We start from the raw sequence: 57,671 nt of genomic DNA, 5'->3' as shown, positions 1-57,671 counted from the left end.
CTGGGCGAGATCGGGTCGCGCTATGCCGCGCAGGTTCATCTCCGCCCGCTGTTCGGCATGTATTACGCCCCGATGAACGTCAACCTTCCGCCCTTCGACAACCGGCTGGCGCGGCAGGCGGTCAATTACGCGATGGACCGGCGGGCGATGGTCATCCTGTATGGCGGCACAGGGGTGGCGGCGCCGCTATGCACCATGGTGCCGGGCGGCATCGCGGGCGCGATCGACGGCTGTTCCTACACGCGCGGGGCCGACCCCGACCATCGGGCCGCCACCTGGCAGGCCCCGGACCTGGACCGCGCCCGCGCCCTGGTCGCGCAGAGCGGCACGCGCGGGCAGCATGTGACCCTGGTGGTGCAGAACACCGCGGTGGACATGAGCATGGGGGTGTATCTGCGCAACATGCTGCAGGCCATCGGCTATGACGCCAGCGTCAAGCCGCTGGCCCATTCCATGCAGCTTGGATACATCCAGAATACTGCCAACAAGGTCCAGATCAGCATTTCCGACTGGTTTGCCGATTATCCGTCGGCGTCGAATTTCCTGGACGACCTGCTGGGATGCGAGAATTTCCATCCCGGTTCGGACAATTCCATCAATATCGCCGGCTATTGCGACCGTGCGACGCAGGCATTGATGGACCGCGCCAAGGCCGCGACCGACCCGGCGGAGGCCGCCGATCTGTGGGCGCAGGCGAATCGCGCGATCGACCGCGACACGCCCGACGTGCCGATGATCCGCATGAATTACATCGACCTGGTGTCGCGCCGGCTGGGCAATTATTTCTATACCAACCTTTATCACATGATTTTTTCGCGCGTATGGGTGCAGTGACCGGGGCGGGATGCATGACCGCATGAGGGCGCGTCACCGGCCTGGCGCCGCCTGCCTGTGCGCTGCGTGGCTTGGGGCAATCTGTCCGGGAACGATCTGTCCGGGGATGGCCCGGGCGGCCGGGTCGGACCATCGCGGCGGCACGCTGCGCCTGACCGCCGCGTCGTCGGGCGGGTCGCTGGACCCGCAGATCGCCTACGAACATGAAAACCTGCAACTCGAGGCTCCGGTCTATGACGGGCTGATGGCCTTTCCCAAGAGCGCGCCCGACCGCATCGGCGACGGGGACCGGCCGATACCCGACCTGGCCGACGGGCCGCCCGACATCCGCGATGGCGGCCTGACCTATGTGTTCCACCTGCGGCGCGGCGTGCGGTTTTCCAATGGGCAGGAGGTGACGGTCAACGACGTGGCGGCGACGATGCGCCGGATCTTTCGCGTCAACAGCCCGGCCGCCGGTCCCTATTTCAGCGACCTGGTCGGCGCGGCACCCTGCCTGAACGGCAGGACGGACTGCACCCTGGCCGGGGGCGTGGTGGCCGATCCGGCGGCGGGAAGCGTTACCTTCCATCTGGTGCGGCCGGATCCGGATTTCCTGTACCAGCTGGCCTTTCCGCAGGCGTCGATCGTTCCCGCCGATACGCCCGGCGCCGATACCGGAAATGTCGCCCCGCCGGGCACCGGGCCGTACCGCATCGTGTCCTACGATCCGGATCGCGGGCTGCGGATGGAACGCAACCCGTATTTCCACGCCTGGAACCCGGTAGCGCAGCCCGACGGCTATCCCGACCGCATCCAGTACGATTTCGGGCTGGAGGCCGACGCCGAAGTCACGGCGGTGGAAAACGGCCAGTACGACTGGATGCTGGACATGCCGCCCGCCGACCGGCTGGGCGAACTGGGGGACCGGTACGCCGCGCGCGTCCATCTGTCGGACATGCAGGTCGTCTATTACATGGAACTGAACGTCCGGCGGCCGCCCTTCGACAATCCAGCGGTGCGGCGGGCACTGAACGATGCCATCGACCGGCACGCCGTGGTGATCCATGAAGGCGGCCCGGCACTGGCCCTGCCATTGTGCGGGATGCTGCCGCGCGGGTTGATGGGATATGATCCGGCCTGCGCCTACGGACGCGGCGCGTCGGCCGACCATCCGGCGCCGGCGTGGCAGGGACCGGACCTGGACCGCGCCCGCGCGCTGGTGCGGGCCAGCGGCACGGCGGGGCAGGCGGTGTCTATCGTGACCCAGACCTCGCCGGTCGCCATCGCCATCGCGGGCGAGGTCCGCGATGTCCTGACGGCGCTCGGCTATCGCGTCACCACGCGGGCGATCACGCCCACGGTCGAATTCTCGTACCTCCAGAACACCGGCAACGACGTGCAGATCGGCTTTACCGGCTGGGAATCCGACTATCCCGCGCCCAGCAGCTACCTGCACACGCTGTTTTCCTGCGACAGCTTCCATCCGGGGTCGGACAATTCACTGAACATGTCCGGCCTGTGCGACCCCGCCCTGGATGCCGCGATGCGCGCGGCGGCGCTGGCCCAGATGACCGATCCGGCCCGGGCCGACGCCCTGTGGCGGCAGGTCGGCCGCGACCTGATGGCCCTGGCCCCGGTGGTGCCGCTGGTCCAGACCCGGCGCGTGGATGTCGTGTCCGCGCGGGTGGGCCATGTGGCGATCAGCCCGTACCATCTTCTGCTCATCGCCCAGCTCTGGGTTCGCTAAGGAGGCGTGATGACGACCGCGTTAACCCCTTCGTCCCCTTCCGTGTCGGCGCGCGCGTCCGCTGGCCCGTGGCGCACGGCGGCCCGCGTGTTGGTGCGTCATCGCGGCGCGATGGTGTCGCTGGCGGTCCTGGCGCTGGTGACCGTGGCGTGCCTGCTGGCGCCCGTCTATGCCGACGATGTGGCGCATACCGATCCGTTTACCTCGAACGTCGCGGGGACGGTGATGCTGGACGGGCGGCAGGTCGACATCATGCAGCCCAACGACAATCCGCTGCATCTGGGCCTGTCGCCGATCGGGCCGACCTGGCGCATGGCGGCCTATCCGCTGGGGGCCGACAGCCAGGGGCGGGACGTGGCGGCGCGCCTGCTGTATGGCGGACGCAATTCGCTGCTGATCGCTTTCAGTGCGGCGGCGCTGTGCATCATGGTGGCGGCGTGCGTGGGCATCGTGGCCGGCTATGCCGGGGGCGTGGTGGACGCCGTGCTGTCGCGCATGATGGACATCATGTGGGCGGTGCCGGTCTATCTGTTCGCGATCTCGCTCTCGATCGTCACCGTCAGCCAAGGGCTGCGGATCGGGCCGTTCACCGTGGCCAGCGACAATCTGCTGATCCCGATCTGCATCATCGCGCTGGTCTATGTCCCCTATGCCGCGCGGCCGGTGCGCGGGCGGGTGATGACGCTGCGCCGGTCGGAATTCGTCACCGCCGCGCGTGGGCTGGGGGTGCCGGGCCATCGCATCGTGCTGCGCGACATCCTGCCCAACGTCACCGGCACGCTGGTGGTGCTGGCACCGCTGATGACGGCGCTGGCGCTGATGGCGGAATCGGCGCTGTCGTTCCTGTCGATCGGCGTGCAGGCGCCCGCCGCATCATGGGGTACCATCATCCAGGATGGCGAGGGCCTGATCTATACCCGCCCGATGGTGGCCGTGGCGCCCGGGCTTGCGATCATCGTCGTGGTGCTGGCGCTGAATATCCTGGGCGACGGGATGCGCGACGCGCTGGATGTGCGCGACGGCGACCGGGGGCGCGGCTGATGGCGATGGCGATCCTGCGGCGGCTGGGGCAGACGCTGTTCGTGCTGGTCGGCATCTCGGTGCTGGTATTCCTGGTGTTCTTCGCCACACCGGGCGCCGATCCCACGGCGCGCATCGCCGGGCGCAACGCCTCGCCCCAGACTGTCGCGCGGGTGCGGGTCGAATACGGTTTCGACCGGCCGCTGCCGGTGCAGTACATCCGGATGATGGAAAAGCTGTTCGTGACGCGGGACCTGACCTCCTACGTCAACCGCGGGGAAAAAGTGGTGCCCGAGGTCTTCCAGGCGGCCCCGGTCACGGTGTCGCTGGTCACCGGGGCGGCGGTGATCTGGGTGCTGGCGTCGGTCGCGATGGGCACGCTGGCGGCGGCGCTGCGCGGCGGCTGGGTGGACCGGGGGCTGATGATGCTGGGGCTGGTCGGCATTTCGATCCCCGTCTTCTGGCTGGGCCAGGTCGCCAACCTGCTGACGCAGAGCCGCTATCACGACAGCTGGCTGTTCAGCTGGGTGCCCGGGCTGGGCTACGTGCCCTTCATGCAGGACCCGCTGGGCTGGTTTCGGGCGCTGGTCATCCCGTGGTTCACGCTGGCGGTGCTGTTCATCGGTATCTACAGCCGCGTGCTGCGCGCCGACCTGGTGGCCGTCCGGGGCGAGGATTTCATGCGCACTGCCCGCGCCAAGGGCCTGTCGCCCGCGCGGGTACTGCTGTTCCATGGGCTGCGGACCTCGATGATCACCTTCGTATCGCTGTTCGGGCTGGATTTCGCGCAGCTGGTCGGCGGCGGCGCGCTGCTGACCGAGGTCGTGTTCGGCCTGCAGGGCGTGGGGCGCCTGACCTACCAGGCGCTGGGCAATCTGGACCTGCCGCTGATCATGGCGACGGTGATGTATTCGGCGGTGTTCGTCGTCATCGCCAATGCGGTGGTCGACATGCTCTACCTGCTGCTCGACCCCAGGGTGCGGGATGGACGTGCGTGATGGACGCTGACGCAATGCCGCTGCTGGCGGTCCGGGACCTGACGATCGCGCTGCCGGTCGGCGGGCGGATGGTGACCATCATCGATTCCGTCTCGTTCACGCTGGGCGCGCGGGAAATCCTGGGCATCGTCGGCGAGTCCGGGTCGGGCAAGAGCATGACGGCGCTGGCGCTGATGGGCCTGATCGACGCGCCGGGCGCGCGCATCACCGGCTCGGCGCGCTTCAAGGGCCGCGAACTGGTCGGCCTGCCGCAGCGTGCCTTCCGTGACCTGCGGGGTCGCGAGATCGCGATGATCTTCCAGGACCCGATGACCGCCTTCACCCCGGTCTACACGGTGGGCTGGCAGATCGACGAACAGATCCGCGCCCACGGCCGGGTCACCCGCAAGGACGCCCGCGCCCGCACCATCCGCCTGCTGGGCGACATGGGCGTGCCGGACCCCGCCCGCGTCGCCGACCGCTATCCGCATCAACTCTCCGGCGGCCTGCGCCAGCGCGCGATGATCGCCATGGCGCTGTCGTGCAACCCGTCGCTGCTGATCGCCGACGAACCGACGACGGCGCTGGACGTGACCGTGCAGGCGCAGATCCTGGACCTGCTGCGCCGCCTGCGGCGGGAGTACGGCTCGTCGGTGCTGCTGATCACCCACGACATGGGGGTGGTGGCCGAAACCTGCGACCGCACCATGGTGCTGTATTCGGGCATCATCGCCGAACGTGGGCCGACCGGGGCGGTGTTCGCCCGGCCGGGCCATCCCTACACCGCTGCCCTGCTGGATTCGATCCCGCCGCTGCACGGCGCGCGGCCGGCGCGCCTGCCTTCCATCCCCGGCAGCCCGCCGGCCCCCGCCGACCGCCCGGCGGGCTGCCCTTTCACCCCGCGCTGCGCCTACGCGCACGACGCCTGCGCCGTGCGCCCGCCGCTGCTGCCGCGCGGGGTGCAGGACATCGCCTGTGTGCTGCCGGCCGAAGGGCGCGACCTGCCGGCGCGGTGCGCGACCGTATGAGTGCCAGGAAAGCGCGGGCTCTGCCCGCACCCGCAAGGGGCCGCCGGCCCCTTGACCCCAGAGGCTGTTTCACCAGGCGATCTGCCGGCGATCCGACGCGCGTTTCCTGCGCGCTGGTGCTCACGGCCATCAAGGCCGCTCCGCTCCAGTGCTCGGAAACACAGGACGGGCGTGCCGCTTCGCGGCACTCTCGCTCGGCCGATCGTCTGGCGAAACAACCTCCAAACACTTGGTTTCCAAAGGCGACTGCCTTTGGCGGGGTTTGGGGCAGCGCCCCAAGGAGAACGCGATGACCGCACCGCTGATCGAAGCCCAGTCCCTGCGCATGGAGTACCGCGTCGGCCGGGGTCAGGTGCTGCGCGCGTTGGACGGGGTATCGCTGGCGGTCCGGCCAGGCGAGGTGCTGGGTCTGGTGGGCGAATCCGGATGCGGCAAATCGACGCTGGGGCGCTGCCTGCTGCGCCTGGCCCGGCCGACGGCGGGCCGCGTTGTCTTCGACGGAACCGACATCACCGCCCTGCCGGAACGCACCCTGCGTCCGCTGCGGCAGGGGATGCAGATGGTGTTCCAGGATTCCTATGCCTCGCTGAACCCGCGCCGGCGCATCGGCGACCTGATCGCCGAGCCGCTGCGCGTGCATCGCGACGGGCAGGGGCGGCGACGGACGGCGGCCGATATCGCGGCGCGTCTGGCGGAACTGATGGATCTGGTCGGCCTGCCGCAGGCGGCGCTGGCGCGCTACCCGCATGAATTTTCGGGCGGCCAGCGGCAGCGGATCAACATCGCCCGCGCCCTGGCGCTGTCGCCCCGGCTGGTGGTGGCGGACGAACCGGTATCGGCGCTGGACGTGTCGATCCAGGCGCAGATCGTCAACCTGTTCATGGACCTGCGCGACCGGCTGGGCCTGACCTATGTGTTCGTCGCCCATGATCTGGCGGTGGTGCGCCAGATCTCGACCCGCGTCGCGGTGATGTATCTGGGCGCCATCGTCGAACTGGGCGACGCCGATACCGTGTTGCACCGCCCGGCCCATCCCTACACCGCAGCCTTGATCGCCGCCGTGCCCGAACCGGTGGTGCTGCCCGACGGCGACCGCGCGCCTCCGCTGCGCGGCGACGTGCCCAGCCCGATCGCGCCACCGCCGGGGTGCCGCTTCCACACCCGCTGCCCCAGCGCGCAGGACCGCTGCCGCACCGACCCGCCGGCCCTGCGCGATCCGGGCGACGGGCGGCAGGTGGCGTGCCATTTCCCGCTGACGGGCGGGTAGGGGCCTGCTTCGTCCGCGCGGGCACATTCAAACTGCTTTTTTCAAACTGCCTGCGAACAGGCTGGTCCCAGCAGGCAGTCGACCAGCGGCTGCCGCTCGGGAAAGGCCGGTCGAGCGCGCGGCCAGGTGATCCAGTACCCCGCATCCATGCGCAGGGTCTGGTCTGTCAGCCGCACGAGGGTACCGGCTTCGAGGGCAGCGTTGCACAGGGCAAGCGACGCCAGCAGGATGCCCGCCCCGGCCTCTGCCGCGCGTAACGCCTGCGCGAACGTGTCGAAGCGCAGCGACGGCACAGGCGGAAGCGGCTGACCGGTCTGAAGGGTCCAGTCGCGCCAGCCGATCCTCGGCCCCGAAACCGCGATCAGCGGCTGCTCATGCCAGTTTCCCTTGCGGCCGTTCAGCAAGGCCGGCGACGCCACCGGCGCGAATTCCTCGACGAACAGCCGCTGCGCATCGCGTTGCGGCCAGCTTCCGGTGCCGAAACGGATCTCGAAATCGACCTCCGAGCGCTCATAGTCGGGCAGGTGCTGGATCGTCTCAAAAGAGAGTTGCACATGCGGAAGGCAGCGGCCGATCCGTGAAAGCCGGGGCACGATCCAGAGTTCGATGATCGAGGACGACGCAGCGATCGCGATCTTGCCGTGCGGCGCTTCGAACAGATTGGCGGTGCTGTGCAGAAGCTGGCTGAGCGCGGCCTGCACATGCGGCAGCCAGGCCTCTCCTGTCGTCGAGAGCGTGACCCCGCGCGCCTGGCGGGTGAACAGCTGGGCGCCCAGCCGCAATTCGAGATTGCGGATGCGCTGGCTGACGGCAGCCTGCGTGAGGCCGAGTTCGTTTGCCGCCGCGGTGAAGTTGCCGAGGCGCGCCGCGGCCTCGAAAACCCGGATCCATTCGAGCGGCGGCAGACTCTGACGCGATTCAGACATAATCAAAACGACGCCATTCTATCGATATCCATTAATTGTTCCTATGGGTCGGGTCATGTCAAATGCGCCGTCACATCAACCACTGGGGGTCGGCATGCGGCATGACGTCGAAATTCTGGACGACGGAAAGGCGATCGCCTTGACTGTCTCCGGCGGCCAGGTCCGGCGCTTCCATGCGATCTGGCTGCGCGACAATGCCTGGGACGAGACGACGCGCGCGCCGGGAAACGGCCAGCGGTTGATCACGCTGCGCGATATCCCGGTGGAGACGCGTGTCTCGGCGGCGCATTGCACATCGGGACAGCTGTTCCTGACCTTCGCGCCCGAAGATCGCGTCATTGCCTATGACATCGGCTGGCTGGCCGATCACGCCTACGACAGGACCGGGCGCCGCGCCCCAGGCTGGATCGCCCCCCAGATCGAGACCTGGGATGCCAGCCTGGGCGCGAGGATCCCGCAGGCCGATTTTTCCGAGGTCGTCCACAGTCGGACCGCCCTGGCCGCGTGGCTGTCCGGCATACGCCGCTACGGTTTCGGCAAACTCACCGGCGGAGCGGTAGAGAGCGGCTGCCTGTTCAAAGTCGCATCGCTGTTCGGTTATGTCCGCGAAACGAATTACGGTCGGCATTTCGAAGTGCGGACAGAGGTGAACCCGACGAATCTCGCCTACACGGGTCTTGGCCTGCAGGCCCATACGGATAATCCGTACCGCGATCCCGTCCCCACGTTGCAAATCCTCTATTGTCTCGAAAACTCAGCCGAAGGCGGCGAAAATATCGTCGTCGACGGGTTTTGCGCGGCCAGGCGCCTCCAGGCAGAGGACCCGCGGGGCTTCGCCCTGCTGACACGCTATTGCGCGAATTTCGAATATGCGGGCAGCGAAGGGGTGTACCTGCACGCGCGGCGCCCGATGATCGAGCTGGCCCCGGACGGCGAACTGGTGAATATCCGGTTCAACAACCGTTCCACCGCGGCGATCACCGATGTTCCCTATGAAGACATGGCCGAATACTACGCCGCTTATCGTCGTTTCTGCGACCTGATCGACGACCCCGCGATGGAAGTCACATTCAAGTTGTCGCCGGGCGAATCGTTCGTTGTCGACAACACGCGCGTCCTGCATGCGCGCAAGGGGTATGCGGGGGCGGGTTCGCGCTGGCTCCAGGGATGCTATGCGGACAAGGATGGTCTCCTGTCGACACTGGCGGCAATCGAGCTTCAACACGGCAAGGCGATGTGATGGCAAAGCTCAGTCATGGGACGTTATCGTCCGAAACGATCGTGGCCTTCCTGGCGGATATCTTCGCGCGGCGCGGCGGCGAGGAATATCTTGGCGAACCGGTCACGATGGCCGAGCACATGCTGCAGGGCGCCTGCCTCGCCGAGCGGCAAGGCGAGGCGGATGTCATTATCGTCGCGACGCTGCTGCATGACATCGGTCATTTTACCAGCGAATTCGGCATGTTTTCGATGGACGATACGCACGACAGGCATCACGAGGAGGCCGGCGCGAGGATATTGGAGCGCTTTTTCCCCAGACTCGTCGTCGATTGCGTTCGCCTGCATGTGGCGGCCAAGCGCTATATCTGCGCGACCGACCCCGGCTATTTTTCCCGTCTGTCGGCAGCCTCGGTGCACTCGCTCTCGCTTCAGGGCGGTCCGATGAACGACGCGGAAGTCGCGGCGTTCGAGAAACATCCCGATTTCCGGAAGATCGTGCGCGTTCGTCATCTCGACGATGCCGGCAAGGTCGCGGGAATGGAAACGCCGGATTTCGCCTATTTCGCGCCGATGGTGCAGCGGATCGTGGATGCCCATGGTTCCCGCGCGGCATCGACCCTGTGATGCGCCAGCGACGTTACGCGATGCCGTCGAGGTCGATCGTCCGCCGCACGCCCAGGATATAGACAAGCACGCAGCCCACGCCGATCGCACCCGCGATCACCAGCGCGGAGAGATAGGCGCCCGTGGCCTGCACCGCGACGCCGGTGACGATCGGCGCCATCGCCGCCCCGAAAGACCCCCCGACATTCTGGAACGCCTCCATGGTCGCCACCGCGTCTTCTCCGACGATCACGGCACCCAGCGTCCAGCCGCAGGTCATGGCCACACCGACCGCGAAAAGCGCGATCGACATGATGGAAAGGGTCAGCCACGCCATGTGGGTAAGCCCCGCCGCCATCGTCGCCACGGAGGCGACGCTCAGTGCCCAGGCCAGCGGCTGCCGCGAGCACAGTAGCGGCGGCAGGCCCCGGCGTGCCAGGGCATCGACGATGAAGCCCCCGCATAATCCGCCAAGAAATCCGGAAAGTTGTGGAATGGTGGCCAGATAGCCCGCGTCCTCCGCCGAGAAATGCTGCACCGTCCGCAGATAGGTCGGCAGCCACGCCGAATACAGCCACAGCAGATACATGACCCCCATGAATCCCACCGCCATCGCCCATGCCGTGCGATTTGCCAGCAGGTGGCGCAGGTAGAATGTCATGCCGCGCGCGGCAGGCGGGGGCGCCGGGGCGGCGGTCGGGCGTGGTGACGGCGATCGCACGCCCTGCGTCCCGGGATCGCGATAGAACATGCCCCAGACGACGCCCATGACGGCGCTGGCCACGCCAATCCACAGGAACATGGCATGCCATCCCCAGCGCACCATGATGCTGCTGAGGATGGCGGGTGCGATCGTCTGTCCAAACGACGCCGAGGCGCTGAACACGCCGATGGGCGCCGCGCATTCGGTCTCGTCGAACCATTGCTTGATGACCCGCGTGCCCGCCAGGAACAGCGGTGCCTCGCCAAGGCCGAGGGCGCAGCGGCCCAGCAGCACGCCGCCGACGCCGTTCGCGGTGCCGCACAGGATCTGGGACGCCCCCCACGACAGCAGGCTTGCCAGCAGCAGCCATCGTGCCGGCAGGCGGTCGGACAAAACCCCTGCCGGAAGCTGGGCGCTCATATAGAACCAGGTCGTGGATGACAGCAGGAGGCCGAGCGTCGAATAGGACAGTCCGAAGTCGTGCCCGATCTCCAGATTGGCGATCGCCATCGCCGTCCTGTCCAGATAGGCGATACACCCCGCGCAGACGAGAAGCCCGACGACAACGAACCGATAATACCGCGCGTCGCGTGTCAGCGCTATGATACTCATTGCGTTCCGTATTCTGGGCAAAAGGCAGGAATACCCGTATACGATCGTAACGTATTTGCAAGGGTGGACACCCCTCGGGGCCAGACTGGATGTCCAGACTGGCTTTGAACGGGACGGGTCGAGGTGAAGGCATGGCGTTGCTGCACTTGCCGGGGGCGGCGGGAGTCTGAATTCGGTCCGGAGTTTAGGCCCGGAGTTTACAAGGCGACCGTGTTCCGTTTTTTTGGCGACCATCGGCAACGTGAAAGGCAGGCCCCTGCGCGCGACCCATCCTGGATGTCGGACCATCCCATTGGCCAGCCTTTCGCGCTGGCTGCTGGTCGTCTGCGTCCTGGCGGGTCTGCTGGGCCAGCTTGTGCTGCAGGGACAGGCCCGCCCTGACGAGACGCCGCGTGCGACGTTCGAGCGGCTGACCGGCCTGTCGGTCGGGCCGGCTGCGCCTGCGCCGGCCATATCCGGGATGGACATGCCGCGCATGGACATGGCGGGCATGGGCATGGCGACCATGGGCGATGGCCGTCATGCGCCCCATCACCATGACGACGGGTACTGCCCGTTGTGCCCGCTGCTGCATCTTCCGATGGTCGTGCTGGGCGCGGTCCCAGCCATCGCGCTGACGGTCACGGGGTGGCGCCGGATGTTGTACGGCGCGCAGATGCCGCGCGCCCCGCCGCGCGTGCGGCCGGTCGGCCTTCCACCCCCCACGGGGCCGCCCGCCTTCAGCCGAAACGCATAAAGCGCCGCATGACCGTGTCCTTTCCGGAACATCGGAAGGGGTGAGGCAGCGGCTGTCTTCGTTCCGCTGAAGGCTTTTTCGTCATGACATTCATTCATGTCCGGCGCGCGTCCCGCGTCGGGCTGCTCGCCTGCGGCTGCATGGTCACGTTGCCTGCGTCCGCCGCGCCCCTCCGGGCCGAGGCCCCTGCCGTGTCGCCCGTTGCGCCAGCCGCGCCGATACGCCATGCGGTGCCGCTGAACGGGCCGGCGCATCGCACCGTCGACGCCACCAACCAGGAGGTGATCACGGTCAACGGCCTGCGCCGCACCATCACGGCCGACCACGATACGACGGGTCTGTTCCGGCACAGCCTCGGGTTCAGCGCCTATGCGGGCGGCGGCGTCTCGGCGTTGCCCGTGCTCGACGGCATGGCGGACGATCGCGTCGCGACGTTCGTGGACGGGATGCGGATCGCCTCGGCCTGCCCCAATCACATGAATCCCGCCATGTCCTATATCGACCCCGACGCGGTTTCCACCGCCGTCGCCATCGCGGGCATCACCTCCGTCAGCCAGGGCGGCGACAGCACCGGCGGCACGATCGAGGTCGATCGCAAGGACCCGATCTTCGCCCGAAATTCCAAAATCCTCGTCACCGGCCACGTGCGCGGCGACTATCGCAGCAATGGCGGGGGCTCCGGCGCCTCCGACTCCGTGACCGTCGCCAACGACTGGCTGAGCCTGCGCTACACTGGCTCCTACAGCCATGCCGACGACTACCACGCCGGCGGCGGCGGCCAGCGCGTGCTGTCGACCAACTATCTCAGCTTCAACCATGCGGTGACATTGGGCGTCCGAAAGGCCAATCACCAGCTGGCGCTGACGTTCGGGCAGCAGGACATCCCCTACGAAGGGTTCGCCAACCAGTACATGGACATGACCAACAACCGGTCCACCTTCGTCAACGGCAAGTACACGGGCGATTTCAACTGGGGCACGCTGGAGGCCCGGGGCTTCTGGCAGCGGGTGGACCACGCCATGAACATGCTGTCCGACAAGGGCGGGCACAGTCCCACCACGGGCATGCCCATGAACACCGATACGCGGACGGCCGCCTATTCCATCAAGGCGACCATTCCGCTGGGCCCGCGCCATACGCTGGGGCTGGGCAGTTCGTTCGACCATAACGGGGTGAACGACTGGTGGCCGCCCCTGCAGGGCAGCATGATGATGGGGCCGGGCACGTTCCATAACATCAACGACGGCCACCGCGACCGGCTGGGCCATTACGTCGAATGGAAGGCGCAGTGGCTGCCGCGCGTTTCGACCGAACTCGGCCTGCGCAGCGACCTGGTCATGATGAATACCGGCCTGGTCGCGCCCTATTCCTGGACGGGCATGATGAGCATGAGCGACGCCATGGCGGCCCGCCGCTTCAACGCGGCGTCGCGCGGGCGGACCGATACCAATTTCGACGTCACGGCGCTGCTGCACTGGCATCCGCTGGACAGCCTGATGATCGACGGCGGCTATGCCCGCAAGACGCGTTCGCCGAACCTGTACGAACGCTATGCCTGGGGCGTGGGCAACATGGCCACCATGATGATCGGCTGGTTCGGCGACGGCAACGGCTATGTCGGCAACCTGAACCTGACGCCGGAGGTCGCCAATACCGCCAGCACCACGATCACCTGGCACGACCCGGTGGACAACGCCTGGCAGGTGAAGGTGCAGCCCTATTACACCTACACGCACAACTACATCAACGTGGTGCGGATCGGCGCACTCGCCAGCGGCTTGTCGAAACTGCAATTCGCCAATCACGACGCCCAGAGCTACGGCATCAACAGCTCCGCCGTCGTCCGCCTGTGGAAATACGACGCCTTTGGGACTGGCGAGCTTCGCGCCAACCTCAACTGGGTGCGCGGCCAGGACCTGGTGACGCATTCCGGCCTGTACCACCAGATGCCCGCCAACGGCGCGATCAGCCTGCACGAGAACTGGCGGAACTGGACCGGCCATGTGGAGGTCACGCTGGTAAAAGCCAAAAGCACGGTAGACTGGCTACGCAACGAACCACGCACGCCCGGCTACGCGCTGCTGGGCCTGGGCGGCACCTACCGCTGGCGCAACCTCACGCTCGACGCCAGCATCGAGAACGTGACCAACCAGAAATACGATCTGCCGCTGGGCGGCTTGTCCCTGGGCGACTACCGCGCCACTGGCCTTCTGGGGCCACTGCCCGGCCTGGGACGCTCGTTCAATGTCAGCCTGTCCGCCGCGTTCTGACCGGGCATGGGGGCGGTCCGGGCGGCGTGATCGAAGACCCTATCTCGAACGCGCCATGATTTTCCTCGCAACCGCCTTCCTTGCCTCCAAATGAATATTAGCAGGGGCATGCATTTTCGACCTAAGTCGGACGGTCAATGGCTCGGCTTCTGGTCCCGAGAGCGAACAGCCCCCAATGACTGCTGTCAGCCGTGATGCGCCCATCCACGTCATTCAGCCGGGCAGTTCATGTCTCGGAAGCGGACATTGGGCCGCACAGCACGTAGGCCCGGGTTGGTGGGGAAACCAGTCTGTCCGCTTCGGCGCAGCGAGTGAGCAAAAGCTGACGTGCCTTTGGCCTACAACAACGCCAATTCATGCCCCCGACGTTCATTTACTCGCTAGAGTAAGGACCACATTGATCTGTGGGAAGGAATCTGTTTCAGGCTTCTACGAAAAGACTGAAGATGAGCGACCTATATTGCCTGACGGACGTGCGGATGGCCCGTCCAAGACGCTCGCTCTACAATCGCTGGAAGCGTTGGGGTGTTGAGAAGGTTTTTCCCGGATGATGGATGGCTTGGCGGCGCGTCATCACGTGCTACGCTAGATGTGCACGACCGTGTTCTCCTCCGCCATATGCCTCACTGCCACCGTCATGTTCTGGCTATGATCCCTCAGCTGGGATCGCTGCCCATGAAAAGATGCCGCGGCCACTATCGTAAGCGCTTTCCTCATCCTGATCAGGTGCACCGCTCGTTTCGAATGAGTTTTGGAACGTCCCCTTGGCTATTGGAATTACAAAAAAACAAAAGTTAATTATAATTGAATATGTATCAAATTCGGCCGTCCGAGTATCATATCATACAAAAGATCATATTCGCTCAACAAACGCACATTTCTTCTGTCGGTAGGTGGCGTCTCGCTTGGTCCTTTATCAATTTCAGTGACGAGGGAGGCAAAGTCGATCTCATAAGTCCCCGTCATTGTTTGATAAATGCCATCTTGTCCTACGACCCGCTCCTCGTAACCCATGAAACATTCAAGGACACCAGCCAGTCCGATGTCGTCAGTTAAAAACTGAATCCGTTTATAGCTTCTGCCATGATCGTCGCTAGATTCTTCGGTCTTGAATTTGAATTGCAAGAATCTCAAAATGATTGAGATATCAGCAAAAGCATTCTCGGCACTAAACACGTTAGTATCGGCTTTAAACTTTATGACTTTGCGAGCATTGACGTTGCCGTATAGGGAGCCGAGCGTGAGCAAAACGGTGGGGTGTTGCCTCGAGATTGAAAGCGAATCAGCCTTTTCCAGTATCTTACGGGCCATCTCAAGTCGATTTGCGCGTGCCACCGGATTTGCGAGGCCGAGAGAATTAACGTCTCTCAGAAATTCGAGATGTATGTCTTGCTCCGGATCACATGGTTGGCGCTTCATCGCCCGCATAATGCCAATTAATAAGGCATCACTCTCGTCAATTTTAGCATTGATGAAAAATCGGCGCATAGTAGCAACGTCGTTAAGAATCTGGGCTTCCAACTCCTCAACGCTCAAGCTGGCTCGGGGGTCAAAAGTTTTTTCAAGGAGCGCCAGAAAATAGGAAATGGAATTATGAGGCTTATCGAGATCGCGCAAAGATTTTACCAGAGCGGCCTTACGGGCATTAGCTTCTAGGGCTTCCTCCGAAAGCTTCGTTGCATTTACCACGCAGATATCAAGTATATATAAGGTGGGTATTGTCGATGGTTCGACGCGACCCTCACTCAAAATCATATTTTGTCACCATCGTAGCCGTGCCTATACTCATAAGCCTGTGAAAGTCCATGTCAATATTGTTTGTGGCGCTGATAGACCGCCTTTTGCGGTCCGTCCAACGATGTCGCCTTTCCGTCAGAAGGATATTCGTTTGAACGTCCGCGAAGAGGGCGGTTACCGTCTGTCAGCTATGCAGATAACCGACAGAGGGGTCAGCAGGATTTCGGTGTCTGGCTGCAAAGAACAGACGCTCTCGACCTCGTTTTCTTACTGCCGCAAATTCCGGATGAGTTGCAGTCAGCTGCGCTACGATCCATCATGTCTCAGGGAATGGCGGAGCCGGGAACGAATAATGAAGCTTCAGAAGGTCACGATCAGAAATTTTCGGCGCCTTGAGAAGGTGACGATTGACATAGAGGAAAAGGAGACCTTGTTCGTCGGTCCAAACAACAGCGGAAAGACTTCGGCTACTGCCATTTTCCGCGCGTTTCTTGGCGGACGTGAGTTCAAGATCCACGACTTCTCGGTCTCATGCCTTACCGATTTCGAACACTTTGCCAAAACTGGCGACTCTGCCGACCTCCCGGAGATCGGTCTCGACCTCTGGTTCGAGATTGATCCCAACACCATTGCCTTCGGTCGAGTCTTTACCCTTCTTCCCAAATTGTCAGATTTCACACAGGTCGGTTTTCGCTTACGGTTTGGCATCGACGATGCCAAGAAATTGCGCGAAGAATATTTCGCGGCCTATCCCGCAGGCGAGGACGGTCGACACGCTCGCAGCTTATCTCAGTATCTCGCCACCGATACAAACCTCAACCGTCACGCCGCTACGCGCTATGCTTCGCTTGAGGAAGTAGCAGCGGATGACAGCGAAACCACTATCGTCGCTACCCCGTTGGAGCCGGATGAGGGTAAACGGCTCGTACGCCAGTTGGTCCGTGCCGAATTTGTCGATGCCCAGCGCAACATCAACGATGATGATAATAGTCGCAGCAACCGCCTTTCTGCAGCTTTTGCTTCTTTCTATCGTAAAAATCTCGATCAAGCCGCATATGCGGTCGAAGCGCACCAGGTGATTGATGAGAATAATGCCGCTTTAACCCGGCATTATGAGAAACAATTCGCACCGCTCATCGACCTTATCAAGGGGCTGGGCGTGCCGTCGGTCAATGACCGCGAACTGAAAATTATATCCTCGCTCAGCCCGGAAAGCGCACTGCGAGGAAACACCGAACTCCTCTATGTCGATCCTCATCAACAACACGAGCTACCCGAGCTTTATAACGGGCTCGGCTTCAAGAACCTTATCTATATGGCGATTCAGGCACGTCACTTCCATACACAGTGGCTTGCCACGCCGGAGAACCGACCGCTTTGTCTGCTGATTTTTATCGAGGAGCCTGAAGTCCATCTTCATGCTCAGGTTCAACAAAGCTTCATCGCCAATATATGGAGTGTGATTGAGGACTCAGCAAAAGCCGCTGGTCAGTCGGCTTTGATGCCACAAATCATTATCACTACCCATTCTTCGCATATCCTCGACGCCATCAATTTTGAGAAAGTTCGCTATTTTCAGCGCTGCCATCTTACTGGCGAAGCTGCGAAGGATGGCATACGCAACGCATCTGACGTTCGCAGCCTACGTACCTTCCAACCGGAGGCCGATGTTATAGAAGGCGTGGCAATTTCACCTGAGGATACTCTGACGTTCCTCAAACGCTATCTCCGGCTCACGCACTGCGACTTGTTCTTCGCCGACGCCGTAATTCTCGTAGAAGGCGCCGCCGAAAAGCTTTTACTGCCGTCGATGATTGAGACCTCAGCAGCTCGATTGCGTGCGTGCTATCTCACCATCCTTGAGGTAGGAGGGGCCTATGCCCACCGTTTCGAAGGGCTGCTCGACTTTTTACGCATTCCATATCTCGTCGTGACCGACCTCGATTCTGTCGAACCAACCGGCTATCCGAGTACTTGTCGCGCCGATGTTGCGAACGCACGGACCTCCAATGCTTCACTCAAGAAACTTTGTGGTAAGGGCAGAGTCGCCGAGTTGGTCGCTATGTCGCCCTCTGACAAGATATCGACCTCCAAGGACCGCTGTATTGCCTTCGAATATGGTGTGCTGGTCAGCGAAGGTGGGGTGCAATTCGAGATGATCCCTCGCACGCTTGAAGAAGCAATTGCTTATGAGAATTTTGCCCTGCTTCGCACTGGAATACTTTCGATCGGCACGGTAATCCCCGCCCCCCTTTCCGAGGCCTATACAGTGATCTACGAGCGCATCGGTTCGAAGGATTTCAAGAAGACCGACTTTGCGATGGATCTTCTCGCGGCTAAGTCGAGTTGGACGGTGCCTACCTACATTGCTGAAGGCCTACGCTGGCTCGAGCTAAGACTGTGCGGCGAGCCAGCACCACAACCTTCCCAAGGCGGTAAGGCCGGTACGGCAAACACAGGCGGGAATACGAAAGCAGGTACTACGGCATGAGCGGTAAGGTTGAGACCCAGGCAGATGCTGATGTGCGTGCCTGTATTGACGGACATCGCAGTTTTGCGCTCGTTGCCGGCGCTGGTTCGGGCAAGACCACGTCGCTCATCGAAGCACTGACTCGCGTGCGCACGCGAGAAGGCCAACAATTGCGACAAAATGGACAACGTATCGCCTGCATCACTTTCACCAAACGCGCGGTTGAAGTGATCAAAGCGCGACTGGGATTCGACGAGCTCTATCTGGTATCTACGCTTCACAACTTCCTATGGAATCAGATGAGTCGCTTCCACGACGATATTCGAGAGGCACTACGCGAGGCACGGCTTCCGGCGCTCATTCGAAAAGAGCGCGACAAGGATAACGGCGGGAATAGCCGTACCGCGACAGATGCCCGCGCCAAAGCCTTACGCTACGAGCAGAATCTAGTCGATCTCAATACAGTCCCAGTCTTCAGCTATGCCGATGCTAAATGGGGTGACTATCTGGCGGGCCGGCTCGGTCATGACGACATTATCGAAATCGCTGCCTATCTGTTTGCACACAACACGACGTTTCGACGGCTCACCGGACTCCGGTTCCCCTATATCTTTGTTGATGAGGCACAGGATACCTTTCCCGGCATCATCGCCGGCCTCAACCTGATCGGCAGAAGCGAAGGGCTGCCAATCGTCGGGTATTTCGGCGATCCCTGGCAGCAAATCTATGATGGCAGCGCCGGAGACTTCGCGCCACCTATGGGAGGCATGCCCATTACCAAGACTGAGAACTTCCGCTGCTCTAAAAGTGTGATACGCCTGCTCAATGCCTTCCGAACGGATGTCAAGCAATACGCTGCGGGTGAGAATGCGAACCGCGAAGGCAGTGTCTTGTTTCGACTGGTCCAGGCCGAGAAGCCTGAACTACCCCGCAACCGCTATTCCGAAGCCCAGATTACCCGTGCGCTGGCCCGGATGGACACTGCGATGGCAGAATGGGGATGGGCCGAACGTGATGATGTGATCAAGCTGTTCCTAGCCAACCAGATGATCGCACGCCGGCTAGGCTTCGCCGAACTGAATCGCCTTTTCAACGGTCCTTATGCTTCGACTCGTGCAGAAGAGGCGTTCGAAGCGGGCGAGTATTTCTTGCTAAAGCCGTTTACTGACATCATCTACCCACTCATCGCTGCCCATACCGCTGATGATAGCCGCGCCATTATCGACATTTTGCGGCGCAATAGCCCTGCGTTCGCCGTCAACGGGATCAACGCCGAGGCTACGCTCAAAGCGATGGTCGAGACATCCGTGAGTCTGGTCGAGCAACTTAATGTACTTTGGGCATCGGGCTCAGTCGGCGAGCTTTTACGGTTCTGCGTCGCCAAGGAAATCATCCCAACTTCGGACAAGTTAAATGAGCAGCTTAATCGCGCGCCACGCGATGAGGATTACGTTGAGGAATTGCATAGCCTCGATAAGGGTGACTGGCTCGCTGACGCACTGTTCGCGATGAAACCCATGGAAATTGTCCCTTACGCCTCCTTCATTGCCGAGAACACAGCCTACAGCACCCAGCACGGCGTTAAAGGCGAAGAATACGCTAAGGTGCTGATCGTATATGACGATGTCGAAGCAGCTTGGAACATCTACAATTTCAGCAAGACGCTAACACCTGCAACCGCAGGTCAACCCACGGACGGTCAGCGAGGTAGAGGGCAGCGGCTTGCCTACGTGTCCTTCTCGCGAGCGCTCGAGGATTTGCGAGTATTGTTTTTCACGACTGACCCCGACGGGGCCTGCCAAGAACTAATCGAGCGTAAGCTGGTGGCTGCCGAGCAGATCGAGATCGTACGGGCCTAGTGGGTTGGCGCATCATGCTGTGGCGAACCGCAGCTATTCACGTTCCAGTCCCAGAAAGCTGCCTATTTGAATGCGGCTTCCCCCTACCAAACTGCATCGCTCATGTCTGCTGTTCGGCGAGTCATTCAGAAGCCTGGATGACCGAAATGAGGCGAAAGCGGCAATACGTGGAGTTCCCGCTGATGTCAGCTTTTCGCATATCGATCCCTTAAAATTGCCAGTCCGCCCCGGCCTATCAGAATCGAGGTGCAGAAGGCCGCGCCTCCTGCCGGGTGCGGGCAGAGTCCGCGACGGCTGGCCGGGCGGAGGCGCCTACGCCTCTCCCCGCAACGCCCGCTCGCCGATGTCGCGGCGCCAGATGGCGTCGTCCCAGCGGATGGCGGCCACGCCGTGGTAGGCCCGGCTGCGGGCTTCGGCCAGCGTCGTGCCCGTGGCGCAGACCGTCAGCACGCGGCCCCAGGCGGCGACGATGCGGCCCTCGGCGTCCTGCCGCGTACCGGCGTGGAAGACGTGTACGTCGGGCAGGTGGTTGGCCTCGGCGATGCCGTCGATGACGCCGCCGGCAGTGGGCTTGCCGGGGTAGCCGCGCGCGGCTAGCACGATGCTGATGGAATGATCGTCGGAAAAGCGGATGTCCGTCGTATCCAGCGTGCCGTCGGCGACCGAGGCCAGGGCGGGCAGCAGGTCGGACTCCAGCCGGATCAGCAGGGCCTGGGCCTCGGGGTCGCCGAAACGCACGTTATATTCGATCAGCTTCGGCCCGTCGTCGGTCAGCATCAGGCCGGCGAAGATCACGCCGCGAAAGGGCGTGCCGCGCCGGACCATCTCGTCCAGCATGGGGCGCACCAGTATATCCAGCGCCGCTTCCTGCCGCGCGCGGTCGAAGCCGGTGGGGGGTGAGACCGCGCCCATGCCGCCGGTGTTGGGGCCGGTGTCGCCCTCGCCGATGCGCTTGTGGTCCTGTGCCGCGCCGATCAGCACGGCGGTTTCCCCGGCGCAGAACGCGAACAGCGACACCTCGTCGCCCACCAGGCATTCCTCGATCACCACCGACCGGCCGGCGTCGCCCAAGCTGGCGTCGTCCATCATCGCGCGGATCGCGTCCTCGGCCTCGGTCTCGGTCATGGCGACGACCACGCCCTTGCCGGCGGCCAGCCCGTCGGCCTTGATGACGATCGGCGCGCCGCGCCGGCGCACGAACTCCAGCGCCGGGGCCATGCTGTCGAACCGTTCCCAGCGCGCGGTGGGAATGCGCGCCGCGTCGCAGACTTCCTTGGTAAAGCTCTTGCTGCCTTCCAGTTCGGCGGCGGCGCGGGTCGGGCCGGCGCAGGCGATACCGGCTGCGTCGCAGGCATCGGCCAGGCCGGCGACCAGCGGGGCCTCGGGGCCGGGTACCACCAGATCGATGCGCTCGGTGCGCGCCAGGGCGACCAGCCCGGCGACGTCGTCGGCGGCAATGGCGACGTTGGTGCCCAGGGCCGCCGTGCCGGGGTTGCCGGGGGCGATGAACAGGGCTTCCAGCAGCGGTGAGCGCGCGATCGCGGCCGCCATCGCATGTTCCCGTCCGCCCGATCCGACCAGCAGCACCCGCATCAATCCGTTTCCCTGTTCCATCTGCACGCCCGGCCTTCCGGGCGGGCCGTCTCTATCATACCCTGCGGCGATGGACGAACCACTTCGCGATTCCGGCAACGCCGGGGCGGGCAATGTGCCCGAATATTCGGTTTCCGAGATTTCGGGGGCCATCCGCCGCACGCTGGAAGGCACGTTCGGCCGCATCCGCGTGCGGGGCGAAATCACGGAATTCAAGCGCTACCCGTCCGGGCATCTCTATTTCTCGCTGAAGGACGAGGGCGGCAAGATCTCGTCCGTCGTCTGGCGCGGATCGGTGTCCCGTCTGGGGCTGAAGCCGGAAAACGGCGTCGAGGTCATCGCCACCGGCAAGATCTCGTCGTACGGCGAGCGCTCGTCCTACCAGCTCATCATCGACCGGCTGGAATATGCGGGCGAGGGCGCGTTGCTGGCGCGCATCGAACGGCTGCGCCTGAAGCTGGCCGAGGAAGGGTTGTTCGACGCCGCGCGCAAGCGGCCCCTGCCGTTCCTGCCCGATGTGATCGGCGTCGTGACCTCGGCCCAGGGGGCGGTGCTGCACGACATCCGCACCACCATCGCGCGGCGCTTCCCGCGCCGGCTGCTGGTCTGGCCGGTGGCGGTGCAGGGCGAGGCGGCGGCGGCGCAGGTCGCGGCGGCGATCGCGGGGTTCGATGCCATCGACGGGTGGGGCGGCATCCCCCGCCCCGACGTGCTGATCGTTGCGCGCGGCGGCGGGTCGCTGGAGGATTTGATGGCCTTCAACGATGAGGCCGTGCTGCGCGCGGCGGCGGCCTGCAACATCCCGCTGATTTCCGCCGTGGGGCATGAGACCGACACCACGCTGATTGACTTCGTGTCCGACCGGCGCGCCCCCACGCCCACGGCGGCGGCGGAACTGGCCGCGCCGGCACGGACGGAACTGGTGGCCGACCTGGCGCATCGCGCCGCGCGGCTGACCAGCGGGCTGGCGCGCTGCACGCAGATGCTGCGCCTGCGGCTGGACCGCGCGGCGGGGCGGCTGCCAGATCTGCCCTCGCTGCTGGGCACCGCGCGGATGCGGCTGGACGACCGGGGCTATCGGCTGGACCTGGCGCTGCCGGCGCTGGTCGATCGCCGGCGCGCGGCGCTGGTGGCGGTGGAACGCCGCATGCCCCCCCCGGCGGTGCTGATCGGCGGGCGGCGGACGCGGCTGGTGCTGGCCACCAGCCATCTGGAATCGGGACTGCGACATGTGCTGCGCGACCGGCGCGCGCGGGCCGATCGCGCCCGCCTGTCCCCGGCGCCGCTGGCCGCCCTGCTGCGCGAACGTGCGACCCGGCTGGCCGGGCTGTCCGGCCATATGGATTCGCTGTCGCCGATGGCGGTGCTGGAACGCGGCTACGTCCTGGTGCGGAATGCGGCGGGCGTGCCTGTGACGCGGGCAGCGGATGTGCGGCCCGGCAATCGCGTCGTCCTGACCTTCGCGGACGGCGAGGCAACGGCGAAGATCGAAAAGCCGGGCGAGGCGGCGCAGGGCCTGCTGGATATCTGATACCCGCCACAGGCCGATCGCCCTTGGAAATCGATCCGTTGGTCCGCGATGCGGGTCCCGGATCGCATAAGGACGCAGCCACGGGAACCCCCTTGACCGGGTGACGTTATGCCGCGGCAAATGCAAGGGGCGCCGAGATGGATACCACTCGCTTTCCAGGGCATGGCTTTGGAACCTTCTGGCATGGTACAGTGCTTTCGGCGCTGGAACAGGCATGCCTCGCGTCATTTGCCTCCAGGGGATATGACGTCACGCTCTTTTCCTTTGAAAATATTTCAAATGTTCCAGACGGTATCAGGGTGGATGACGCGAGTACCATTGTTTCGCGCGACCTGGAATCCCGGTTCCTGTATAATGGCAAGCCCGATCTTGGCCATTTTTCGGATATCTTTCGCTATCGCATGAATGCGATGCGGGATCTGGTCTGGATCGATCTGGATGTCCTGCTGATTTCGGACAGCATTCCGTTCCAGAACCATGAAATTCTTCCCCTCGAGGACGAAAGCGGCGTCAACGGCGCCATTTTTTACACCGACGATACGACGTTGCTGAAACGCCTGACGGACGAAACCATGCAGCGGATCGGCAAGAATCTGAAATGGGGGGAAACCGGCCCATTGCTGCTGACAAGATTGCTTCCCGGCAAGGAAAATCGGCCGCGTCTTTCACGGCAGGACATGTTCTATCCCATTTCGCACAGTGATATCTACAAAGTCCTGTTGCCCGAATTCAGGGATGAATGTTCTGAAAAATGCATGAATGCCATTACGGTTCATCTGTTCAACAATATTCTCGTCAGACTGGGGTACTGGAAGGACGTGGCGCCGCCGATGGGATCGTTCCTTTACGAACATCTCGCCGCCTGTAACGCCCTGGGATATTTCGCAGCGACGTATCCGGAAGATGTCATGCGACACGTGATCGAGAATTTCAGGTTCCGGCTGAACGGCAAGGCGCTTGGAATCAAGAGCATCATCAAGGAGGTGATCCCGAGCGTGGGACGCACCTATCGGACCTATTATCCGAAGCAGGTCTGAGAGGCTGGTTTGAAATCCGCCCGGTTGGCGGATCCGACGCGCGTTTCCTGCACGCTGCGGCGGGCGGCCATCAAGCCCGCCTCGTTCCGGTGCCCGGAACCATACGACGGGCGGGGGAACACGGGGGCATGTATCGGGCCGCCCGGGAACGGGCGAAGCGGCGCGAAAGGGCTGTTTGCAAATGCGCATTGTCGCGCGACAGTGCGGGACTACGGCAGCGTCGCGTCGGGTCGCCGACGGGCATGTCTTTTGCACAGCTTTGACCAGGAATATGTCATGAACGATTGCCCCCGGCCCCCCGTCGCGCGCCTTGCGGTCGCGGTGATGATGCTCTCGGGGCTGGCGGCCTGCGCGCCGCAACCGGTGGCGCGGCCGGCGGCGCAGGCCGTTCCCCGCCGGCCGCCCCTGCAATTCGCGCCCGGCACGGTGGTGGAGGCCCCACCCCCGGCGAACGAGGCGCAACTGGTCAACGATCCGTCCGCGCCGCTGAACACCCCGCTCTGCGGTGCCGCGGCGCGCGCGGCCGTCGCCACAGGGGCCCGGGTGAACCCCGCCCCCCTGGCGTCGGGGAACAGCTGCGTCGCCAATGCGTGCTTCGACCCGTTGACCGGCACCTATATCGGCGCCGACGGGAACCGCCACGTCTGCCGTTGACCCTTCCTTCTGCCCCATCGGGAAAGCCCGCATAGGGGTTATAGAAATCCCGGGGCAGGGTTTTGAAGGTTGTGATTGACAGCAAAAGCCGATCCACAACACCATTCCGGGAATGAATGGCCGGTCGCCAGTGGACGGCGTCAGCGACGGCGCGGCGACTGTCCACGCTTTCCCACTTCGGCGCATGCTGCCCTTGCATGAGGCTGCGGCCTATCTGGGCGTGCCGAGCCGACGGCTACGGGTCCTGGGCCTGCTGGGGGCGGGTCCTCGTCCGGCGGTGCGGCATGGACGCGACCCGATGTACCGGGTCGAGGACCTGGATCGCTATGTCGGCATATTGTACGACCGGGCGCGGATTTCGCTCGGCGAACAGGTGCGGCAACGGCAGGAATGGCGTGCGCGCATCGTGGTGCCGGGGGGCATTGCCGCGGACGGACGGCAGGAGCCGATCGACCCATGCATGCAGATGCTGACGCTGGATGCGCTGGTGTCGGCCGGGGGGCCGCTGGCGCTGAAGGTGCTGTTTGCGTCGGGACTGGGGCTGATCTTCCTGTCGCACACGCCGCTGCTGTGGCGGCTATAGGGCGCCGTCGTCCGGATCCGGGAGATTCGCAGGCGTGACGCCGGGAACATTTTGCATCACGCACCGACGTCACATCGCAGACTGTAGGATTGAAATGTAACCGAATTATGACGAAACCGGGATGTTATCGATTTTTCAACATCCCGGATCGTCGGCAGGGCCATCAGCAGGAGGAACTGGCGGCGCAGGGCGGCATCGGCGGCGGCAGGGCGGGCGGGACTCCGGGCGGGCGCATTGAGGGCTGGGGCGCGCGTTCGCCGACCGGGGGCGGGGGCACGACCTGCGGCACGTCGGGGGGAAGCTGCTGGACGTCCAACGGGCGCGCCTGCGGGATCGGCTGGCCGGAATAATAGACCTGACCCTGATAGTTCGGGGCCAATTGCGCCGCGTTCAGCCGGTCGATCAGCGAATCCCCGGTCCCGTCGGGATAGGCCGAATGCGGGGGGGACGGTGCGGTCTGCGCGCGGGCCGGCACGCCGTGGGCCAGCAGCGGCAGGGTGGACAAGAGGGCCAGGGCCAGCGTCCCGTACCCTTTCATCCTGTACTCTGATGTCATGGTTCAGCCTTTCCGGATGCGCGCGTTCGGGGATCCGCCAGATCCTGCCTTTCCCCGGCGCGCATGATTATCGCACAGGCGGTCGCGCCGTTCATCGGCGATCTTGCACGTTTGCGGTCGCGGGACTGGTCACGTCCCCGCCGATCCGCTAGGCAACGGAACATGTATCGCCTGCAACAGCCACGGATCGGGATCATGACGGAAGCCTTCAGCGCCGAAGACGGCCGGACCGGGACGCGCCCGGCGCGACGGTGGATCCTGGCCGGCCTGGTCGCGGTCTCGGGCATCGCGCCGGCCATGGCCGCGCCTGCACCCCGTGCCGCCGCCACGGCGGCGGCTCCCGCCGCGGCCCCCGCGCCCGCCCCGGCGGCCGAGGCCGGGCCGGACGGCGCCCCCGCCGAGCCGGTGCTGCCCGCGCCGATCGTGCCGACCTTCGGCACCCTGCCGGCCGGCGTCCGCCCGCCCCAGCCGGTGATCGGCGTCTTCGATACCGGCGAGATCATGCGCCAGTCCGTCGCCGTCCAGCAGGTGGAGCAGGAAATGGGCGCCCGGCGCGAGAAATTGATCCAGGAGGTCCGCGCCGAGGAAACCCAGATCCAGGCCCTGCGCCAGCGGATGCTGAACGCCCCGCGCGAACAGGCCGAGATCCAGCAGCGGGCCCTGCAGCAGCGGGTGGCGTCGGACCAGCGGAAATTCGGCGAACGCAACCGTATCCTGCAGGAAGACATCCAGGTTGCGATGAATCAGGTCCAGCGCGAGGTGGCCCAGGTCGTCAATACGATCGGCAAGTCGCGGGGCCTGACGATGGTCGTGCAGTCCGGCCTGACCGTCCTGCATGGGCCGGAGGTCGATATCAGCCAGCAGGTCGCCACCCGCCTGAATGCCATCCTGCCGCATGTCTACCTGCCGGCCGAGAACGAGGATCCGGAAGTGATCGCGAAATCGGGCCGGTTCCCGACCGCCCCGGTACAGATGACCGAGCCCGGTCCCCAGGACCAGCAGGGCTGACTGCCTTCGCCCGGGGATCTCCCCGGCGGTTCATTCGCCTGCGGTCAGGTCCGCCAGGCAGCCGTCGCACGCGCGCAGCGCGTCATCGGGGGCCAGGCGCACCTGCAATCCCCGCTGCCCCCCGTTGGTGTAGAGATAGGGCAGGCCCGCCGCCTGCCGGGCGAAGGCCGTGGGCACCTTGCGCTTCTGCCCGAACGGGCTGATGCCGCCGACCCTGAAGCCGGTGATCCGCTCGGCATCGGCGGGTTTCATCATCTTCGCCGATTTGCCGTCGAAGGCGGCCGCCAGCTTCTTCATGCTGACCTCATGGTCCGAAGGGATGACGACGCAGACCGGCCGGCCATCGATTTCGGCCATCAGGGTCTTGTAGACGCGCGAAGGCGGCTCGCCGATCGCCTCGGCGGCCTGCACGCCCAACCGGTCGGCCGACGGGTCGTAGGTATATTCGACCGGGGAAAACGCGATTCCCGCGCGCCCCAGTGCCACCGTTGCCGGAGTATTCCTGCCCATTCTGATGTTATAGCAGCCGGCGCCTGCCCGGCATAGTCAGCGTCAGGTCGCGGCGGCGATCCGCTGCCCGTGCCGGGTTTCGGCCGGCAGGCACAGCGCCGCCACCGCGGCCCCGGCCGCATCGGGGCCGGGCAGGGATGACAGGTCGGCGGCGGGCATGGCCTGCACCCGCAGGCGCGTGGCGACGGGGCCGGGATCGTACAGATTGATCCGCAGGCCCGATCCGGGCGGAATTTCCTCGGCCCAGGTCAGGACCATGGCCTCCATCGCCGCCTTGGATGCCGCCATCATGCCCCAGAAGCTGGCCGGACGGACGGCATGCCCGTCGGTCAGGAACACGGCCCGGCCCGCCGGTGCGTGTTCCAGCAATGGGGCGATGGTGCGGATCAGGCGCCAGGCGGCGGTGGCATTGACGGCCAGCGTGGCCGTCCAATCGGTGTCGCGCATGTGGGTGACGGGCGTCAGCACGCCCAGCATGGCGGCGCAATGCACCATCACGTCCAGCCGTCCGAACCGGTCGGCAATCGAGGGGCCCAGCGCGTCGATCGCCGCACCGTCCCGCAGGTCCAGCGGCAGCAACGTGGATGCCCGCCCGGTGCGGCGGCGGATCAGGTCGTCGGTCTCCTCCAGCCCGCCCTGGCTGCGGGCGGTCAGGATGCAATGTGCGCCGGCCGCCGCCAGCGCCATCGCGCAGGCCCGGCCGATTCCCCGGCTGGCCCCGGTGACCAGCGCGACCCGGCCCTCCAGCGGTTCCCGTTCCCCTGTCTCCGTATCGTGCGTCCCGGCGTCGGGCCCTGCGGTCATGCGGCGGGGACGAATGCGGTGTCACCGCCTTCGGCTTCGTGGTCGACCAGCGGGATCGGATAATCGCCGGTGAAGCACGCGTCGCAATACCGGCCCTGCGCCGCCGTCCGGTCGGCATGGCCCAGCGCGCGGTACAGCCCGTCGAACGAGATGAAGGCCAGGCTGTCGACGCCGATCAGCTCGGCCATTTCCTTGAGGTCGTGCTGCGCCGCCAACAGCTTGCTACGCTCCGGCGTGTCGATGCCGTAGAAGCACGAATGCGTCGTGGGGGGCGAGGAGATGCGCATGTGCACCTCGCGCGCGCCGGCGGCGCGGACCATGTCCACGATCTTGCGCGACGTGGTGCCGCGCACGATCGAATCGTCGACCAGGATCACCCGCTTGCCGTCCAGCACCGGGCGGTTGGTCGAATGCTTCAGCTTCACGCCCAGGTGGCGGATCTGGTCGGTCGGTTCGATGAAGGTCCGGCCGACATAATGGTTGCGGATGATCCCCAGTTCGAAGGGAATGCCGCTGGCCGACGCATAGCCCATGGCGGAGGGCACGCCGGAATCGGGCACCGGGACGATGACGTCGGCCTCGACCGCGCTTTCGCGCGCCAGTTCCACGCCGATGCGCTTGCGCGCCTCATAGACCGGCTGGCCGTCGAGGACCGAGTCGGGGCGGGCGAAATAGATGTATTCGAACACGCAGAAGCGTGATTTCTGCTCGCCGAACGGCTTGATCGAGCGCACGCCGTCATTATTGATGATGACGATCTCGCCCGGTTCGACGTCGCGGACGAATTCGGCGCCGACGATATCCAGCGCGCAGGTCTCGCTGGCCAGGACCCAGGACGGGGCGCCACCGTCCTCGCCGGCGATGCGGCCCAGGATCAGCGGCCGCACGCCCAGCGGGTCGCGCACGCCGATCAGCGCGTCGCGCGACAGCGCCACCAGCGAATAGGCGCCCAGCACCTGCTTCAGCGCGTCGATCAGCCGGTCGACCACGTTGGCGTACAGCGAGATCGCGATCAGGTGGATGAACACCTCGCTGTCCGTGGTGGACTGGAAGATGCAGCCCCGGCGCACCAGCGCGCGCTTCAGGGTCTCGGCGTTCGTCAGGTTGCCGTTATGCGCGACCGCCAGGCCGCCGAATTCGAAATCCGCGAACAAGGGCTGGACGTTGCGGATCAACGTCGCCCCGGTGGTGGCGTAGCGGTTGTGCCCCACCGCGCGATGGCCCGGCAGGGTGGCCATCACCCTTGCGTCGCCGAACACGTCGCCGACCAGCCCCAGCCCCTTGTGGGTGTGGAACCGTTCCCCGTCGTACGAGACGATTCCCGTCGCTTCCTGCCCGCGATGCTGCAGGGCATGCAGGCCGAGCGCCGTCAGCGCCGACGCGTCCTTGACGTTCCAGACGCCGAAGACCCCGCATTCCTCGTGCGGCTTGTCGTCGTGCTGCCATTGCGGCGCCACGTCGTCCCGCGCAAAGGCAGGGTCATGCAGGAAGGCGGGGCCGTCGGGGGCGGGGGAACGGGTGGACATGGTCAGCGGTCTTTCCTCGACAGGCCCGGGGGGCGGCCTCGTAAGGGTTCAGATCGGGGCGTCATGGCGCGTCTGCCCCGGTTGCGCAAGGCGCGGCTGCATGGAAATGGGAAGGAAGGGGGCCAGATAGAAGGCCCCCTGCGCCACCAACGGCAGGCTCCGGGCGTCCCGGACCTCGTCCGGCCACGATGCGGGCGGGGTAACCAGGCTGGCCACCAGATACAGCGCGACCAGCACGCCATAGCCGCGCGCCCCGCCGAACAGCAGCCCCAGCGTGCCGTCCAGCCCGCCCAGGGCCGACCCGCGCGCGCGGCGGCCGCAGGCCTGCGCGATCAGGGTGAAGACGACCAGCAGGCCGATGAACGGCACGGCGAAGGCGACGGCGTTGGCCGCCAGCGGATTGGCGATCCAGCGGGCGGCGACCGGCTGCAGCGATCCGGTCCAGCGGGCCGCCAGCACCACGGCCCCGATCCAGCCGGCCAGTCCCAGGATTTCCCGCACCAGGCCGCGCCCGTAGCCGAACAGGGCGGACACGACGATGACACCGCCGCACAGCAGGTCGGCCCAGTTCCAGTTCATCGGCCACGATCCAGGGGCGCGGTGTGCGCCAGGGGAAAAGCCGCCCAGGCGGATGCGGGACGAGGCGCAAGGGGGGCAGGGACCCGGTGCATGGGGGCCGTCACGTTCCTTCCGTTCCGGTGCGCGGACGGCGGCGGGCCGTCCGGTGGAGCAGCTTATGCCATCGCCCGTCCGTCGACGACAGGGGAAAGATCGGGCGGCGTCCCGCCCCCCTCTGAACGCGGTGGCCGATCAGGGCAGCTTGGTCGTGCGGATCTTCCACGGGCGGGTAATGGCCCGCCCGCTCCCGCGTGCCGGCGCGTTCAGCGAGAGCAGCAGGTTGCCGACCCGCAGCCGGCGATCCAGTTCGGTCCACACGGCATCGGGCGCGACGCTCCGGGCCGCCCACAGCTGCATCAGGGTCTGCAGGACGTCGGCGCTCTCACGCACCAGCGTCGCCGGATCGTCGGCGACCAGCGCCGTCAGGCAATGTTCGGCATGCAGGCCGAATGCCCGGGCGGTACGGCGGACGCGGTGGTCGGCCTGCGGATCGGGCGCCGCCTCCGGCCCGGCGGGGGCGGCCGCGATGGCCAGCCCGGCCCACAGCCGGTCCAGCACGTCGGCCGCCCCATCCCCATCGGGCGTGGACGCGGGGGCCGGCGTGGTTTCGTCTGTCTGCGGAGGGCGCGCGGACTCGGGCATTTCCGCATGATGCGGGGACCCCGCCGCGCGGTCAACGATCCGCGCCGCGGCGTCGCGACCTGTCACATGATCCCTTCGCCGCTGCACAACTGATGTCTGGTGCATGCGTCCGTGACGACAGCCAGCGCGCGTAAAAGGGTCTCGCGGTCCCTCGCGGCGCCGAGGCAAAGGCGCAGGCCCGTGTCGGCGTCGTCGGAGACAATGGAAACATCCGGCGGCGTGATCTCGACGCCGCCACGCAGGGCGCGGGCGGCGACCCGCTCGGCTTCCAGCGCGGACATCGGCAGCCAGACGTGGGGGGTGCGGGCGGCTCCTGGCGAAGACATCAAAACACCAAGTGCCGCGCGCGCCATTTCCAGCCGTATCCCGGCTTCGGCCTGTATGGAATCGGCGATTGCGTCTGCCATGCCGTCCTCGACCCAGCGGGCGAACACGAGCGCACCGAGCGTTGGCGGGCAATATCCCAGTGCCCGGATGCCGCGCAGAATCCGGTCGCGCGCCATGCCGCGTGGCAGGGCAAGGAAGGCGAGGCGGAAACCGGGACACACACCCTTGGAAAGGCTGACCAGATAGAGCGTGCGCTCGGGCGCGAAGGTCGCGATCTGCGGCGGCCGGCCGTCTGGATCGGCATAGGCGTAATAGGCATCGTTCTCGAAGATCGTCAGGTCATACTGTCGCGCGACCTCGGCGATTTCCATGCGTCTTGTCCGGCTCATGGTCCTTGTCGTGGGATTGTGCAGCGTCGGGACGGTGAACAGCAGCCTGCTCCGCGTTTCGGCCGCCGCACGCGCCAGCGCCTCGGGCAACAGCCCCTGAGAATCCATCGTGACCCCGCGAAGCGTCATTCCGAGATGTTCCGCCGCCACCCTGGCCCCGTAGAACGTCGAGGACCCGCACAGGATCGTGTCGCCTGGACGGCAGAAGGACGAGAACACCAGCGTGATGGCGTGTTGTCCGCCATTGCACTGGATCAGGTCATCAGCTGTGCAATCGAACCCATACCGACTGCTGATCCATTGCGCGCCCGCCATCCGCACGACGGCCAGCCCCGTGCTCGGGACATATTGCACTGCGGGTTCCAGTGCGTTGCGCAGCGCCAGTTCGGAAACCGCCTTGTTGAGTGCCTCCGCCAGCGGGACGGGCGGCGGCGTGTTGCAGCGCAGATCAATCACGTCATTGCCTGCCGACTCAGAGGCTTCGCTCTCGAAGGTGGGCCCGTCGCGTGTTGCGGCGGCGATACCACGCACATACGAGCCGCGTCCGACACGAGCGTGCAACAGGCCACGCCGTTCCGCCTCGGCATAAGCTTTCGTTACGCTTCCGACGCTTATGCCCAGAGCATAGGCCAGGTCCCGCTGTGGAGGCAGGCGTGTTCCCGCAATCAGACGACCCGAAAGAACGTCGCACTCCATGACGTCCGCCAGACGTTCATAGAGCGGCGCGGATCCTGACGGCAGATCGGGACGCCACATGCTCGGCAAGACTCCTTGGAGGGTGATTGATATAGGACAATGTAATAATTGACCGACAAAAAATGCGCGTCAATCCTAAGACAATCGAAGCGATGTCATTCGATTGTACTAATACAATAAGGATTGTCGTGTCATGCCTGTCGCGTCCAGGAAAGAACTGTCCCACTCCTGCTCCATCGGGATGCAGGGTGTGCCGCGGAGCTGGTTCGAAGCTGTCGGCGTCATGGTTTTCATCCTGCTCGGGCTGATCATGCTGATGCTTATCCGGACTCCGGCCGCAGCACAGGACCAGGATGAGGCGATCGACCGGATCGCCGTTCATTACACGATTGATGATCTGCAAAACCCGGCAAAAGCCCGCCAGTTGCTCGGGTGGATTGACCGTGCCGCGTTGCGGGCGTGCGGCGACGTGGCGGGAGAATCCGACACGATGAGGGCTGCCGTTGCGCAATCCGATTGCCGGCGCGACAGCGTTTTACGGGCGGTCGCACGGGTGCATAGCCCCATGCTGACGCAGGTCGCCTCGGACTATGATTTTTGGGTACGTCCGTAAGAAACCGTTTCAGGAGCGGGGCTGCCGGCGATCCGACGTGTGTTTCCGGTGCTCGGAAACACACGCTGGGTGTGCCGCTGTGTGGCGCTCCCGCTCGGCAGATCCTTTTGAAACAGTTTTCTTCAGGCGCAGCGGAAGTGATGCCTGACCTTATGGCCCGCCAGGTCGATGTCCGCTCCCGTGGACCGCGCCCAGCCAGCCTTTCACACCGAGAAATATTTCGCGCGCGGGTTCAGCACCACCAGCGCCGACGTCGATTGCTCGGGATGGAGCTGGTAGCCCTCGGTCAGCGACACGCCGACGCGTTCCGCGTCCAGCAGGCGCAGGATCGGCTCCTGGTCCTCCAGGCGCGGGCAGGCCGGGTACCCGAACGAATAGCGCGAGCCCCGATACCCCTGCTGAAGCATCTTCGCCATGTCGCGATCGTCCTCGGCGGCGAAGCCCAGTTCGGCGCGGATGCGCTTGTGGGTGTATTCGGCCATGGCTTCGGCCATCTCCACCGACAGGCCGTGCAGATACAGGTAGTCCTTGTAGCGGTTGCCCTCGAACCAGTCGCGCGCGATGTCCGACGCCTTCTGGCCCACGGTGACGACCTGCAAGCCGATGACGTCGCGCTGCGCGTCGTCGACGTCGCGGACGAAATCGGCGATGCACTCGCCGTCGTCGCGCGGCTGGCGCGGCAGGGTGAAGCGCGCGACCTCGGTCGTGCCGTCCTCGGCGAACAGGATCAGGTCGTTGCCCTGGCCCGCCGCCTTCCAGTAGCCGTAGGCGGCCTGGGGCCGCAGGATGTCCTCGGCCGCCGTCAGCGCCAGCATCCGGCGCAGCACGGGGCGCAGTTCCTGCCGTGCCCAGCCCATGAATTCGTCCAGCGAGCGCCCCTGCTTCCGGAAGCCCCACTGGAACTGGTACAGCGAGCGTTCATTCAGGAACGGCAGCACCGCGTCCGGCGTCGCTTCCAGCACGCGGGCGCCCCAGAACGGCGGCTGCGCCACCGGTTCGTCGTGCGTCAGGCGCCGGCGGCGGGCGTGGGCGGCGGCGACATCCACGGGGCCGAAGCCCCGGGTTTCCGCCTGTTCCATGTCGCGGGGCTTCGCCCGCGTGGCCTTGCCGGCGCGGCGCGCGCGGATGGCGGCCAGATATTCGTCGAATTCACCCCGTGTCACCTGGTCCATCAGCGACAGCCCGTCGAACGCGTCGCGGGCATAGGCCACGCGCCCGTCGGTGCCGTAGGCGGCGGTGCAATCCTCCTCGACATAATTGCGGGTCAGGGCGGCGCCGCCCAGCAGGACGGGGACGTCCAGCCCCTGGCGGGCCATTTCCTCCAGGTTCTCGCGCATCACCACGGTCGATTTCACCAGCAGGCCGGACATGCCCACGGCGTCGGCCTTATGTTCCCGGGTGGCGGCGATCATGTCGGCCACCGGCACCTTGATGCCCAGGTTGACGACACGATAGCCGTTGTTGGTCAGGATGATATCGACCAGGTTCTTGCCGATGTCATGCACGTCGCCCTTCACGGTCGCCAGAACGATGGTGCCGCGCGCCTGGCCGTCGACACGCTCCATGTGCGGTTCCAGATGGGCGACGGCGGCCTTCATCGTCTCGGCCGACTGCAGGACGAAGGGCAGCTGCATCTTGCCTGCGCCGAACAGTTCGCCCACCACCTTCATGCCGTCCAGCAGGATGGTGTTGATGATGTCCAGCGGCGGGATCGTCCGCATCGCCTCGTCCAGCTCGGCCTCCAGTCCCTTGCGGTCGCCATCGACGATGCGGTCCTTCAGGCGGCCCTCGACCGTTTCGGCGCGGGTCTTCTTCACCGCATCGGCGGCCTTGCGGTCGGCGAACAGCGCCAGCAGGCGCTGCAACGGGTCATACCCCTCGGACCGGCGGTCGAAGATCAGGTCCTCGGCGACGCGGACCTCTTCCTCGGGGATCAGGTGCAGCGGCCGGATCTTGGAGACATGGACGATCGCCGCCGTCATGCCCGCGCGTACCGCATGGTCCAGGAAGACCGAATTCAGCACCGCGCGCGCCGCCGGGTTCAACCCGAACGAGATGTTCGACAGGCCCAGCACGATCTGGATGTCGGGGAAGCGCTCGCGGATCAGGCGGATGCCCTCCAGCGTCCACACGCCCAGCTTGCGATCGTCCTCGACGCCGGTGCCGATGGTGAACGTCAGCGGGTCGATCATCAGGTCGGACTGCGGCAGGCCGTGGCGGTCGCAGGCGAATTCGACCAGCCTCGTCGCGATCCGCAGCTTGTCCTCGGCCGTCTTGGCCATGCCGACCTCGTCGATCGTCAGCGCCACCACGGCGGCGCCGAACTTGCGGGCCAGCAGCATGCGGTCGGTGGCGTGGCCCTCGCCGTCCTCGAAATTGATCGAGTTGATGATCGCCTTGCCGCCATACAGCTTCAGCGCGGCCTCGATCACCGGGGTCTCGGTCGAATCGATGACCAGCGGCGCGTTGACCGAGGCGGTGAAGCGGGTGACGACCTCGTTCATCTCGCGCATTTCGTCCCGCCCGACGAAGGCGGTGCAGACGTCCAGCGCGTTCGATCCCTCGCCCACCTGTTCGCGCCCCACGGCGACGCAGCCGTCCCAGTCGCCCTCTTCCTGCAGGGTGCGCCATTTCTTCGATCCGTTGGCATTGCAGCGCTCGCCGATCGAAAAATAGCTGTTCTCCTGCCGCAGCGGGACCTGCGTGTACAGGCTGGACACGGACGGGATCCAGACCGGGCGGCGGGCGACGGGGGCGGGGCGGTGGCGGCCCGTGCCCTCGGCGCGACGGCGCAGCATGGCGTCCAGCGCCGCGATGTGCGGGGTGGACGTGCCGCAGCATCCGCCCACCAGGTTCAGCCCGTCCTCGGCCACGAAGCGGTCCACCCAGGTCGCCATGTCGGCCGGCGACAGCGGGTAGTGCGTCTGCCCGTCCACCAGTTCCGGCAACCCGGCATTGGGCTGGATCGAAACCAGGCCCGGCCAGTTCTCGGCCAGCCAGCGCACATGCTCGGCCATTTCCTGCGGGCCGGTAGCGCAGTTCAGGCCCATCAGCGGCACGTCCAGCGCGTGGATCGCGGTCGCGGCGGCGGCGATGTCGGGACCGACCAGCAGCGTGCCGGTGGTTTCCACCGTCACCTGCACGAAGATCGGCGTATCGGCGCCCTGCTCGGCGCGAGCGATCTTCGCCCCGTTCACGGCGGCCTTGATCTGCAGCGTATCCTGGCAGGTTTCGATCAGCAGGGCATCCACCCCACCTTCGATCAGCCCCCGGCACTGCTCGGCCAGGCCGGCCTCCAGCGTGTCGTAATCGATATTGCCCAGCGACGGCAGCTTGGTCCCCGGCCCCACCGAGCCCACGACATAGCGGTGGCGGCCGTCGGAAAAGCTCTCGGCGGCCTCGCGCGCCAGATGGGCGGCGGTGCGGTTGATCTCGCGCGCGCGGTCGGTCAGGCCGAATTCGCCCAGGGTGATCGGCGACCCGCCGAAACTGTTGGTTTCCACCATGTCCGCCCCGGCCTCGAAATAGCCGCGATGGATCTCGCGCACCAGTTCGGGACGCGACAGGTTCAGGATCTCGGTGCAGTTCTCCTGCCCCCAGTAGTCCCTCTCGACATCGAGGTCGAGCACCTGCACGCGCGATCCCATGCCCCCGTCACACAGCAGGACCTGGTCGCGAAGGGCGTCGAGAAGATGGGGTCGGCTGGTCATGATGGTCCTGGTTTTCCAAGGAAGGGGGCAGGGAGGGCCGCCGTTATTCCCGCAAGGCGCCCCGCCTGTCCAGCATTGCGGCCCGCTGGCGCGCCTTTCCGTATAATGTGCATTTCATCGACAGGCGAGGGCGGGGGGACGGATGGCGGGCGACAGGGCCAGTAACGGGGACGATGACGGACGGATCACGCTGGAGCTGATGGACGCGGCGGCGTTCGCCGGAATGGCCGGCGATGCCGGCGCGCTGGTCCTGACGGCCCAGGGGGTGCTGGACGACGCCGCCGCCGACCCGGCGCGTGCGGGGTGGCAGGACGTGATCGCGCTGCGCGCCGCGCTCTCGCCGTTCGGCCACGGCGTGACCTGCGTGTGCTGTGTCCCGTCCGGCGGATTTACCTCGGCCCTGGCGGATCTGTTCCGCGCCCGCGTGACCGGGCAGCGCCCGTGGTTCGACCGCGTCGTGATCGCCATGCCCGCCGCGCAACTTGACGACGTGCGGCGCGAGGTGACGGGCCATCGCGTGGTGGCGGCGCGCTATCGATCCGGCCGGGGGATGGCGGTGGCTCCATCGCGTTAACCCTCCATTCGTCTTTCGGAGGCTAGCTGGGCCGGTATGGGCGCGCCGCGAAGGCTGGCGGCCGCCCGGGACCAACCGAAGGACGAGCCGTGGCGCATTCAGATCCCCCGCCCGGTGCCGCGGATCCGGCCGCCCAGGCCGGCGCCCGGCCCGGCTCGCAGGAGCGGCCGGCCCCGACGACGATCCGCCTGCGTGCCACGGCCGCCGCGGCGCGCTATCACGGCATCGACGTGGATATCCGCGATTTCGTGGCCGAACCGGGCGAGGTCGCGCCGTCGCCGGCCGCCCTGGCGCGCTGGCTGAACGACCAGGGGGCGGTGGCGCGGGGGATGCGCCTGAAATGGCGCTACCTGGTACGGATGCACAACACGCCGCCGATCGTGCTGATGTTCCGCGATGGGTCGGCGGGCCTGATGGTCGCCGCCGATGCCGAACGCGGCGTGATCTGGCTGCGCGATCCGCTGGGCGATGCGGGATCGACGCCCGTGCCGGTGGACGAATTGCGCCTGTCGCAGGTCTGGACCGGCGACGTGCTGCTGGTGAAGCGTCGCCGCGACCTGGCGGAGGCCGACGCGCCGATCGATTTCGCATGGCTGGCGCGGATGGTCCTGCGCGAACGCCGCGCCCTGCGCGACATCGTGCTGGCGTCGATGGTGCTGAGCGTGCTGGCGATCTTCCCGCCGCTGATCGTCATGCAGGTCATCGACCGGGTGGTGAATTTCCGGTCGATGGCGACGCTGGTGTCCATCACCGCCATCGTCTGCGTCCTCAGCTTCTATGAAATCCTGCTGACCTACGCGCGGCGAGAACTGACGCTGGTACTGACGACGCGGCTGGATACGCGGATTTCGATCCATGTCTTCAACCGGCTGCTGGCGCTGCCGCTGGAATTCTTCGAACGCCAGCAGGCGGGGCATGTCATCGGCCGGGTATCCGCGATCTACAAGGTCAAGGATTTCATGACCGGGAAGCTGCTGAACACCTTCCTGGACATGTTCACCCTGGTCATCGTCCTGCCCTTCCTGTTCTACCTCAGCGCCACGCTGGCGTGGATGACCATCGCGGCGGCGGGCGCGATCGGGCTGGTGGTCGTGATCTTCATGGGGCCGGTGGGCGGGCTGATCGGCCGGAAGGTCAACGCCGACATGGCGCGCGGATCGGTGATGTACGAGACCGTCGCGGGCATCCGCACCATCAAGACGCTGGCGCTGGAACGCACGCGCCGCCAGTTGTGGGACGAGCGGTCGGCCGAATCGGCGGTGTGGTCGCTGGCGGTCGGACGCATGACGAACGTGGCGTCGACCGTCGTGATGCCGTTCGAAATGTTCATCAATCGCGGCATCATCCTGGTCGGGGCCTACCTGATCCTGACCGGCCGGGGCGACATGGGCGGCGGCGCGCTGATGGCGTTCATGATGCTGGGCGGCCGCGTGGCCGCACCACTGATCGGCCTGGCGCGCCTGCTGGACGACATGAACGAGGTCAAGACCGCGCTGGGCGAAGCCGGGCTGGTGCTGAACCAGCCGACCGAGAGCCGCGCGCTGACCAGCGGCCTGCGGCCGGAAATCCGGGGCGCCCTGTCGTTCACCGACGTGAACTTCACCTATCCCGGCGCCACCACGCGCGCGCTGGACGACGTGAATTTCCATATCCCGGCCGGCACCATGCTGGGGCTGGTGGGGCGCAGCGGGTCGGGAAAATCCACCATCACCCGCCTGTTGCAGGGTGTCAGCCGGTCGTACAGCGGCTATCTGAAGCTGGACGGGGTGGACCTGCGCGAGATCAACCTGACGCATCTGCGCCGGTCGTTCGGCGTGGTGCTGCAGGACAATTTCCTCTTTCGCGGGACGGTGCGCGACAACATCACCGCCGGCCGTCCCGGCCTGACGCTGGACGACGTCGTGCGCGCCGCCCGCCTGGCCGGCGCCGAGGAATTCATCGAGCGCATGCCCGCGGGGTACGAGACCTGGATCGAAGAGGGCTCGACCAACATTTCCGGCGGCCAGCGGCAGCGCCTGGCCATCGCGCGCGCGTTGATCTGCGATCCCAGGCTGATGATCCTGGACGAGGCGACATCGGCCCTGGACCCCGAGAGCGAGGCGCTGGTGAACGCCAACCTGCAACGGATCGGCCGGGGCCGCACCATGGTCATCGTGTCGCACCGGCTGTCGTCGCTGGTCGATTGCGACCAGATCTGCGTGATGGATCAGGGGCGGGTGGTGGATATCGCGCCGCATGAGGTGCTGCTGGAACGCTGCGCGATCTATCGCACCCTGTGGTTGCAGCAGAACCGTCACCAGGCCTCGCCGTCAGGGCGTACGGGTCCCGCCGCGATACTGGCCGAAGGGGGAACCGACCCATGACCGACGGCAAGATGGTTCCGGCCGACGATGACGGCCCGTCCCGGGGCGCGATCGAGGGCTATGTGCTGCCCGCGGCGGACGATCCGGCCGCGAAGGCCGACATGCCGGCCGCCCTGCTGGAATTCAATTCGCCCAGCGCGGCCCTGATCAACCTGCCGCCGACGGCGTCCGCCCAGTACATCACCTGGCTGATTTCGGGGCTGATGATCGCAAGCCTGGTGGTGATGTCGGTCTTCCCGCTGGACCAGGTCGTGACGTCGGAGGGACGCCTGGCGTCGACCGATGCCACCCTGGTGGTCCAGCCGCTGGAAACCTCGATCATCCGCTCGATCGACGTGCATGACGGCGATTTCGTCCGCAAGGGCCAGGTTCTGGCCCATCTGGACCCCACCGTCACCGACGCGGACGTGGAAAACATGCGCGTCCAGGTGCTGGCCTACGGCGCGCAGGTCGATCGCCTGACGGCCGAGGCCGACGGCCGCGACTATATCCCCGATGCCACGATCCCCGCCTCGGTCCAGGAGGCGGCGGCGTTCCTGCGGCGCCGTGCCGAATTCACCGCCAAGGTCGAGAATTACGACAAGCAGATGGCCGGGGCACGCGCCGACATGCAGGGCAACCTGGCGGACGCCGCGATGTATGCGGCCCGCGCGCGGGTGGCGTCCGACGTCCATGCGATGCGCCTGCGCCTGCAACACGACCAGGTCGGCAGCCGCCTGTCCACCCTGTCGGCGCAGAATGACCTGATGGAGGTCGAACGCGCCCAGATCGCCGCGCAGCAGGCCGCCAGCAGCGCCCGTGCCCGGCTGGAGGCCACGACGGCCGAACGCGACGGCTTCATCCAGAACTGGAAGGCCACGATCTACCAGGACCTCAGTACCGCCCAGCATCGCCTGGCCGACGCGCAGGACGATTACCGCAAGGCGCGCCTGCGGCGCAGCCTGGTCGTCATGCGCGCCGACCGCGACGCGGTGGTGCTGAGCATCGCCGGCCTGTCGGTGGGGTCGGTGATGCAGTCGGGCAACCAGTTGATGACGCTGGTGCCGGTCGACAGCGGGCTGGAGGTCGATACGGCGGTGCGTGGGTCCGACGTCGGCTTCATCCGGCCCGGGGACCATGTGCTGCTGAAATTCGCGACCTTCCCCTACACCCAATATGGCGGGGCCGAGGGCACGGTGCGCGTCATCAGCGCCGATTCCTTCGCACCGGGCGACGGCACGCAGACCAGCCCCGGGGCAGGGGCGCAGGGGGTGCATGCGACGGCGGGCGGGATGGACGCCTTCTATCGCGTGCGGGTGCGGATCGATCGCTACACGTTGCACGACGTGCCGTCCTTTTTCCATCCCCAGCCCGGCATGCCGGTCGAGGCCGACATCCATGTCGGACGGCGGACGATGATGCAGTACCTGCTGAACCGCATCGTGCCGGCCCTGACCAACGGCATGCGCGAACCCTGAAAGGTTGGGCTGACATGCGTTCTGTTGGCGATCCGACGTGCCTGCCCTGTGCTTCGGTGCTCACGGCCGGCAAGGCCGCTCCGCTTCGATGCTCGGACAGGCACGCCGGGCGTGCCGCTGCGCGGCCCTCTCGCGCAACAGAACGCATGTCAGCCCAACCTTTGCGTCCCCGGATCTCATCTGCGGGTTTCCAAAGGGTCCTGGCCTTTGAGGAACGTCAGGGGAGGGCCTGTGAAGTCCGTTTAAAAACGGCCTTCGATCCGACGTGCCTGCCCTGTGCTTCGGTGCTCACGGCCGGCAAGGTTGCTCCGCTCCGATGCTCGGACAGGCACGTCGGGCATGCCGTTGCGCGGCCTTCTCGCGCACCAGACCGGATGTTCGCCCAGCCTTTGGGATGCCCGGGATCGCCCAGACGACCGGGTTTCCAAATGGCAATGCCCTTTGGCGGGTTTCAGGGCAGAGCCCTGGTGGCCATCGGCGCATGAGGCGTGTTCTGTCCCGGGTCGGGGCGCGGTTTTCGCATCGGGCGCGGCTGGCCCATGCGCTGGCGTTGCTGGCGGAAGGCGAGGCGGTCGAGGGGTTCGGCCATCTGAGCGTCCTGGCCGAGGCCGGCATGCCCGAGGCGCAGTTCCGTGTCGGCCGCGCCTATCTGGACGGGACCGGCGTGCCGCCCAGCCTGGTCGAGGGCGCGCGCTGGATGCGTCGTGCGGCCGAAGCCGGATGGGTGGAGGCGCGGCTGGTGCTGGGCACCCTGCATCTGTTCGGCCTGCCGAAGGAGGCCGACGCGACACAGGGCCTGCGCCTGTCGGCCGAGACGCCGGCGGACATCGTCTCCGACCCCGCGGCGGCCGCGCACTGGGCCCGCCTGGCGGCCGAGGCCGGGTCGCCCGATGCCCAGGCCCTGTATGGCTATATCCTGGCCAACGGTCCCGACGGATTGCGGGACGAACCGGCGGCCGAGGCGTGGTTTGCCCGGGCGGCGGCGGCGGGTTGCGCGCAGGGGCATCTGGGGCTGGGGCTGGCGTGGCTGCGCGCCGCGACTGACGACGCGGGGCGGGCGCGGGCCGCCGACGCCCTGCGCCACGCCGCCGATGCCGGCCTGGGGTCGGCGCTGCACCTGCTGGCCGCGATGACCGAGCAGGGGACCGGCATCCCCCGCGATCCGGTCGCCGCCACGCGCCTGTATGCCCAGGCGGCGGAACGCGGGGTCCGGGCCGCCCAGGCCCGCTATGGCCTGGCGTTGCTGGACGGGCGCGGCGGCGAACGCGATCCCGTGCGCGGCGAGACCTGGCTGCGCAAGGCAGCGCTGGCCGGCGACCGCGAGGCCGCGGCCCTGCTGGGCGATGTCTATGCCCGCGGCGGCGATTTGCCGCCGAATTTCCTGGAGGCCGCGACCTGGTACCGCCGCGCGGCGCAGGGCGGGCATGGGGCAGCGTGCCGGGCGGTGGGGCTGCTGTACCTGACCGGGGCGGGACTGCCCCGCGACGTGACCGAAGCCGCGCGCTGGTTCCGGCAGGCGGCGGCCCTGGGCGACGTGCGCGCCGGGGCCGACCTGGGCAACCTGCTGCTGGCGGGTACGGTGTCGGACGATGACCGTCGGGATCTGGGGCGATATTTCGCCCGGGCGGCGGAGGGCGGCGACCCGCTCGCAGCCTATAATTTCGGCGTCTGCCTGGCCGAGGGGCTGGGCATGGAGCGCGACGAGCGCGCGGCGGTGGCCTGGATGCTGAAGGCGACGGACGGTGTCGTCAACGCGCAATACTGGTACGGACGGATGCTGCTGGACGGACGAGGCTGCGCGCCCGACCCGGTTGCGGGGCGGACCTGGATCGCCCGGGCCGCCACCGCCGGCATGGCCGACGCCCAGGTGGCGCTGGCGCAATTGCTGCTGGCCGGCCGGGGCGGCGCACGCGACCATGCCGGGGCGGCGGCGCTCTATCGCCAGGCGGCGGCACAGGGGCAGGTGGACGCCATGTTCTCGCTCGGCGCGCTGTATGGCGGCGGGCACGACATTCCCCCGGACCGGGTGGAGGCCGAACGCTGGTTCCGCATGGCGGCGGAACGCGGCAACGCGCTGGGGCAATTGATGCTGGGGCGCTATCTGCTGCGGGGGCTGGCCGGTACGACGGATGGGGGGCAGGCGCGGCTGTGGCTGGAACGGGCGCGTGCCCAGGGTGTGTCCGACGCGGCGGTGGAACTGGCGCGGATGGGCCCCGCGGCGGGGACGGGCGACGATACGGCCCCGTCCGGCGACGACGTGGTGGACCGGTCCGCCGCCGGGCCGGCCTGACGCATGGATGGCAGCAGCGCATCGGTCCGCATGATCGGGTGTCCCCCAGGCAGGGCGCACGGGGTGACGGCGGCCGATCGGGCGGCGTGGCAGGCCTGGGCTGATGCGCGGGCCCAGGCTGCCTTCCGGCAGGCCCGACGGCTGGAGGCGGCGGACGACGTGGATGGGGCGCTGCGCTGGTACGAACGCGCGCACCGCCTGGCCCCGGACAGCCCGAACGTCATGTTCCCGCTGGCGATGGCGCGGCTGCGGGCAGGCGACCCGGCGGGCGCGGTCCGGCTGCTGCGCGTGCTGACACGCCGGTTCGAGGTTCGCGAGGGCTGGCTGGCACTGTCCGGCGCGCTGCTGGCGGCGGGCGACGCGCCGCAGGCCGTTTCGACGGCGCAGCGCGTCTTGTCCCGTCACGCGCCGCCGGACGACATGGACGCCCTGTTCGACCGGTTGGCCATTCTGGGGGGGCGGCCGGGCTGGTGCGGCCTGTCGGCGGCAGGCCGCCTGCGTATGCGCGGGCTGGCGGCGGGAACGTGCCCGGATGTCGCGTACGACGGCAGGCAGGCGGGCGGGCAGTGGCATGCGCGCGATGGCGTTCTGGTCCTGTCCGGCACCTGGCGGGAGGCCGCGCGGATCGACGTGACGGTGGCGGGGGCGCCGCTGCTGGGCAGTCCGCTGGACCCGGCCGCCCTGCTGCGGGTCGAAGGCGTGGTGGAACCCGATGGCGACGGGTTGGCGGGCTGGGCCTGGCATCCGGCAGACCCCGACCACGTAGCCCGCCTGCGCATTCTCTCGCCCGCCGATGGACGGGTGGTACTGCGGGTCGATGCGTCGGATCGCGCTGTCGATGTCGACAGCACCGTGCCGCTGGCGCGGCCGCGCCGCTTCTCGGTTGCGGGGACGTGCCTGCCGGCCGGTCCGGTCCGGGTCGTCGGGCCGGACGGGGGCGACCTGACCGGCAGCCCGGTCGATCCGGCCTGTCCCGCGGCGCCGCCCGCGGCGATATCGCCCGACACGGGTCCGCTTGTGCCGGGCCGGCGCGTGCCGGTCGCCATCGTCGTGCCGGTCCATGGCGATCGCGCGGCAACGCTGGCCTGCCTGGCGTCGGTCCGCGACAGTGCGGGGCCGGATGTGCCGGTCTGGGTGGTCGACGACGCGACGCCGGACGGTGCGCTGGCGGCGGACCTTGACCGGCTGGCGGCGGCGGGGACGATCCGCCTGATCCGGCATGCGCGCACCATGGGGTTTCCGGTTTCGGCCAATGACGGGATGCGCGCGGCGGCCGGCCATGACGTCGTGCTGCTGAACAGCGACACGCTGGTGGCGGGCGGATGGCTCGCGGAACTGGTGGCGGTCGCCTACGGGGCGCCGGATATCGGGACGGTCACGCCGCTGTCGAACGACGCCACGATCTTTTCATGGCCTGGCCCGGACCGGCCGGACCAGCCTGCCCCGGTGCCCGATCTGGCGCGGGTGCGCCATCTGATGGCGGCGGCGCGGGCCGCCAATGGCGGGCAGGCGGTGACGGTGCCCACGGGCCATGGCTTCTGCCTGTTCATCCGTCACGATTGCCTGGCGCGGGCGGGCCTGTTCCGGGCCGACCTGTTCGCGCAGGGCTATGGCGAGGAAAACGAATTCTGTCGGCGTGCGGCGGCCCTGGGATGGCGTCACGTCGCCGCGCCCGGGGCCTTTGTCGGCCATGTGGGGTCGGCGTCGTTCGGGGCGGCGCGCTCGCGATTGTTGCGGCGGAACCTGGCGATCGTGAACCGGCTTCATCCCGGCTATGACGCCCTGGTCGCGGCGCATATCGCCGCCGATCCTCTGTTCGCGGCACGGCGGCGGCTGGACCTGGTCTGCTGGCGGCGGGCCGGGGCGCGATGGACTCGCGCGGTGCTGCTGGTCACCCACGCGCAGGGGGGCGGGGTCGAACGCGTGGTGCAGGCCCGCGCCCGGGCCTGGCGGCGGTCGGGCATGCGCGCGATCGTGCTGCGCCCCGACGCAACTGGCTGCCGGCTGGAGGACGGCGGGACAGGGGACGATGCGGGGGGCGCCAGGGACGATGGGCCCGCCCCGCGATTCCGGCTGCCGGCGGAACGCGCGATGCTGCTGACCGTGCTGCGCGCGTCGGGGGTGGAGGCGGTGGAATGGCATCATCGTCTTGGCCATCGTGTCGATGCCGATGCGCTGGCCGCCGAACTGGCGGTGCCGTACGATGTGCATGTCCATGATTATATGTGGTTCTGCCCCCGTATCGCCCTGGTGGGGCCGGCGGGACGCTATTGCGGCGAACCGGGCCCCGAAGGGTGCGCGGCCTGTGTCGCGCGGACGGGCAGCCTGCTGGAAGGCGGGCGGGACGACCCTGACGGCGCCGCGATCCCCGCCCTGCTGGCGCGGTCGCGGACGGCGCTGTCGGGCGCGCGCGCGGTGATCGTGCCGTCGGACGATTCGGGGCGGCGGATGCGTCGGCATTTCCCCGGCCTGGTCGTCCGGGTGACGCCGCTGGAAGACGACCGGCCGGACCTGTCGCTGGCTGCTTTCGCCCGGCTGGCCGGGGCGGGAGCGGATCCGCGCCCGATGCGGGGCGGCCGGGTGCGTGTCGCCGTGATCGGCGCGATCGGGGTGGAAAAGGGGTACGACATCCTGCTGGCCGCCGCCCGCGACGCGGCGACACGCCGGCTGGACCTGGAATTCGTCGTCGTCGGCCACACGCCGGACGATGACGCGCTGATGCAGACGGGCCGGGTCTTCGTCACCGGCGCCTATCACGAGGCCGAAGCCCTGTCCCTGCTGTGCGCGCAGCAGGCGGACATCGCGCTGCTGCCGTCGGTCTGGCCTGAAACCTGGTGCTTTACCCTGGGGCTGGCGTGGCGGGCCGGGCTGCGGGTGGTGGCCTACGATTTCGGGGCGGTGGCCGATCGGATCCGGCGCACCGGGCGGGGAATCATCGTGCCGCCCGGCCTGCCGATTCACGAATTGAATACGATTTTCCTGTCTTGTGGACGCCCGAGACGGCGACGGCGCATGCCGTCGGGACAAAGAGGAGATCTGGACCTTGATTCCTGTGCAGGACCGTCTGTTTTCGCCGACCGCGCTCCCGCGCCGCCGCCCGGCCGCCGGGGCCGGCGTCTGATGTCGGACGCCGTATTGGCCGGCCCGGGGGGCGGCCAGGGCCGGGTGACAGACCTGAAGGTCGCGGGGCATCTGATGACTCTCGATTCGGGTCTGTATTGCATCTTCCACGCCCCCGGGCAGGGGACGTCCACCGCCGGCGGCCTGCCCGGGGTGCGGATTTCCCCGCCGCCCGGCCCGGCCGGCGGGGCGGCCAGCATCGTCACCTTCGATGCCGACGGATGGCTGGGGAGCGAGCGGAACGCGGCGCTGGTCCGCGTCCCCGCCGGCCCGGCGCAGGTGCTGATCACCATCTACCAGGATCCGGCGGCCGTGCAGGGGGCGCCGAAATTGCAGGTGGTGCGTCTGGCCGACGCCGTGCGTCCGGGCGCGCCTGTCCCGGTGTCCGCCGCCGCCGTCGCGCCAGGACCCGCGCCGCAGGCGGTTCCGGCCGGAATCGTCCCGTCGGCCGGCGCGCCCGCCGACGGGACGCCGGGGGCCGAACTCACCGCCCATATCCAGCGCCGGGGCGATGTCGCGGCGTCATTGGGCGAATGGATGGGCAAGCCGGGCAGCCAGGCCTGGATCGAGGGATTTGCGATATCCCCTGCCAGCCAGGTCACGGCGGGGGATATCGAATACCAGGCCGTCCTGGGCCGGGGCTGGCTGTCGCCCTGGGCGTCCGGCGGACAGTTCTGCGGCAGCCGGGGCATGGCGCTGCCGGTGCTGGGCCTGCGCGTGCGCCTGAAGGGCGCCGCCGCGGGGCGCTTCGCCTGCACCGTCGCCGCGACTTTCACCGACGGCACGTCCGTCGGGCCGGTGGGCGAGGGCCGGGTGGTCGAGGCCGAGAGCCTCGCCCCGCTGGAGGCGTTCCGGGTCGAGATCGTACCGGTAGAGGAGGCCGAGATCCCCGACGCGCTGGAGGCCGAACTGCTGGCGGCAGTGTCGGACCCGGCCCCCGACGCCGTGTCTGACGGCACTCCGGCGACGGACGACCCGCCCCGGCGCGGACGCCGGGCCGGGCGAATGGCGCGGCCGGAGACGAAGGCGGCACGGGGGAAGACATCGCCCGGGAAGGCGTCGCCGGGGACGATGCCGGACGACAAGGCGTCCGGTCCCAAGGTCGCCGTGAAGGGGAGAACGAAGGATGCGTCCCCCCCGATCGATCCCATCCGTCCCGGTCGCGGGCGCAAGGCACCCGGATCGCGGCTGGATCTTCTGAAGGCGCGCAAGCGCCTGGCATCCCGTCGATCCTGATCTCCTATCCCTGGCCCGCATGGGCCATGGACAAATCGGCCATGGGACCATCCTGCCGACCATGAAGATCACCGGGGGTCGGGAGGGCGGCGCGGCGGGGGCGCGCCGGTCCGCGATGCAGGGGAATTCCTTGAAGTACCTCGTTATCCATCAGAATTTCCCGGGGCAGTTCCTGCATCTGCTGCGCCATTTGCGGGCCGAGGACGACAACGAGATCGTCTTCATCAGCGAACCGAACGACAACCAGCTTCCGGGCGTCCGGCGGGTGGTCTATCGCCTGCCGCGCGGTTCCGCCGAGGGCATCCATCCGGCAGCGCGGGAATTCGAACTGGCGATGCTGCGGGCCGGGGCAGTGGCCCGCGCGGCGACCGCCCTGCGGGATCTGGGCTATCGGCCCGACATCATCATCGGCCATCACGGCTGGGGAGAATTGCTCGATCTGGGCGATGTGTTCCCCGGCGTCCCCGTCCTGGGCTATTTCGAATTCTTCTATCACGCCGACAGCCTGGATGTCGGGTTCGATCCGGAATTTCCGTCGCCCGAATCGTACCGGCCGGTGATTCGCGCCAAGAACGCCGTGAATTTGCAGGCGCTGACCGGCGGCGGTTGGGGGCAGACCCCTACCCTGTTCCAATGGGACACCTATCCGGCCTGGGCGCGCGATCGGATCACGGTGGTGCGCGAAGGCGTGGACCTGGCGGCGTGCGTGCCCGATCCGGCGGCCTTCCGGCGTCGCCTGCGGATCGGCGACGTGGTCATTGCCCCGCGCGACAGGCTGGTGACCTATATCGCCCGCGACCTGGAACCCTATCGCGGCTTCCATGTCTTCATGCGCGCGCTGCCGGGGATCCTGCGGGCCAGGCCCGATGCGCGGGTGGTGCTGGTCGGCGGCGACGGCGTCAGCTACGGCGCGCGCCTGCCCTCGGGCAGCTGGCGCGACAGGATGCTGGCCGAACTGGCGGGGCGGATCGACCTTGACCGCGTCCATTTCGTTGGCAGGGTGGAATACGATACGTTCCGCGCCCTGTTGCGCCGGTCGGACGCGCATGTCTACCTGACCTATCCGTTCGTGGCGTCCTGGTCGCTGCGCGAGGCGATGGCCATGGGCTGCGCGATCGTCGGCAGCGATACGGCGCCGGTGCGCGAATTCCTGTCCGACGGGCGGACGGGGCGCCTGGTGCCGTTCCTGGACCCCGACCGCATTGCCGACGGGGTGCTGGAACTGCTGGAAGACCGCGCGCTGGCCTCCCGCCTGCGCCGCGCCGTCCGGCAGGAGGCGGAGCGAACGCTGGATATGGAGGATTGCATGGCGCGCTACCGGACCCTGATCGACCGATTGATGCGGGACGGATCCGTCCCGCGGGGCGCGGCGACACGCCGCAGGCCGGCCTGATCGTGCGGACGAGTCTGGCGCCGTTCGCGATCTATGCCGCGGCGGCGGTGTGCGAGATCGGGGGATGCTACGCCTGGTGGTGCTGGCGGCGCGAGGGCGGCGCGGCGTGGCTGCTGCTGCCCGGCATGGCGAGCCTGGCGCTGTTCGGCTGGCTGCTGACCCTGGTGGACAGCGAGACGGCGGGCCGCACCTTCGCGGCCTATGGCGGCATCTATATCGTCGGCGCGATCGTCTGGCTGCGTGTGGTCGAGGGGCGGCCGGTCACCCTGCGCGATCTGGCCGGCGTCGCGCTGTGCCTTGCCGGCGCCGCCGTGATCCTGTCGGCCGCCGCGCGGGGACGTTAGGATATCCCATCCGGGCATGGTCCGCCGGACCATGCCCGGGCAGGAGTTACTTCTGCGCGGCGGCCAGGGATTCGCGGATGATGTCGCCCGCTTCCTCACGCCCGGCCCAGCCGGCGACCTTCACCCACTTGCCCTTTTCCAGGTCCTTGTAGCGCGTGAAGAAATGCTCGATCTGCTGGATCAGGATCTCCGGCAGGTCCGCGATCTTCTCGACCTTGGAATAGTACGGATTCACCTTGTCGTGCGGGACGCAGATGATCTTCTCGTCCTGCCCGCTCTCGTCCTCCATGCGCAGCATGCCGATCGGCCGGGCGCGGATCACGGCGCCGGGCACGACCGGGGCGGGGATCAGGACCAGCGCGTCGGCCGGGTCGCCGTCGGCGGCCAGCGTGCCGGGGATGAAGCCGTAGGCGGCCGGATAGGCCATCGGCGTAAACAGGACACGGTCGACGACGATGGCGCCGCTGTCCTTGTCGACTTCGTACTTCACCGACGATCCCTGCGGGATCTCGATGACGACGTTGATATCGAACGGTACGTCCTTGCCGGGCGAGATTTTCGACACATCCATGGCGACGGCTCCACACTTCACGGAACATGAAAGATGGTCCGAACCTATCGACGCGCGCGCGCCTTGCCAAGCGCCCGCGACCGGCCGCGCCGTGCGGAGAAATGGCGGTGGAGCGTGCACGGGATCTTGCCAAACCGCCGCACATGCGCGAAGTCAGGGGCGGCCTGCGCGCCCGTAGCTCAATTGGTCAGAGCGGGCCGCTCATAACGGCTTGGTTGCGGGTTCAAGTCCTGCCGGGCGCAGGCCGTCGTGCGGCCCGCGCACGCCCTTCGGGGACAGTGCGGGCGGAACGACATTCTTCTTTCCTTATTTTGATCCGGGAGCCTTCGTCATGGCCGCCACGCAATATGTCTATGTGATGAAGGACCTGACCAAGGCGTATCCGGGCGGGCGCGAGGTCTTCAAGGGCATCACCCTGTCCTTCCTGCCCGGGGTGAAGATCGGCGTGCTGGGTGTCAACGGCGCGGGCAAGTCCACCCTGCTGAAGATCATGGCCGGGATCGAGACCGAATATGGCGGCGAGGCCTGGGCCGCCGAGGGGGCCCGGATCGGCTACCTGGAGCAGGAGCCCAAGCTCGACGAATCCCTGACGGTGGGCGAGAACGTGGCCCTGGGCTTCGGCGACCTGAAGATCGCCGTCGACCGCTTCAACGAGATCTCGATGAAGTTCGCCGAGCCGATGTCGGACGACGAGATGAACGCCCTGCTGGCCGAACAGGCCGAACTGCAGGAAAAGATCGAGGCCGGCGACGGCTGGGAACTGGACCGCAAGATCGACATCGCGCTGGACGCCCTGCGCTGCCCGCCGGCGGACAGCCCCGTCACCCGCCTGTCGGGCGGCGAGCGCCGGCGCGTGGCGCTGTGCCGCCTGCTGCTGGAAAAGCCCGACCTGCTGCTGCTGGACGAACCGACCAACCATCTGGACGCCGAAAGCGTGGCCTGGCTGGAACGGACCCTGCGCGACTACGAGGGCACGGTGATGGTCATCACCCATGACCGCTACTTTCTCGACAACGTCACCAACTGGATTCTGGAACTGGAGCGCGGCCGGGGCTATCCGTTCCAGGGCAATTATTCCTCGTGGCTGGTGCAGAAGCGCAAGCGCCTGGCCCAGGAGGAAAAGGAGGAAAGTGCGCGCCAGCGCGCCCTGGCCGCCGAGCAGGAATGGATCGGCTCCAGCCCCAAGGCCCGCCAGGCCAAGAGCAAGTCGCGCATCGCCCGCTACGAGGAGATGCTGGCCCAGAACGCCGAGCGCGCCGGCGGCGTCGCCGACATCGTCATCCCGCCCGGTCCCCGCCTGGGCAGCACGGTCATCGAGGCCGAGGACCTGCGCAAGGCGTTCGGCAACCGGCTGCTGATCGACGACCTCAGCTTCCGGCTGCCGCCGGGCGGCATCGTCGGCGTCATCGGACCGAACGGCGCGGGCAAATCCACCCTGTTCCGCATGATCGTGGGGCAGGAACAGCCCGATTCCGGCACGCTGAAGGTCGGCGAGACCGTGAAGCTGGGCTATGTCGACCAGTCGCGCGACAGCCTCGACGACGACAAGTCGGTCTGGGAGGAAATCTCCGGCGGGACCGACGTGATCTATCTGGGCAAGCGCGCGGTGCCGTCGCGCGCCTATGTCGGCGCATTCAACTTCAAGGGCGCGGACCAGCAGAAGAAGGTCGGCATCCTGTCGGGCGGCGAGCGCAACCGCGTGCACCTGGCTAAGATGCTGCGCCAGGAAAGCAACGTCATCCTGCTGGACGAACCGACGAACGACCTGGACGTCGACACGCTGCGCGCCCTGGAAGACGCGCTGGCGGAATTCGCGGGCTGCGCGGTCATCATCAGCCATGACCGCTGGTTCCTGGACCGTCTGGCCACGCATATCCTGGCCTTCGAGGGCGACAGCCATGTCGAGTGGTTCGAGGGAAATTTCCAGGCCTACGAAGAGGACAAGCGACGTCGACTCGGCCCCGATGCGACCGAACCGGGACGGATCAAGTACCGACCCCTCGCGCGCTGAGGCCGCGCCTGGCCGCCCTGCGGAGCGCGTCCGGGACCGGCACCCGAATCGCGGACCGTGGGGCTGGCCCGTATGGATGGGGGGCCGGGAGGGGCGCTCGATGATCGCGGGCGGGCAGATCCGGACCCCGCGGCTGGTGCTGGAACCGGTCTCGTGGCGGGACATGGACGACATGGTGCGGCTGAAAGCCGATGCCGGCGCATTCGCCATGATGCTGGGGGGCGTGCGGTCCCGCCAGCAGGCCGAGATCGAGATGGCCGAGGATCTGGCGTGCTGGGCGCGCCGGGGCATCGGCATCTTCGCCATTCGCGAAAACGGCCGGTTCATCGGCATGACCGGCCTGCATCAACGGCCCGACGGCCGGGGCATGGGCCTGCGCTTCGCGCTGTGGCCCTGGGCGGCGGGGCGCGGCCTGGCGCGGGAGGCCGCATCGGCGGTGCTGAACGTCGCCCACGATGCCGGGCTGCAGCGTGTGGTGGCGGTCACGCGCGACACCAACATAGCCTCGCGCACCATCCTTGGCGGCATTGGCATGATCGAATGCGACAGTTTCCTGCGCGACGGGCACCAAATGCTGGTCTACGAAAGCATCCGCACGGCGCGGCATGATCCTCTGCCGTCTCTTCCGCCCCGCCGTCCGGCGGGGCGCGACGGCTGAAGGGTCCCCGTTCAGGTCGCGGGCCTGGGGCCATCTGGAAATCCGGTCTGGCGGCGATCCGATGCAGGTTTTGCGCTTCGCGGTTGCGGGGCCGCCAGGGCCGTTCCCGCTCGCCAGACCGAATGTCCAGACGGTCTCCAGACGTGTGAAGGGTGAAGGGGCCCGATAACCCAGAACGCTGGCGCACGCGGCGCCGGATCAATCCGATCGCGCCGCGTCCTGCCGTGTTCTGATCCTGATCCTAGTGCGCGCCGTGGGCCGCCACCTGATGGTCCAGCGCCTGCAGCAGCGCGTCGACGCTGCCGTTATGGCGCGCGACGAACGAGGCATAATCCTGCCGTTGCGTCAGGCGCAGGCTGGTGCCCTCGCCCACCACGTCCACGACCTTGGGCTGGCCGCTGGTGGTGCTGACAATCCACTGGGTATTGGCCGCCGGCTGTTCGGGGCGGTTGATGATCGTATCCACCGCCTGGTCGTCACCGGCCGGCGACGTGCCGGACACGGTGAAGGTCACGCCGCGATAATCGCCGATCTTGTCGGTGATGGCATTGAGCAGAACCTGATGAAACAGCGTCAGGTAGCGGGCCTGCTGCTCGGGCGTCGCGACACGCCAGTAGCGGCCCAGGCAGTAGCGGCCGATCGAATCCATGTCCACATGCGCCTGCAGCAGCGGCAGGATCGCGGTCTTCTTGTCGGCCAGCGAGCGGTCGGAATTGACGATCGTGATCAGCTGCCGTCCGAAATCGGTAACGAAGGACCGGGCACTGGCGGCCGCCGCATCTGCGGCACGGGCGTGGCGGGCGGCGGGCAGGGCGATGGCGCCCGCGACGAGACCCAGCACATGACGACGGGCAAGAACTGTCTTCATCTCTGCGTCCCTTTTCAGTTGTACCAGTCGGGAACGGTGGCCCGATGGTCGTTGCGGATGGCTTCGGCCTGCGCCTTGCGCTGCTGCTGGTAGGCGCTGCGGATGGTGGCGTAGGGGTCCAGCGCATCTTTCTGAAGCTGATCCAGCGCGTCCAGATGGTCCGCGCGTCCGTTGATCATGCCCATGATGTTATAGGCCCAGTTGAAGGTCAGCAGGCCATAGCCGCTGGGCACGTAGTTGAAGGGCGACAGGCCGACATCGATGCCGTAGCCCGCCCCGTCGCGGAACGAGGATGGACCCATCATCGGCAGGAACAGGTACGGGCCGGACGATACCCCCCACGTCGCCAGCGTCAGGCCGGCATCGTTGTCGTGGTGGGGATAGCCCGCGTATTTCGCGACGTCGACCAGGCCGCCGACGCCTGCGACCATGTTGATGCACCAGCGCACGAAGGCGTCGCCGGCGCGCCGGGACTTGCCGGCTCCGACGTCGTTGAAGAACACCACGGGCTCGTTCATCGTCTGGACCATGCTGCCCAGCGACTGGCGCACCCGATAGGGCACCGCCCAGACATAGGCCTTGGCCACCGGTCGCAGGGAATATTTGTCCAGCGTCATGCTGAGGCCGTACATCTTCCGGTTCAGGGATTCGTACGGATCGTTGGCCTCGCGATACTCGGCCAGGGCGTCCGGATCCTTGGGCGGCGGGGCCGCGCACCCGGCCAGGCCCGCGACGCCCAGTGCTGCGGTGACGCTGGCGATCCGGCGCAGGCGGGCAACGAAAGCGGACGGCAGGGACGGTGGAATGTTCGATCCTGTCACAGCGCGCATACTCGTTTCCGTTTCCCTTGTCTGCCGTTCCTGATGCCTAACGCGGCAGGAATCCGATGGATGGCGCGGAAACAGGATGCGTATCCGCTGGAGTCTTCTCTAGCATGGGATGTCGGTTGTGCAATCCGCCCCGGTACCCGGCAGGCCGCCGTTGCGTGCCTGGCGCATGCCTTGTGCCCGTCCTGATACGTGCCGGGCGCGCGGATTTCCGCCCTTGCCTCGCAAATGGGGTCTGGTTCACTGTGGCCGAAAATCCACAATGGAAGGTGGGACATGATGCCCGGGAAATCTGCGACACACCTTCTCTCCGCCCTGCTGCTGGCCGGTTCCGTCCTGGCGGCCGTCCCGGCGGGGGCCGCGCCGTCCGTGCCTCCCGGCCCGACCCGCGCATCGTTCGGCACGCTGCCCGACGGCCGGCCGGTCGAAATCCTGACCTTGCGCAATGTCCGCGGAATCACCGTCCGCTTCATCACCTACGGCGGAATCATTACCGCGATCGAAACGCCGGACCGGACCGGGCATGTCGACGACATCGTCCTCGGCTTTCCCGACCTGCAGGGCTATACCGTCGACAGCGCGCAGGGCGGCCTGTTCTTCGGCGCGATGATCGGGCGCTACGCCAACCGGATCGCCCGCGGCACCTTCACCCTGAACGGACAGGCCTATCACGTTCCCGTGACAGCCCCCCCGAATGCGCTGCATGGCGGCACCAAAGGCTTCGACAAGCAGCTCTGGCACGTGGACGGCACCGTCTCCGACACCCATTCCGCCAGTGCCACGCTGTCCATGACCAGCCCGGACGGGGACCAGGGCTTTCCCGGCACGCTGAAGGTTGCCGTGACCTACACGCTGGATGACCGCGACCAGCTTACCCTGCACTACACGGCCACGACCGACCGGCCGACCGTGCTCAACCTGACCAACCACAGCTATTTCAACCTGGGTGGCGAGGGGTCGGGCTCGGTCGAAAACCAGATCCTGCAGATCAACGCCGATCGCTACACCCCCACCGACCCGACCGCGATCCCCGCGGGGGAACTGGCGCCGGTCGCGGGCACGCCGCTCGATTTCCGCAAGCCGACGCGGATTGGCGACCATCTGCGCGATTCCTTTCCGCAGCTGATGTTCGCGCGCGGCTATGACCAGAACTGGGTCGTCAACGGCCCCTCCGGCGGTGCCCCCCGCCTGGCCGCGCGCATCCTCGACCCGAAGACGGGCCGCACGATGGAGGTCCTGACCTCGCAGCCGGGCCTTCAGGTCTATACCTCCAACTCGCTGACCGGGGCCTATGCCGGGGTGTCGCACCGCGCCTATCGCCAGACCGACGCGGTTGCCTTCGAGGCCGAGCATTATCCCGATTCGCCCAACCATCCCACCTTCCCGACCACCACGCTCAATCCGGGGCAGACCTTCGACTACACGACGGTCTTCCGGTTCGGCGTGCAGGCCGGCACGGCGCGCTGACGCATGATGGATCAGGATCTCCGCGTTTCGGCGCTGCATGTCTATCCGGTCAAGTCCCTGGGCGTGATCACCGTGGCCGAGGGCTGGCTGGGGCCGTGCGGTCTGGATGACGACCGGCGCTGGCTGGTCGTCGACCCCGACGGCGGCTTCCTGACCCAGCGGCAGATCGCCCGCATGGCCCTGGTCGCGGTGGGCCGGCAGCCGGGCGGGCTGACGCTGGCCATGCCGGGCCACAGCACGCTGGCGGTGGACGTCCCGCCCGCCGATGCCGTGCGCCAGCCCGTGCGCGTCTGGGGCGACACGGTGCCTGCCGTCGATGCCGGCCTGGCTGCGGCCGACTGGCTCTCGGCCGTGCTCGGCCGCCCCTGCCGGCTGGTCTATCTGCACGATACCAGTGCCCGGCCGGCCGATCCGGCCTATGCTCCGCCGGGCTCCACCGTCGGGTTCGCCGACGGGTTCGCCGCCTTGCTCGCCACCCCGGAATCGCTGGCCGCGCTGAACGACGCGCTGCCCGCCCCGGTGCCGATGGACCGCTTCCGCCCCAACATCGTCATCTCCGGCGCCACCCCCTGGGCCGAGGACGAATGGCGACTGGTCGCGATCGGTCAGGCGGTGCTGCGCATCGTCAAACCATGTTCGCGCTGCATCATGACCACCATCGACCAGCAGACCGCCCGGATCCCTGACCCGCGCGAACCCTTGCAGACCCTGTCCCGCACACGCCGGGCCAAGGGTGGCGTGATGTTCGGCCAGAACGCCGCCGTCATCCGCCCCGGCCGCATCGCCGTGGGCGACCCCGTCATGGTAATGGAACGCGGCGCGTCGAACCTGCTGCCGGCGTGAAGGGAAGGTCGGGTTCTGCCCGAACCCGGCAGGGGTCGCGGACCCCTGCACCCTGATTTATTGGCGATTGTACTATTTGCAAATATGGGTAATTGGGGGGCGGTTTAGCTTCGAAATAGGACTGCAAAGGAATCGGATATTCGAGACGTGTCGGAGCTTGGTCGATAGTAGACTGGTGACGTTCGGGGCTGAATGTGCAAAAAGCTGGTATTGGCGTGCGCCGCCATGTATCAGCGCTTACGATTACAGGTCAGTCATACAATGGGTAGGTCCGTAAATTCCGAAGGCGCCCATTTAACAAGCGAAGCCAAGAGCAGTTCCGCGTTTAACGCATGCCATTCTTCGACTCTTCAGTGTAATTTATGAGTGGACATGCAGGCGGCGCGGAAGAATGATACGTCCGAAGCTAAATTCCCAATGAATGGATTGAGGAGGATTGGTGCTGGATCGATCGTTTCGTCGGGTTGGATTGTTTCTTGATTGGAATAGTCAGATTTTAGCCGCGCCCTCCGCGTGGAAGGCCGATCCGGTAGAACGATGTCGCTATGCGCTTAATGCGGTAGGGAAGTCGACCACAAAGCTGCTCTGTTCTCTTGATAAAGACAGCATCTTTCGTGTTCGGATCCGACTCTATCATGGCTGGACGGCGGGCACCACACAGACCGTCAACCGTCGTGCTTTTAACTTAATTTCTGAATGCCTCACTCCAGATGATATCTTTCCTTCTCCGCGTGTTCTAGAGGGTGTTGTGCACCGTGAGCGAGTATAGCGGCGTTTCTGAGCATGAAACATGCGAAAGCGACGACATGAAGACTTGCGAGCGTTGAAGCGTAACGCTCGTAATCCTTGACGAGCCTGCG

The 57,671-nt window shown here is 66.7% G+C and carries 44 protein-coding genes and 1 tRNA gene (1 of these 45 running past the window's edge); 30 read left to right on the top strand and 15 right to left on the bottom strand.

Features of this window, described 5'->3' with window-relative positions:
- From HLH28_RS13385 to HLH28_RS13360, 6 genes are all read left to right on the top strand, one after another.
- Positions 1 to 834, top strand: partial view of an ABC transporter substrate-binding protein gene (locus HLH28_RS13385; protein WP_182960163.1) — the final stretch only. The gene continues 852 nt to the left of window position 1, outside the view; 834 of the gene's 1,686 nt are visible here — the last part of the coding sequence; its start codon lies off the left edge, out of view; the stop codon is at positions 832 to 834.
- 106 nt (positions 835 to 940) lie between these two features.
- On the top strand, positions 941 to 2,563 hold the full coding sequence (locus HLH28_RS13380; protein WP_182960018.1) for an ABC transporter substrate-binding protein: 1,623 nt from the start codon (positions 941 to 943) through the stop codon (positions 2,561 to 2,563).
- Between the two features lie 9 nt (positions 2,564 to 2,572).
- On the top strand, positions 2,573 to 3,604 hold the full coding sequence (locus HLH28_RS13375) for an ABC transporter permease (RefSeq protein ID WP_182960016.1): 1,032 nt from the start codon (positions 2,573 to 2,575) through the stop codon (positions 3,602 to 3,604).
- A complete protein-coding gene (locus HLH28_RS13370) occupies positions 3,604 to 4,581 on the top strand; it encodes an ABC transporter permease (RefSeq protein ID WP_182960014.1) in 978 nt (325 codons plus the stop codon). Before HLH28_RS13375 ends, HLH28_RS13370 begins: the two co-directional genes overlap by 1 nt.
- Positions 4,581 to 5,588 carry an ABC transporter ATP-binding protein gene (locus HLH28_RS13365; RefSeq protein WP_182960012.1) on the top strand — a complete coding sequence of 336 codons (1,008 nt, stop codon included), beginning with the start codon at positions 4,581 to 4,583 and terminating at the stop codon, positions 5,586 to 5,588. The genes HLH28_RS13370 and HLH28_RS13365 overlap by 1 nt, the downstream gene beginning before the upstream one ends.
- 289 nt (positions 5,589 to 5,877) lie before the next feature.
- Positions 5,878 to 6,855, top strand: coding sequence for an ABC transporter ATP-binding protein (locus tag HLH28_RS13360; RefSeq protein ID WP_182960010.1), 978 nt, complete (start codon positions 5,878 to 5,880; stop codon positions 6,853 to 6,855).
- 41 nt (positions 6,856 to 6,896) lie between these two features.
- Here the strand turns inward: HLH28_RS13360 and HLH28_RS13355 are convergent, their stop codons facing one another.
- Complete coding sequence (locus HLH28_RS13355; protein ID WP_182960008.1) at positions 6,897 to 7,781, bottom strand: LysR substrate-binding domain-containing protein; 885 nt, start codon at positions 7,779 to 7,781, stop codon at positions 6,897 to 6,899.
- Between the two features lie 94 nt (positions 7,782 to 7,875).
- Between HLH28_RS13355 and tmpA the strand changes: the two genes are divergently transcribed.
- Both tmpA and tmpB read left to right on the top strand, forming a co-directional pair.
- Positions 7,876 to 9,021 (top strand): 2-trimethylaminoethylphosphonate dioxygenase, encoded by a 1,146-nt coding sequence (tmpA, locus tag HLH28_RS13350; protein ID WP_182960005.1) that lies wholly within the window; start codon positions 7,876 to 7,878, stop codon positions 9,019 to 9,021.
- Positions 9,021 to 9,626: a (R)-1-hydroxy-2-trimethylaminoethylphosphonate oxygenase gene (gene tmpB / locus HLH28_RS13345; RefSeq protein ID WP_182960003.1), complete on the top strand. Its 606-nt coding sequence runs from the start codon at positions 9,021 to 9,023 to the stop codon at positions 9,624 to 9,626. The genes tmpA and tmpB overlap by 1 nt, the downstream gene beginning before the upstream one ends.
- A gap of 13 nt (positions 9,627 to 9,639) precedes the next feature.
- Here tmpB and HLH28_RS13340 read toward each other — a convergent pair whose 3' ends face one another.
- Positions 9,640 to 10,920 (bottom strand): MFS transporter, encoded by a 1,281-nt coding sequence (locus HLH28_RS13340; protein ID WP_182960001.1) that lies wholly within the window; start codon positions 10,918 to 10,920, stop codon positions 9,640 to 9,642.
- Between the two features lie 292 nt (positions 10,921 to 11,212).
- Here HLH28_RS13340 and HLH28_RS13335 point away from each other — a divergent pair, with 292 nt between their 5' ends.
- Together HLH28_RS13335 and HLH28_RS13330 are read left to right on the top strand one after the other, a co-directional pair.
- Entirely contained in the window at positions 11,213 to 11,656 is a 444-nt protein-coding gene (locus HLH28_RS13335; protein ID WP_182959999.1) for a DUF2946 family protein, read from the top strand.
- A gap of 83 nt (positions 11,657 to 11,739) precedes the next feature.
- Positions 11,740 to 13,926, top strand: coding sequence for a TonB-dependent receptor plug domain-containing protein (locus HLH28_RS13330; protein WP_182959997.1), 2,187 nt, complete (start codon positions 11,740 to 11,742; stop codon positions 13,924 to 13,926).
- Between the two features lie 798 nt (positions 13,927 to 14,724).
- On the opposite strand, the gene HLH28_RS13325 is transcribed toward HLH28_RS13330, so the two are convergent.
- Positions 14,725 to 15,615, bottom strand: a complete 891-nt coding sequence (locus HLH28_RS13325) for a hypothetical protein (protein ID WP_338029738.1) — start codon at positions 15,613 to 15,615, stop codon at positions 14,725 to 14,727.
- A gap of 400 nt (positions 15,616 to 16,015) precedes the next feature.
- Here HLH28_RS13325 and HLH28_RS13320 point away from each other — a divergent pair, with 400 nt between their 5' ends.
- Complete coding sequence (locus HLH28_RS13320) at positions 16,016 to 18,154, top strand: ATP-dependent nuclease (protein WP_182959991.1); 2,139 nt, start codon at positions 16,016 to 16,018, stop codon at positions 18,152 to 18,154.
- Positions 18,151 to 19,992: a UvrD-helicase domain-containing protein gene (locus HLH28_RS13315; protein WP_182959989.1), complete on the top strand. Its 1,842-nt coding sequence runs from the start codon at positions 18,151 to 18,153 to the stop codon at positions 19,990 to 19,992. The genes HLH28_RS13320 and HLH28_RS13315 overlap by 4 nt, the downstream gene beginning before the upstream one ends.
- A 312-nt stretch (positions 19,993 to 20,304) precedes the next feature.
- Here the strand turns inward: HLH28_RS13315 and purD are convergent, their stop codons facing one another.
- Positions 20,305 to 21,585 (bottom strand): phosphoribosylamine--glycine ligase, encoded by a 1,281-nt coding sequence (purD, locus tag HLH28_RS13310; protein ID WP_182960161.1) that lies wholly within the window; start codon positions 21,583 to 21,585, stop codon positions 20,305 to 20,307.
- A gap of 70 nt (positions 21,586 to 21,655) precedes the next feature.
- On the opposite strand from purD, the gene xseA reads away from it, so the two are divergent.
- From xseA to HLH28_RS13290, 4 genes are all read left to right on the top strand, one after another.
- Positions 21,656 to 23,116: an exodeoxyribonuclease VII large subunit gene (gene xseA, locus HLH28_RS13305; protein WP_182959987.1), complete on the top strand. Its 1,461-nt coding sequence runs from the start codon at positions 21,656 to 21,658 to the stop codon at positions 23,114 to 23,116.
- Between the two features lie 137 nt (positions 23,117 to 23,253).
- Entirely contained in the window at positions 23,254 to 24,153 is a 900-nt protein-coding gene (locus tag HLH28_RS13300) for a hypothetical protein (RefSeq protein WP_246396167.1), read from the top strand.
- Positions 24,154 to 24,429: 276 nt separating this feature from the next.
- On the top strand, positions 24,430 to 24,807 hold the full coding sequence (locus tag HLH28_RS13295) for a BA14K family protein (RefSeq protein ID WP_182959985.1): 378 nt from the start codon (positions 24,430 to 24,432) through the stop codon (positions 24,805 to 24,807).
- Between the two features lie 184 nt (positions 24,808 to 24,991).
- Entirely contained in the window at positions 24,992 to 25,390 is a 399-nt protein-coding gene (locus tag HLH28_RS13290; protein ID WP_246396165.1) for a DNA-binding protein, read from the top strand.
- Positions 25,391 to 25,553: 163 nt separating this feature from the next.
- Here the strand turns inward: HLH28_RS13290 and HLH28_RS13285 are convergent, their stop codons facing one another.
- Complete coding sequence (locus tag HLH28_RS13285) at positions 25,554 to 25,946, bottom strand: hypothetical protein (RefSeq protein ID WP_246396163.1); 393 nt, start codon at positions 25,944 to 25,946, stop codon at positions 25,554 to 25,556.
- A 195-nt stretch (positions 25,947 to 26,141) separates the two neighbouring features.
- Here HLH28_RS13285 and HLH28_RS13280 point away from each other — a divergent pair, with 195 nt between their 5' ends.
- A complete protein-coding gene (locus HLH28_RS13280; protein ID WP_182959981.1) occupies positions 26,142 to 26,954 on the top strand; it encodes an OmpH family outer membrane protein in 813 nt (270 codons plus the stop codon).
- A gap of 30 nt (positions 26,955 to 26,984) precedes the next feature.
- Here HLH28_RS13280 and ybaK read toward each other — a convergent pair whose 3' ends face one another.
- From ybaK to HLH28_RS13250, 6 genes are all read right to left on the bottom strand, one after another.
- A complete protein-coding gene (gene ybaK, locus HLH28_RS13275; protein ID WP_182959979.1) occupies positions 26,985 to 27,464 on the bottom strand; it encodes a Cys-tRNA(Pro) deacylase in 480 nt (159 codons plus the stop codon).
- 42 nt (positions 27,465 to 27,506) lie between these two features.
- Entirely contained in the window at positions 27,507 to 28,268 is a 762-nt protein-coding gene (locus HLH28_RS13270) for an SDR family NAD(P)-dependent oxidoreductase (protein ID WP_182959977.1), read from the bottom strand.
- Positions 28,265 to 29,794: an amidophosphoribosyltransferase gene (gene purF / locus HLH28_RS13265; RefSeq protein ID WP_246396161.1), complete on the bottom strand. Its 1,530-nt coding sequence runs from the start codon at positions 29,792 to 29,794 to the stop codon at positions 28,265 to 28,267. The genes HLH28_RS13270 and purF overlap by 4 nt, the downstream gene beginning before the upstream one ends.
- 48 nt (positions 29,795 to 29,842) lie before the next feature.
- Positions 29,843 to 30,373, bottom strand: a complete 531-nt coding sequence (locus HLH28_RS13260; protein WP_182959975.1) for a CvpA family protein — start codon at positions 30,371 to 30,373, stop codon at positions 29,843 to 29,845.
- Positions 30,374 to 30,604: 231 nt separating this feature from the next.
- On the bottom strand, positions 30,605 to 31,120 hold the full coding sequence (locus HLH28_RS13255) for a phosphoribosyl-ATP pyrophosphatase (RefSeq protein WP_338029737.1): 516 nt from the start codon (positions 31,118 to 31,120) through the stop codon (positions 30,605 to 30,607).
- Positions 31,117 to 32,526 carry an aminotransferase-like domain-containing protein gene (locus HLH28_RS13250; protein WP_182959973.1) on the bottom strand — a complete coding sequence of 470 codons (1,410 nt, stop codon included), beginning with the start codon at positions 32,524 to 32,526 and terminating at the stop codon, positions 31,117 to 31,119. The genes HLH28_RS13255 and HLH28_RS13250 overlap by 4 nt, the downstream gene beginning before the upstream one ends.
- 133 nt (positions 32,527 to 32,659) lie before the next feature.
- Between HLH28_RS13250 and HLH28_RS13245 the strand changes: the two genes are divergently transcribed.
- Complete coding sequence (locus HLH28_RS13245) at positions 32,660 to 33,079, top strand: UrcA family protein (protein ID WP_182959970.1); 420 nt, start codon at positions 32,660 to 32,662, stop codon at positions 33,077 to 33,079.
- Between the two features lie 203 nt (positions 33,080 to 33,282).
- Here the strand turns inward: HLH28_RS13245 and metH are convergent, their stop codons facing one another.
- The gene (gene metH, locus HLH28_RS13240; protein WP_182959968.1) at positions 33,283 to 36,789 is read right to left on the bottom strand and encodes a methionine synthase; all 3,507 of its coding nucleotides are present in this window, start codon (positions 36,787 to 36,789) and stop codon (positions 33,283 to 33,285) included.
- A gap of 142 nt (positions 36,790 to 36,931) precedes the next feature.
- Between metH and HLH28_RS13235 the strand changes: the two genes are divergently transcribed.
- From HLH28_RS13235 to HLH28_RS13200, 7 genes are all read left to right on the top strand, one after another.
- Entirely contained in the window at positions 36,932 to 37,363 is a 432-nt protein-coding gene (locus HLH28_RS13235) for a hypothetical protein (RefSeq protein WP_246396159.1), read from the top strand.
- A gap of 182 nt (positions 37,364 to 37,545) precedes the next feature.
- A complete protein-coding gene (locus HLH28_RS13230) occupies positions 37,546 to 39,726 on the top strand; it encodes a peptidase domain-containing ABC transporter (protein ID WP_338029743.1) in 2,181 nt (726 codons plus the stop codon).
- Entirely contained in the window at positions 39,723 to 41,183 is a 1,461-nt protein-coding gene (locus HLH28_RS13225) for an HlyD family type I secretion periplasmic adaptor subunit (RefSeq protein WP_182959964.1), read from the top strand. The genes HLH28_RS13230 and HLH28_RS13225 overlap by 4 nt, the downstream gene beginning before the upstream one ends.
- A 481-nt stretch (positions 41,184 to 41,664) precedes the next feature.
- Positions 41,665 to 43,473, top strand: a complete 1,809-nt coding sequence (locus HLH28_RS13220) for a tetratricopeptide repeat protein (protein ID WP_182959962.1) — start codon at positions 41,665 to 41,667, stop codon at positions 43,471 to 43,473.
- A 63-nt stretch (positions 43,474 to 43,536) separates the two neighbouring features.
- Entirely contained in the window at positions 43,537 to 47,829 is a 4,293-nt protein-coding gene (locus tag HLH28_RS18160) for a glycosyltransferase (protein ID WP_338029736.1), read from the top strand.
- Positions 47,830 to 47,959: 130 nt separating this feature from the next.
- Positions 47,960 to 49,222, top strand: a complete 1,263-nt coding sequence (locus HLH28_RS13205) for a glycosyltransferase family 4 protein (protein WP_182959960.1) — start codon at positions 47,960 to 47,962, stop codon at positions 49,220 to 49,222.
- Positions 49,222 to 49,566: a YnfA family protein gene (locus HLH28_RS13200; protein WP_182960149.1), complete on the top strand. Its 345-nt coding sequence runs from the start codon at positions 49,222 to 49,224 to the stop codon at positions 49,564 to 49,566. The genes HLH28_RS13205 and HLH28_RS13200 overlap by 1 nt, the downstream gene beginning before the upstream one ends.
- A 46-nt stretch (positions 49,567 to 49,612) precedes the next feature.
- Here the strand turns inward: HLH28_RS13200 and ppa are convergent, their stop codons facing one another.
- A complete protein-coding gene (gene ppa, locus HLH28_RS13195) occupies positions 49,613 to 50,137 on the bottom strand; it encodes an inorganic diphosphatase (protein WP_182959949.1) in 525 nt (174 codons plus the stop codon).
- A 168-nt stretch (positions 50,138 to 50,305) separates the two neighbouring features.
- Between ppa and HLH28_RS13190 the strand changes: the two genes are divergently transcribed.
- The 3 genes from HLH28_RS13190 to HLH28_RS13180 all read left to right on the top strand — a co-directional run bounded on the left by HLH28_RS13190 (position 50,306) and on the right by HLH28_RS13180 (position 52,806).
- Positions 50,306 to 50,379: transfer RNA gene (locus HLH28_RS13190), tRNA-Ile, on the top strand.
- 89 nt (positions 50,380 to 50,468) lie between these two features.
- Positions 50,469 to 52,148: an energy-dependent translational throttle protein EttA gene (ettA, locus tag HLH28_RS13185; protein ID WP_182959947.1), complete on the top strand. Its 1,680-nt coding sequence runs from the start codon at positions 50,469 to 50,471 to the stop codon at positions 52,146 to 52,148.
- 100 nt (positions 52,149 to 52,248) lie between these two features.
- Positions 52,249 to 52,806 (top strand): GNAT family N-acetyltransferase, encoded by a 558-nt coding sequence (locus tag HLH28_RS13180; protein ID WP_182959945.1) that lies wholly within the window; start codon positions 52,249 to 52,251, stop codon positions 52,804 to 52,806.
- Between the two features lie 241 nt (positions 52,807 to 53,047).
- Here the strand turns inward: HLH28_RS13180 and HLH28_RS13175 are convergent, their stop codons facing one another.
- Both HLH28_RS13175 and HLH28_RS13170 read right to left on the bottom strand, forming a co-directional pair.
- Positions 53,048 to 53,674 carry an MlaC/ttg2D family ABC transporter substrate-binding protein gene (locus tag HLH28_RS13175; RefSeq protein ID WP_182959943.1) on the bottom strand — a complete coding sequence of 209 codons (627 nt, stop codon included), beginning with the start codon at positions 53,672 to 53,674 and terminating at the stop codon, positions 53,048 to 53,050.
- A 14-nt stretch (positions 53,675 to 53,688) separates the two neighbouring features.
- Complete coding sequence (locus tag HLH28_RS13170) at positions 53,689 to 54,504, bottom strand: MlaA family lipoprotein (RefSeq protein WP_182959936.1); 816 nt, start codon at positions 54,502 to 54,504, stop codon at positions 53,689 to 53,691.
- A 273-nt stretch (positions 54,505 to 54,777) separates the two neighbouring features.
- On the opposite strand from HLH28_RS13170, the gene HLH28_RS13165 reads away from it, so the two are divergent.
- Positions 54,778 to 55,968 carry an aldose epimerase family protein gene (locus HLH28_RS13165; RefSeq protein ID WP_182959934.1) on the top strand — a complete coding sequence of 397 codons (1,191 nt, stop codon included), beginning with the start codon at positions 54,778 to 54,780 and terminating at the stop codon, positions 55,966 to 55,968.
- A gap of 3 nt (positions 55,969 to 55,971) precedes the next feature.
- Positions 55,972 to 56,811: an MOSC domain-containing protein gene (locus tag HLH28_RS13160; protein WP_246396156.1), complete on the top strand. Its 840-nt coding sequence runs from the start codon at positions 55,972 to 55,974 to the stop codon at positions 56,809 to 56,811.
- The last annotated feature ends 860 nt before the right edge of the window (positions 56,812 to 57,671 follow it).

The sequence above is a fragment of the Gluconacetobacter tumulisoli genome, from assembly GCF_014174155.1.
GTDB classification, from domain to species: Bacteria; Pseudomonadota; Alphaproteobacteria; order Acetobacterales; family Acetobacteraceae; genus Gluconacetobacter; species Gluconacetobacter tumulisoli.
Note: the sequence above shows the minus strand (reverse complement) of the source record. Positions and strands in the feature narration are given on the sequence as shown.

Coding starts and splice junctions, on each gene's coding strand:
- xseA (WP_182959987.1), top strand. CDS start 21,656: ATGGACGAACCACTTCGCGATTCCGGCAACGCCGGGGCGGGCAATGTG.
- HLH28_RS13300 (WP_246396167.1), top strand. CDS start 23,254: ATGGATACCACTCGCTTTCCAGGGCATGGCTTTGGAACCTTCTGGCAT.
- ybaK (WP_182959979.1), bottom strand. CDS start 27,464: ATGGGCAGGAATACTCCGGCAACGGTGGCACTGGGGCGCGCGGGAATC.
- tmpA (WP_182960005.1), top strand. CDS start 7,876: ATGCGGCATGACGTCGAAATTCTGGACGACGGAAAGGCGATCGCCTTG.
- HLH28_RS13295 (WP_182959985.1), top strand. CDS start 24,430: ATGAACGATTGCCCCCGGCCCCCCGTCGCGCGCCTTGCGGTCGCGGTG.
- metH (WP_182959968.1), bottom strand. CDS start 36,789: ATGACCAGCCGACCCCATCTTCTCGACGCCCTTCGCGACCAGGTCCTG.
- HLH28_RS13330 (WP_182959997.1), top strand. CDS start 11,740: ATGACATTCATTCATGTCCGGCGCGCGTCCCGCGTCGGGCTGCTCGCC.
- HLH28_RS13235 (WP_246396159.1), top strand. CDS start 36,932: ATGGCGGGCGACAGGGCCAGTAACGGGGACGATGACGGACGGATCACG.
- HLH28_RS13165 (WP_182959934.1), top strand. CDS start 54,778: ATGATGCCCGGGAAATCTGCGACACACCTTCTCTCCGCCCTGCTGCTG.
- HLH28_RS13175 (WP_182959943.1), bottom strand. CDS start 53,674: ATGAAGACAGTTCTTGCCCGTCGTCATGTGCTGGGTCTCGTCGCGGGC.
- HLH28_RS13320 (WP_182959991.1), top strand. CDS start 16,016: ATGAAGCTTCAGAAGGTCACGATCAGAAATTTTCGGCGCCTTGAGAAG.
- HLH28_RS13225 (WP_182959964.1), top strand. CDS start 39,723: ATGACCGACGGCAAGATGGTTCCGGCCGACGATGACGGCCCGTCCCGG.
- HLH28_RS13250 (WP_182959973.1), bottom strand. CDS start 32,526: ATGTGGCGTCCCGATCTGCCGTCAGGATCCGCGCCGCTCTATGAACGT.
- HLH28_RS13245 (WP_182959970.1), top strand. CDS start 32,660: ATGCCTGTCGCGTCCAGGAAAGAACTGTCCCACTCCTGCTCCATCGGG.
- HLH28_RS13290 (WP_246396165.1), top strand. CDS start 24,992: ATGCTGCCCTTGCATGAGGCTGCGGCCTATCTGGGCGTGCCGAGCCGA.
- HLH28_RS13380 (WP_182960018.1), top strand. CDS start 941: ATGGCCCGGGCGGCCGGGTCGGACCATCGCGGCGGCACGCTGCGCCTG.
- HLH28_RS13280 (WP_182959981.1), top strand. CDS start 26,142: ATGACGGAAGCCTTCAGCGCCGAAGACGGCCGGACCGGGACGCGCCCG.
- HLH28_RS13270 (WP_182959977.1), bottom strand. CDS start 28,268: ATGACCGCAGGGCCCGACGCCGGGACGCACGATACGGAGACAGGGGAA.
- ettA (WP_182959947.1), top strand. CDS start 50,469: ATGGCCGCCACGCAATATGTCTATGTGATGAAGGACCTGACCAAGGCG.
- HLH28_RS13285 (WP_246396163.1), bottom strand. CDS start 25,946: ATGACATCAGAGTACAGGATGAAAGGGTACGGGACGCTGGCCCTGGCC.
- ppa (WP_182959949.1), bottom strand. CDS start 50,137: ATGGATGTGTCGAAAATCTCGCCCGGCAAGGACGTACCGTTCGATATC.
- HLH28_RS13365 (WP_182960012.1), top strand. CDS start 4,581: ATGGACGCTGACGCAATGCCGCTGCTGGCGGTCCGGGACCTGACGATC.
- purD (WP_182960161.1), bottom strand. CDS start 21,585: ATGCGGGTGCTGCTGGTCGGATCGGGCGGACGGGAACATGCGATGGCG.
- HLH28_RS13315 (WP_182959989.1), top strand. CDS start 18,151: ATGAGCGGTAAGGTTGAGACCCAGGCAGATGCTGATGTGCGTGCCTGT.
- HLH28_RS13220 (WP_182959962.1), top strand. CDS start 41,665: ATGAGGCGTGTTCTGTCCCGGGTCGGGGCGCGGTTTTCGCATCGGGCG.
- HLH28_RS13360 (WP_182960010.1), top strand. CDS start 5,878: ATGACCGCACCGCTGATCGAAGCCCAGTCCCTGCGCATGGAGTACCGC.
- HLH28_RS13370 (WP_182960014.1), top strand. CDS start 3,604: ATGGCGATGGCGATCCTGCGGCGGCTGGGGCAGACGCTGTTCGTGCTG.
- HLH28_RS13160 (WP_246396156.1), top strand. CDS start 55,972: ATGATGGATCAGGATCTCCGCGTTTCGGCGCTGCATGTCTATCCGGTC.
- HLH28_RS13375 (WP_182960016.1), top strand. CDS start 2,573: ATGACGACCGCGTTAACCCCTTCGTCCCCTTCCGTGTCGGCGCGCGCG.
- tmpB (WP_182960003.1), top strand. CDS start 9,021: ATGGCAAAGCTCAGTCATGGGACGTTATCGTCCGAAACGATCGTGGCC.
- HLH28_RS13355 (WP_182960008.1), bottom strand. CDS start 7,781: ATGTCTGAATCGCGTCAGAGTCTGCCGCCGCTCGAATGGATCCGGGTT.
- HLH28_RS13340 (WP_182960001.1), bottom strand. CDS start 10,920: ATGAGTATCATAGCGCTGACACGCGACGCGCGGTATTATCGGTTCGTT.
- HLH28_RS13170 (WP_182959936.1), bottom strand. CDS start 54,504: ATGCGCGCTGTGACAGGATCGAACATTCCACCGTCCCTGCCGTCCGCT.
- purF (WP_246396161.1), bottom strand. CDS start 29,794: ATGTCCACCCGTTCCCCCGCCCCCGACGGCCCCGCCTTCCTGCATGAC.
- HLH28_RS13180 (WP_182959945.1), top strand. CDS start 52,249: ATGATCGCGGGCGGGCAGATCCGGACCCCGCGGCTGGTGCTGGAACCG.
- HLH28_RS13260 (WP_182959975.1), bottom strand. CDS start 30,373: ATGAACTGGAACTGGGCCGACCTGCTGTGCGGCGGTGTCATCGTCGTG.